At 68.3% G+C, this 55,037-nt stretch carries 60 protein-coding genes and 4 tRNA genes (2 of these 64 cut by a window edge); 41 read left to right on the forward strand and 23 right to left on the reverse strand.

Annotated features, from left to right (window positions below):
- The 3 genes from HQ308_RS18970 to HQ308_RS18980 form a co-directional block, all read left to right on the forward strand.
- Positions 1 to 1,139: the 3' portion of an alpha-hydroxy-acid oxidizing protein gene (locus tag HQ308_RS18970; protein ID WP_308115823.1), read on the forward strand. Its footprint begins 37 nt before the window's first position; only the last 1,139 of its 1,176 coding nucleotides appear in the window; its start codon lies beyond the left edge, outside the window; its stop codon occupies positions 1,137 to 1,139.
- 50 nt (positions 1,140 to 1,189) lie between these two features.
- The gene (locus HQ308_RS18975) at positions 1,190 to 1,696 is read left to right on the forward strand and encodes a MarR family winged helix-turn-helix transcriptional regulator (protein WP_222633270.1); all 507 of its coding nucleotides are present in this window, start codon (positions 1,190 to 1,192) and stop codon (positions 1,694 to 1,696) included.
- Positions 1,697 to 1,706: 10 nt separating this feature from the next.
- Positions 1,707 to 1,796: transfer RNA gene (locus HQ308_RS18980), tRNA-Ser, on the forward strand.
- A 67-nt stretch (positions 1,797 to 1,863) separates the two neighbouring features.
- Here HQ308_RS18980 and HQ308_RS18985 read toward each other — a convergent pair.
- On the reverse strand, positions 1,864 to 3,120 hold the full coding sequence (locus tag HQ308_RS18985; RefSeq protein WP_261776324.1) for a CdaR family transcriptional regulator: 1,257 nt from the start codon (positions 3,118 to 3,120) through the stop codon (positions 1,864 to 1,866).
- 544 nt (positions 3,121 to 3,664) lie between these two features.
- On the opposite strand from HQ308_RS18985, the gene HQ308_RS18990 reads away from it, so the two are divergent.
- Positions 3,665 to 4,681, forward strand: coding sequence for an alpha/beta hydrolase family protein (locus tag HQ308_RS18990; RefSeq protein WP_056443162.1), 1,017 nt, complete (start codon positions 3,665 to 3,667; stop codon positions 4,679 to 4,681).
- Between the two features lie 94 nt (positions 4,682 to 4,775).
- Here the strand turns inward: HQ308_RS18990 and hisC are convergent, their stop codons facing one another.
- Entirely contained in the window at positions 4,776 to 5,849 is a 1,074-nt protein-coding gene (gene hisC / locus HQ308_RS18995) for a histidinol-phosphate transaminase (protein WP_222647515.1), read from the reverse strand.
- Between the two features lie 92 nt (positions 5,850 to 5,941).
- On the opposite strand from hisC, the gene HQ308_RS19000 reads away from it, so the two are divergent.
- The 7 genes from HQ308_RS19000 to HQ308_RS19030 all read left to right on the forward strand — a co-directional run bounded on the left by HQ308_RS19000 (position 5,942) and on the right by HQ308_RS19030 (position 10,432).
- Positions 5,942 to 6,655, forward strand: coding sequence for a dienelactone hydrolase family protein (locus HQ308_RS19000; protein ID WP_222633273.1), 714 nt, complete (start codon positions 5,942 to 5,944; stop codon positions 6,653 to 6,655).
- Between the two features lie 94 nt (positions 6,656 to 6,749).
- Positions 6,750 to 6,839, forward strand: a tRNA-Ser gene (locus HQ308_RS19005).
- 43 nt (positions 6,840 to 6,882) lie between these two features.
- Positions 6,883 to 6,958 (forward strand) — tRNA-Arg (locus tag HQ308_RS19010).
- A 121-nt stretch (positions 6,959 to 7,079) separates the two neighbouring features.
- Positions 7,080 to 7,868 carry a crotonase/enoyl-CoA hydratase family protein gene (locus HQ308_RS19015; protein ID WP_285189619.1) on the forward strand — a complete coding sequence of 263 codons (789 nt, stop codon included), beginning with the start codon at positions 7,080 to 7,082 and terminating at the stop codon, positions 7,866 to 7,868.
- 61 nt (positions 7,869 to 7,929) lie between these two features.
- Positions 7,930 to 8,241 carry a DUF2834 domain-containing protein gene (locus HQ308_RS19020; RefSeq protein ID WP_051613569.1) on the forward strand — a complete coding sequence of 104 codons (312 nt, stop codon included), beginning with the start codon at positions 7,930 to 7,932 and terminating at the stop codon, positions 8,239 to 8,241.
- A gap of 34 nt (positions 8,242 to 8,275) precedes the next feature.
- Positions 8,276 to 8,914, forward strand: a complete 639-nt coding sequence (locus HQ308_RS19025; protein ID WP_027506576.1) for a TetR/AcrR family transcriptional regulator — start codon at positions 8,276 to 8,278, stop codon at positions 8,912 to 8,914.
- Positions 8,915 to 9,058: 144 nt separating this feature from the next.
- Positions 9,059 to 10,432, forward strand: coding sequence for a lipase family protein (locus HQ308_RS19030; RefSeq protein ID WP_222647516.1), 1,374 nt, complete (start codon positions 9,059 to 9,061; stop codon positions 10,430 to 10,432).
- Positions 10,433 to 10,463: 31 nt separating this feature from the next.
- On the opposite strand, the gene HQ308_RS19035 is transcribed toward HQ308_RS19030, so the two are convergent.
- From HQ308_RS19035 to HQ308_RS19045, 3 genes are all read right to left on the reverse strand, one after another.
- A complete protein-coding gene (locus HQ308_RS19035) occupies positions 10,464 to 11,096 on the reverse strand; it encodes a dihydrofolate reductase family protein (protein WP_222647517.1) in 633 nt (210 codons plus the stop codon).
- 79 nt (positions 11,097 to 11,175) lie between these two features.
- Positions 11,176 to 12,030 (reverse strand): LLM class flavin-dependent oxidoreductase, encoded by an 855-nt coding sequence (locus HQ308_RS19040; protein WP_222647518.1) that lies wholly within the window; start codon positions 12,028 to 12,030, stop codon positions 11,176 to 11,178.
- Positions 12,027 to 13,019: a YafY family protein gene (locus HQ308_RS19045; RefSeq protein WP_222647519.1), complete on the reverse strand. Its 993-nt coding sequence runs from the start codon at positions 13,017 to 13,019 to the stop codon at positions 12,027 to 12,029. The genes HQ308_RS19040 and HQ308_RS19045 overlap by 4 nt, the downstream gene beginning before the upstream one ends.
- A gap of 110 nt (positions 13,020 to 13,129) precedes the next feature.
- Here HQ308_RS19045 and HQ308_RS19050 point away from each other — a divergent pair, with 110 nt between their 5' ends.
- A complete protein-coding gene (locus HQ308_RS19050; protein WP_027506581.1) occupies positions 13,130 to 13,540 on the forward strand; it encodes a VOC family protein in 411 nt (136 codons plus the stop codon).
- On the opposite strand, the gene HQ308_RS19055 is transcribed toward HQ308_RS19050, so the two are convergent.
- The gene (locus HQ308_RS19055) at positions 13,518 to 14,411 is read right to left on the reverse strand and encodes an amidohydrolase family protein (protein WP_308115824.1); all 894 of its coding nucleotides are present in this window, start codon (positions 14,409 to 14,411) and stop codon (positions 13,518 to 13,520) included. The two genes, HQ308_RS19050 and HQ308_RS19055, sit on opposite strands and share 23 nt — an antisense overlap.
- Before the next feature lie 85 nt (positions 14,412 to 14,496).
- Between HQ308_RS19055 and HQ308_RS19060 the strand changes: the two genes are divergently transcribed.
- Positions 14,497 to 15,348, forward strand: coding sequence for an SDR family oxidoreductase (locus tag HQ308_RS19060; protein WP_222626243.1), 852 nt, complete (start codon positions 14,497 to 14,499; stop codon positions 15,346 to 15,348).
- Here the strand turns inward: HQ308_RS19060 and HQ308_RS19065 are convergent.
- Positions 15,345 to 15,956, reverse strand: a complete 612-nt coding sequence (locus tag HQ308_RS19065; RefSeq protein ID WP_056443188.1) for a TetR/AcrR family transcriptional regulator — start codon at positions 15,954 to 15,956, stop codon at positions 15,345 to 15,347. The two genes, HQ308_RS19060 and HQ308_RS19065, sit on opposite strands and share 4 nt — an antisense overlap.
- 44 nt (positions 15,957 to 16,000) lie before the next feature.
- Here HQ308_RS19065 and HQ308_RS19070 point away from each other — a divergent pair, with 44 nt between their 5' ends.
- The 3 genes from HQ308_RS19070 to HQ308_RS19080 are packed head-to-tail and all read left to right on the forward strand — an operon-like array spanning position 16,001 to position 18,908.
- Entirely contained in the window at positions 16,001 to 17,554 is a 1,554-nt protein-coding gene (locus HQ308_RS19070) for an acetyl-CoA acetyltransferase (RefSeq protein WP_222647521.1), read from the forward strand.
- Positions 17,551 to 18,348, forward strand: a complete 798-nt coding sequence (locus HQ308_RS19075; protein WP_222647522.1) for an enoyl-CoA hydratase-related protein — start codon at positions 17,551 to 17,553, stop codon at positions 18,346 to 18,348. Before HQ308_RS19070 ends, HQ308_RS19075 begins: the two co-directional genes overlap by 4 nt.
- Entirely contained in the window at positions 18,333 to 18,908 is a 576-nt protein-coding gene (locus HQ308_RS19080) for a DUF6518 family protein (RefSeq protein ID WP_222647523.1), read from the forward strand. Before HQ308_RS19075 ends, HQ308_RS19080 begins: the two co-directional genes overlap by 16 nt.
- Before the next feature lie 6 nt (positions 18,909 to 18,914).
- Here the strand turns inward: HQ308_RS19080 and HQ308_RS19085 are convergent, their stop codons facing one another.
- The 4 genes from HQ308_RS19085 to HQ308_RS19100 all read right to left on the reverse strand — a co-directional run bounded on the left by HQ308_RS19085 (position 18,915) and on the right by HQ308_RS19100 (position 21,520).
- Positions 18,915 to 19,796: an NAD(P)-binding domain-containing protein gene (locus tag HQ308_RS19085; RefSeq protein ID WP_308014337.1), complete on the reverse strand. Its 882-nt coding sequence runs from the start codon at positions 19,794 to 19,796 to the stop codon at positions 18,915 to 18,917.
- Positions 19,678 to 20,436, reverse strand: a complete 759-nt coding sequence (gene modA / locus HQ308_RS19090; RefSeq protein WP_222626248.1) for a molybdate ABC transporter substrate-binding protein — start codon at positions 20,434 to 20,436, stop codon at positions 19,678 to 19,680. The genes HQ308_RS19085 and modA overlap by 119 nt, the downstream gene beginning before the upstream one ends.
- A 66-nt stretch (positions 20,437 to 20,502) precedes the next feature.
- Positions 20,503 to 21,042, reverse strand: a complete 540-nt coding sequence (locus tag HQ308_RS19095; RefSeq protein WP_051613550.1) for a thioesterase family protein — start codon at positions 21,040 to 21,042, stop codon at positions 20,503 to 20,505.
- A gap of 37 nt (positions 21,043 to 21,079) precedes the next feature.
- Positions 21,080 to 21,520, reverse strand: coding sequence for a MarR family transcriptional regulator (locus HQ308_RS19100; protein WP_308115825.1), 441 nt, complete (start codon positions 21,518 to 21,520; stop codon positions 21,080 to 21,082).
- Between the two features lie 77 nt (positions 21,521 to 21,597).
- On the opposite strand from HQ308_RS19100, the gene HQ308_RS19105 reads away from it, so the two are divergent.
- Entirely contained in the window at positions 21,598 to 22,845 is a 1,248-nt protein-coding gene (locus HQ308_RS19105) for a multidrug effflux MFS transporter (RefSeq protein WP_222647525.1), read from the forward strand.
- Here HQ308_RS19105 and HQ308_RS19110 read toward each other — a convergent pair.
- Together HQ308_RS19110 and HQ308_RS23020 are read right to left on the reverse strand one after the other, a co-directional pair.
- Complete coding sequence (locus HQ308_RS19110) at positions 22,829 to 24,205, reverse strand: ATP-binding protein (protein WP_222647526.1); 1,377 nt, start codon at positions 24,203 to 24,205, stop codon at positions 22,829 to 22,831. The two genes, HQ308_RS19105 and HQ308_RS19110, sit on opposite strands and share 17 nt — an antisense overlap.
- Positions 24,202 to 24,906 (reverse strand): response regulator transcription factor, encoded by a 705-nt coding sequence (locus HQ308_RS23020; RefSeq protein ID WP_308115826.1) that lies wholly within the window; start codon positions 24,904 to 24,906, stop codon positions 24,202 to 24,204. The genes HQ308_RS19110 and HQ308_RS23020 overlap by 4 nt, the downstream gene beginning before the upstream one ends.
- A 158-nt stretch (positions 24,907 to 25,064) precedes the next feature.
- On the opposite strand from HQ308_RS23020, the gene HQ308_RS19120 reads away from it, so the two are divergent.
- The 8 genes from HQ308_RS19120 to HQ308_RS19155 all read left to right on the forward strand — a co-directional run bounded on the left by HQ308_RS19120 (position 25,065) and on the right by HQ308_RS19155 (position 29,192).
- Complete coding sequence (locus tag HQ308_RS19120; RefSeq protein ID WP_222647527.1) at positions 25,065 to 25,601, forward strand: hypothetical protein; 537 nt, start codon at positions 25,065 to 25,067, stop codon at positions 25,599 to 25,601.
- A gap of 540 nt (positions 25,602 to 26,141) precedes the next feature.
- A complete protein-coding gene (locus HQ308_RS19125; protein ID WP_027506593.1) occupies positions 26,142 to 26,612 on the forward strand; it encodes a MarR family winged helix-turn-helix transcriptional regulator in 471 nt (156 codons plus the stop codon).
- On the forward strand, positions 26,609 to 26,986 hold the full coding sequence (locus HQ308_RS19130) for a DUF5313 family protein (protein WP_204869587.1): 378 nt from the start codon (positions 26,609 to 26,611) through the stop codon (positions 26,984 to 26,986). The genes HQ308_RS19125 and HQ308_RS19130 overlap by 4 nt, the downstream gene beginning before the upstream one ends.
- Positions 26,987 to 27,031: 45 nt before the next feature.
- Positions 27,032 to 27,385 carry a YidH family protein gene (locus HQ308_RS19135; protein ID WP_231476430.1) on the forward strand — a complete coding sequence of 118 codons (354 nt, stop codon included), beginning with the start codon at positions 27,032 to 27,034 and terminating at the stop codon, positions 27,383 to 27,385.
- Positions 27,382 to 27,681 (forward strand): DUF202 domain-containing protein, encoded by a 300-nt coding sequence (locus tag HQ308_RS19140; RefSeq protein WP_222647528.1) that lies wholly within the window; start codon positions 27,382 to 27,384, stop codon positions 27,679 to 27,681. Before HQ308_RS19135 ends, HQ308_RS19140 begins: the two co-directional genes overlap by 4 nt.
- A 67-nt stretch (positions 27,682 to 27,748) precedes the next feature.
- The gene (locus HQ308_RS19145; RefSeq protein ID WP_222647529.1) at positions 27,749 to 28,438 is read left to right on the forward strand and encodes a ZIP family metal transporter; all 690 of its coding nucleotides are present in this window, start codon (positions 27,749 to 27,751) and stop codon (positions 28,436 to 28,438) included.
- A gap of 108 nt (positions 28,439 to 28,546) precedes the next feature.
- Positions 28,547 to 28,717, forward strand: a complete 171-nt coding sequence (locus HQ308_RS19150) for a CsbD family protein (protein WP_027506598.1) — start codon at positions 28,547 to 28,549, stop codon at positions 28,715 to 28,717.
- Positions 28,718 to 28,928: 211 nt separating this feature from the next.
- Entirely contained in the window at positions 28,929 to 29,192 is a 264-nt protein-coding gene (locus HQ308_RS19155; protein ID WP_056443214.1) for a lipopolysaccharide assembly protein LapA domain-containing protein, read from the forward strand.
- Positions 29,193 to 29,196: 4 nt separating this feature from the next.
- On the opposite strand, the gene HQ308_RS19160 is transcribed toward HQ308_RS19155, so the two are convergent.
- The 3 genes from HQ308_RS19160 to HQ308_RS19170 form a co-directional block, all read right to left on the reverse strand.
- Positions 29,197 to 31,392, reverse strand: a complete 2,196-nt coding sequence (locus HQ308_RS19160; RefSeq protein WP_222647530.1) for an EAL domain-containing protein — start codon at positions 31,390 to 31,392, stop codon at positions 29,197 to 29,199.
- A gap of 121 nt (positions 31,393 to 31,513) precedes the next feature.
- Positions 31,514 to 32,929 (reverse strand): acyl-CoA desaturase, encoded by a 1,416-nt coding sequence (locus HQ308_RS19165; RefSeq protein ID WP_222647531.1) that lies wholly within the window; start codon positions 32,927 to 32,929, stop codon positions 31,514 to 31,516.
- Between the two features lie 38 nt (positions 32,930 to 32,967).
- A complete protein-coding gene (locus tag HQ308_RS19170) occupies positions 32,968 to 34,065 on the reverse strand; it encodes a ferredoxin reductase (protein WP_082544393.1) in 1,098 nt (365 codons plus the stop codon).
- A gap of 178 nt (positions 34,066 to 34,243) precedes the next feature.
- On the opposite strand from HQ308_RS19170, the gene corA reads away from it, so the two are divergent.
- Complete coding sequence (gene corA / locus HQ308_RS19175; protein WP_056443220.1) at positions 34,244 to 35,260, forward strand: magnesium/cobalt transporter CorA; 1,017 nt, start codon at positions 34,244 to 34,246, stop codon at positions 35,258 to 35,260.
- A gap of 11 nt (positions 35,261 to 35,271) precedes the next feature.
- Here corA and HQ308_RS19180 read toward each other — a convergent pair whose 3' ends face one another.
- Positions 35,272 to 36,414, reverse strand: coding sequence for an FAD-binding oxidoreductase (locus HQ308_RS19180; RefSeq protein WP_222647532.1), 1,143 nt, complete (start codon positions 36,412 to 36,414; stop codon positions 35,272 to 35,274).
- Between the two features lie 95 nt (positions 36,415 to 36,509).
- On the opposite strand from HQ308_RS19180, the gene HQ308_RS19185 reads away from it, so the two are divergent.
- Complete coding sequence (locus HQ308_RS19185) at positions 36,510 to 37,019, forward strand: hypothetical protein (protein ID WP_051613553.1); 510 nt, start codon at positions 36,510 to 36,512, stop codon at positions 37,017 to 37,019.
- A gap of 2 nt (positions 37,020 to 37,021) precedes the next feature.
- Here HQ308_RS19185 and HQ308_RS19190 read toward each other — a convergent pair whose 3' ends face one another.
- From HQ308_RS19190 to HQ308_RS19200, 3 genes are read right to left on the reverse strand one after another with little or no spacing between them, the layout of a single operon-like run.
- Complete coding sequence (locus HQ308_RS19190; RefSeq protein ID WP_027506605.1) at positions 37,022 to 37,450, reverse strand: very short patch repair endonuclease; 429 nt, start codon at positions 37,448 to 37,450, stop codon at positions 37,022 to 37,024.
- Entirely contained in the window at positions 37,447 to 38,256 is an 810-nt protein-coding gene (locus HQ308_RS19195; protein WP_222647533.1) for a hypothetical protein, read from the reverse strand. The genes HQ308_RS19190 and HQ308_RS19195 overlap by 4 nt, the downstream gene beginning before the upstream one ends.
- Complete coding sequence (locus HQ308_RS19200; RefSeq protein ID WP_222647548.1) at positions 38,256 to 39,416, reverse strand: DNA (cytosine-5-)-methyltransferase; 1,161 nt, start codon at positions 39,414 to 39,416, stop codon at positions 38,256 to 38,258. The genes HQ308_RS19195 and HQ308_RS19200 overlap by 1 nt, the downstream gene beginning before the upstream one ends.
- 313 nt (positions 39,417 to 39,729) lie before the next feature.
- Here HQ308_RS19200 and HQ308_RS19205 point away from each other — a divergent pair, with 313 nt between their 5' ends.
- Complete coding sequence (locus HQ308_RS19205; protein ID WP_269320107.1) at positions 39,730 to 40,338, forward strand: putative glycolipid-binding domain-containing protein; 609 nt, start codon at positions 39,730 to 39,732, stop codon at positions 40,336 to 40,338.
- Between the two features lie 12 nt (positions 40,339 to 40,350).
- Here the strand turns inward: HQ308_RS19205 and HQ308_RS19210 are convergent, their stop codons facing one another.
- Positions 40,351 to 41,310: a prephenate dehydrogenase gene (locus tag HQ308_RS19210; protein WP_307096718.1), complete on the reverse strand. Its 960-nt coding sequence runs from the start codon at positions 41,308 to 41,310 to the stop codon at positions 40,351 to 40,353.
- 121 nt (positions 41,311 to 41,431) lie between these two features.
- Here HQ308_RS19210 and HQ308_RS19215 point away from each other — a divergent pair, with 121 nt between their 5' ends.
- From HQ308_RS19215 to HQ308_RS19240, 6 genes are all read left to right on the forward strand, one after another.
- On the forward strand, positions 41,432 to 41,989 hold the full coding sequence (locus HQ308_RS19215; protein WP_027506608.1) for a tRNA adenosine deaminase-associated protein: 558 nt from the start codon (positions 41,432 to 41,434) through the stop codon (positions 41,987 to 41,989).
- A 32-nt stretch (positions 41,990 to 42,021) separates the two neighbouring features.
- A complete protein-coding gene (locus HQ308_RS19220; protein WP_027506609.1) occupies positions 42,022 to 42,459 on the forward strand; it encodes a nucleoside deaminase in 438 nt (145 codons plus the stop codon).
- A 117-nt stretch (positions 42,460 to 42,576) separates the two neighbouring features.
- A complete protein-coding gene (locus HQ308_RS19225) occupies positions 42,577 to 42,774 on the forward strand; it encodes a CsbD family protein (RefSeq protein ID WP_027506610.1) in 198 nt (65 codons plus the stop codon).
- Positions 42,775 to 42,843: 69 nt separating this feature from the next.
- Positions 42,844 to 42,934 (forward strand) — tRNA-Ser (locus HQ308_RS19230).
- Between the two features lie 67 nt (positions 42,935 to 43,001).
- Positions 43,002 to 44,018 carry an aldo/keto reductase gene (locus tag HQ308_RS19235; RefSeq protein ID WP_235579009.1) on the forward strand — a complete coding sequence of 339 codons (1,017 nt, stop codon included), beginning with the start codon at positions 43,002 to 43,004 and terminating at the stop codon, positions 44,016 to 44,018.
- A 72-nt stretch (positions 44,019 to 44,090) separates the two neighbouring features.
- Positions 44,091 to 44,774 carry a YceI family protein gene (locus HQ308_RS19240; protein ID WP_222647534.1) on the forward strand — a complete coding sequence of 228 codons (684 nt, stop codon included), beginning with the start codon at positions 44,091 to 44,093 and terminating at the stop codon, positions 44,772 to 44,774.
- Between the two features lie 52 nt (positions 44,775 to 44,826).
- Here HQ308_RS19240 and HQ308_RS19245 read toward each other — a convergent pair whose 3' ends face one another.
- Positions 44,827 to 45,708 carry a sterol desaturase family protein gene (locus tag HQ308_RS19245; RefSeq protein ID WP_222647535.1) on the reverse strand — a complete coding sequence of 294 codons (882 nt, stop codon included), beginning with the start codon at positions 45,706 to 45,708 and terminating at the stop codon, positions 44,827 to 44,829.
- Positions 45,709 to 45,743: 35 nt separating this feature from the next.
- On the reverse strand, positions 45,744 to 46,805 hold the full coding sequence (locus tag HQ308_RS19250; RefSeq protein ID WP_027506613.1) for an acyl-CoA desaturase: 1,062 nt from the start codon (positions 46,803 to 46,805) through the stop codon (positions 45,744 to 45,746).
- A gap of 351 nt (positions 46,806 to 47,156) precedes the next feature.
- Here HQ308_RS19250 and HQ308_RS19255 point away from each other — a divergent pair, with 351 nt between their 5' ends.
- From HQ308_RS19255 to tgt, 7 genes are all read left to right on the forward strand, one after another.
- On the forward strand, positions 47,157 to 47,294 hold the full coding sequence (locus tag HQ308_RS19255) for a hypothetical protein (protein WP_155957101.1): 138 nt from the start codon (positions 47,157 to 47,159) through the stop codon (positions 47,292 to 47,294).
- Positions 47,295 to 47,313: 19 nt separating this feature from the next.
- Positions 47,314 to 47,895, forward strand: a complete 582-nt coding sequence (locus tag HQ308_RS19260; RefSeq protein WP_027506614.1) for an antibiotic biosynthesis monooxygenase — start codon at positions 47,314 to 47,316, stop codon at positions 47,893 to 47,895.
- A gap of 93 nt (positions 47,896 to 47,988) precedes the next feature.
- On the forward strand, positions 47,989 to 48,627 hold the full coding sequence (locus HQ308_RS22765) for a TetR/AcrR family transcriptional regulator (RefSeq protein WP_051613574.1): 639 nt from the start codon (positions 47,989 to 47,991) through the stop codon (positions 48,625 to 48,627).
- Between the two features lie 56 nt (positions 48,628 to 48,683).
- Positions 48,684 to 51,014, forward strand: a complete 2,331-nt coding sequence (locus tag HQ308_RS19270) for an MMPL family transporter (RefSeq protein ID WP_222647536.1) — start codon at positions 48,684 to 48,686, stop codon at positions 51,012 to 51,014.
- Positions 51,015 to 51,080: 66 nt separating this feature from the next.
- Positions 51,081 to 52,814, forward strand: a complete 1,734-nt coding sequence (locus HQ308_RS19275; protein ID WP_222647537.1) for an ABC transporter ATP-binding protein — start codon at positions 51,081 to 51,083, stop codon at positions 52,812 to 52,814.
- Positions 52,811 to 54,745: an ABC transporter ATP-binding protein gene (locus HQ308_RS19280; protein ID WP_222647538.1), complete on the forward strand. Its 1,935-nt coding sequence runs from the start codon at positions 52,811 to 52,813 to the stop codon at positions 54,743 to 54,745. The genes HQ308_RS19275 and HQ308_RS19280 overlap by 4 nt, the downstream gene beginning before the upstream one ends.
- Positions 54,742 to 55,037 carry the 5' portion of a tRNA guanosine(34) transglycosylase Tgt gene (gene tgt, locus HQ308_RS19285; protein WP_027506617.1) on the forward strand. Its footprint extends 922 nt past the window's final position, so 296 of the gene's 1,218 nt are visible here — the first part of the coding sequence; its start codon is at positions 54,742 to 54,744; the stop codon falls past the right edge of the window. The genes HQ308_RS19280 and tgt overlap by 4 nt, the downstream gene beginning before the upstream one ends.

Below are 55,037 nucleotides of genomic sequence, written 5' to 3' on the forward strand. Positions count from 1 at the left end.
TGACCGGGCTCGGCGGCACGACCCCCGACCTGCCGATGACGGCCGACGGTCTCGAGGAGCGGGCGCGCGAGACGCTGTCCGCGGCCGCCTTCGCGTACATCGCCGGTAGTGCGTCCACGGAACGCACGGCGCGTGGGAACGTCGACGCGTTCGCCGCCCGCAGGATCGTTCCCCGGATGTGGCGCGGGGCCAGCGCACCGGACGCCCGCGACCTGTCGGTGACCGTGCTGGGGACCACCCTCGCCGCACCGGTGCTCACCGCGCCCATCGGCGTCCTCGGCATGGTGCACCCCGCGGCGGAACCCGCCGTCGGGTCGGCCGCCGCCGAGCTGGGGATCGGCTCGGTGCTGTCCACCGCGTCGTCCACTCCGCTCGAGGACGTCGCGGCGGAGTCCGGCGAGAACTGGTGGTACCAGCTGTACTGGCCGTCGGACGACGGCGTCGCGGAGTCACTGGTGCGTCGTGCCACCGCGGCGGGAGCGAAGGTCATCGTCGTCACGGCGGACACCCCCGGCATCGGGTGGCGTCCGCGCGATCTCACGCTCGGTCATCTGCCCTTCCTCCGCGCCGAGGGCATCGCGAACTACCTGTCCGATCCGGTCTTTCGCTCACGCCTGGTGTCGCCTCCCGAGGAGAGTGCCGAGGCGCTGCAGATCGCGGTGCTCACCTGGGTCGGCATGTTCGGCAACCACACGCTCCGCCCGTCCGACGTCGCGCGGGTGCGTGAGTGGACGCATCTGCCCGTCGTGGTCAAGGGGATCCTGCACCCCGACGACGCCCGTGCCGTCGTCGACGCGGGTGCCGACGGCGTCGTCGTCTCCAATCACGGTGGGCGACAGGTGGACAACTCGATCGCCGCGCTCGACGCGCTCGAACCCGTCGCCGCGGCCGTCGGCGATCACGCGACCGTGCTGCTCGATTCCGGTGTCCGCTCCGGCGCCGACGTGGTGGTCGCGCTGGCCCTCGGCGCCGACGCGGTGTTCTACGGGCGGCCGTGGGTGTACGGCCTGGGACTCGCGGGCCGGGAGGGTGTCGTCCATGCGCTGCGGTGCCTGCTGGGCGACCTCGACATCACCATGGGACTGGCCGGGCTGTCGTCGGTCACCGAGGTGGACGGGTCGATTCTGTACCGGTCCTGAAGATGCGCAGGTCGGCACGCGCGGGGGTCACCTCGGTCTAGCCTTCCGTCATGGTCGTTCACAGTGCGCGTCCCGAGGAGTCACAGACCGCGGCCCCGCCGGTGGCCTGGTTGAACGAGGCGGAGGCCCGCGCGTGGCGCGCGTTCATCGATGCCGACTACCGCCTCATGGACACCCTGAACCGCGACCTGCACACGCGAGAAGGTCTGACCCTGGCCGAGTACCGCATCCTGGTGCGACTGAGCGAGGCTCCCGACGGTTCGCTGCGGATGAGTCTGCTCGCCGACGGCGTGCTCTCGTCGAGGAGCCGGCTCACGCACCAGATCCGCCGAATGCAGGAGCAGGGCTTGGTCGTTCGAGACACCTGCGACGAGGACGGGCGTGGTGTCCTGGCCGTCATCACGGACGACGGACGCGCCCGCCTGGCGGCAGCGGCACCGTCGCACGTCGCCGCGGTACGGCGATGCCTGATCGATCTGCTCACGGCCGACGAACTCGCGACGATGGCCGAGGTGTTCGAGAAGGTCGATCGACGACTGCTCACGGGAGACCACTAGTATCGATCGCGGAAGCGTGGCAGAGCGGCCCAATGCACTCGCCTTGAAAGCGAGAGACGTGTGAAAGCGTCCGGGGGTTCAAATCCCTCCGCTTCCGCCAGTGCGATGTGATCGACGACGAACGCCCCCTCCGTCCGGAGGGGGCGTTCGTGTCGGTCGGTGCCGCGTTACTTCTGCTTCGCGGCGGCGAGTCCGCGGGCCACGATGGCGGCCTGCAGGTAGCGCAGTCCCGAGGGCACGCTGGGATCGATGCCGGTGAGCTGGCCGATGCGCTTGAGGCGGTAGTCGACGGTGTTGGCGTGCACGAACAGGTGTCGCGCGGTGCGCTGGCGGTTGAGTTCGTGACCGATGTACGACGTCAGCGTGTCGAGCAGTTCGGGCGCGTCGTCGAGGGGCTTGAGAGCGCGGAGCAGCTGTTCCCGGCCGCGGCCCGGACGGGTGAGCTGGTATTCGAGCACCAGGTCCTCGGTGCGGTACATCCCGGCCGGTCGGCCGAGTTGCCGTGTGAGCGAGAGCAGTTCGTAGACGTGCTCGGCAGCACCGGGGATGTCCTCGCGCTCGGCCGACGTCATCGTGGCGGTGATCGGGATCTCGCCGGCGCGGGAGAGTCGCTCGACGAGGGTGTCCACCCACTCGCGTTCGCGCGGTGCGGGCAGGAGCACGGTGCCGCCGTCGGTGCTGAGCAGGGCCAGCGGCGACTTGCCGCACATGGTCGCGAGTTCCGCCTGGATGCGGCGCAGCTTGCGCCGTGCGGACACGGTGCGATCGACGACGGGGTTCGCCTCGTCGGGATGCTGCGGGAAGTGCAGCGCGATGACGAGGTACTCGTCGGCGAGGTCGATACCGCACTGCTGAGCGGTGGACAGGGCGTTCTGACCGCCGCTGAGCAACGTGGTCACCAGAGTGTGCGTGGCGGTGTGGTGCTCGGACGCGACGGAGCGGTACTCCTCCACGTACGCCATGGACACCTCGGTGGTGACGGCCTCGAGGAGGCTCACCAGGACGAGCGAGTTGTCGGTGACGTTTTCGATGTTCTGCGCCTTGGCGTCACGGCTGACGAGAGTGAGGCCGAAGCGGAATCCGTCGTGATAGGCGCGCAGGATCGAGCGCAGCGGCACCCCCTCGCGAGCCCAGCGAGCGGCCGCGTCGTGGACGTTGGCGAGGTCCTTGTCCGACGGCGTCTTGCCCGATTCGAGCATGCGGACGGCGAGACCCAGGCACTTGACGGTGACCTCGGTGACGTCGCCGTGCAGGAGCTCCCCGGGGAGCGTTCCGCAGGGGGTGTTGGCCTGGAAGTGATCGACCAGATGACGCGCCACCCCTCGCAGATCGCTCATCGCCAGAGAGTTTGTACGGGTGCCGGCGATCAGGCCCGCTTCCATGTGTCCCGGAAGCGGCTTCGGAGCTGTCTTCGGTGTGGTCATCGATCCCCCCATGACTGTGTAGTTCATGTCAGTCGTGCATGTTCTCGGGGTACCGTAACAATCATTAACGGGTCCCGAGATTGTTTCGAGATACCTATTCGAGAGCCACGGTATGCGCTCAGGCCCACTGCGGTGTCTGTTCCCGTTGTCAGGCCAACCGCTGTGACCTGCGATGACACCCCTGCATGACGCCTGTTGAGGCAAAACAAGTCGCGTTTTCACCTAGTTCCATCTTGCTTTCACACAATTGACGGTGACCCACTTCATGAAATGTCACACACGTGGGTGATGCCTCCAAGTCCGGTTCACGTGTCGTCCACCGTCTCGCGGTACGCTTTCGGCACGGTTCCCGGTCTCGGTGTCCTCGTCGCCGGTTCTTGTGACCGCAGACAGGACGTCGAGCAGTCCTTTGGACCTGAAGGTGGCGTACCTACCGGCAAGTAAGTTGGTACGCGTTCCCCCGGGCGCGCGGGACGTTCCGCGCGTCGTGTCTCTCTGTTCACCGGTGGCTCCGCGCGAGCCACATCGGACGAAAGGTCTGTCGATGCGACGTCCCGCTCTGCTCGCCGCGGGGTGCCTCACCGCGCTGACGCTTCTCGGCTCCGCGCCGGTGGCGGGTGCGCAGCCGGGCGTCCCGACGCCGGCCGTGGACGCGTCGTCACCCACTCGCGTCGTCTCGGTGACCATGGCGACCGATCGCCGGGCCGTCATGTCGGTGTTCTCCTCGTCGATGAACCGCGAGATCCAGGTGCAGGTGTTACTGCCCGCCGATCGATCGGTACCGCGTCCGTCGCTGTACATGCTGGACGGGGTCAGTGCGGGCGAGGAGTCCGGCTACACGGAGAGCACGTGGACGCAGAAGACGGACGCGGTCTCGTTCTTCTCGGACAAGGCCGCCAACATCGTCCTTCCCGTCGGGGGACGCGGTGCCTACTACGCCGACTGGGCCCAGCCCGATCCCGTGCTCGGAGTCAACAAGTGGGAGACGTTCCTGACGTCGGAACTGCCCCCGTTGATCGATGCCCGCTTCGACGGCAACGGCGTCAATGCGCTGATGGGTCTGTCGATGGGCGCACAGGGCGCGATGAACCTGCTGACCAAGCATCCCGATCTGTACACGGGCATCGCCGGATTCAGCGGTTGCTACGACAACCGCTCCAACGAGACGAAGAACGCGGTGCGTGCCACCGTCGGGTCCACCGGGGGCGACGCCACCAACATGTGGGGTACGAACGCGGATCCGCTGTGGGCCGAGAACGATCCGAGTACCCGCGTCGAGACGCTCCGCGGCAAGCAGGTGTACCTGTCGACGGGCAACGGATTCCCCGGACCGTACGAGGCGGGTGGCGGTTTCGGTGAGGAGATCATCGACGCGCTGACCGTGGGCGGCCCCCTCGAGGCCGCCGCGAACATCTGCACCACCGGCTTCGCCGACACGCTGCGCGCGGCGGGTGTCCCGGCGACCATCGTGTTCAAGCCGTACGGCACGCACTCCTGGCGCTACTGGCAGGACGAGATGCACAACTCGTGGCCCGTCGTGGCCAGGGCGCTCGGCTTGTAGCTGTCGGGGGCGTACACCCGCTCCGTCGACCGCACACCCTCTCCCGCCGGCTGCGGAGGGTGTGCGCCTCACGCACCGCGTGCGCACGCGGGTCCTATCGCGAGGCCGTGGCCCCGGCGAACTGCTCGGCAGCCGACGCGGCGAACGCGAGGAACGCATCGTTCTCGTGTGGGTCGCCCACGGTCACGCGTACGCCGTCGTCCCCGTACGCCCGCACGATGACACCGGCCTCGGTGGACGCTGCGGAGAAGTCTCCCGACTCCGCCCCCAGCGGGATCCACACGAAGTTCGCGGACGACTCGGGCACCTGGAACCCCATGTCGCGCAACGAGTCACGGAGGCGCGACCGCTCGGCCGTCACGACTGCCGTACGTGCGAGGAGTTCGTCCGAGGCCGCGAGCGACGCGACGGCGCCACTCTGCGCGACACTGCTCACGCTGAACGCGGTGTGCACCTTCTTCATCGACGTGATGATCGACGGTGCTCCGACGGCGTACCCCACCCGCAGTCCGGCGAGGCCGTAGGCCTTCGAGAACGTCCGCAGCACCACCACGTTGGGCCGGGTTCGTCCGATCTCCACGCCGTCGATCGCGCGGTCGGTGTACTCGAAGTAGGCCTCGTCCAGCACCACGACGATGTGGTCGGGGATCGCGTCGAGGAACCGTTCGAGGTCGGCGGGGTCCACCACGGTGCCCGTCGGGTTGTTCGGGTTGCACACGAACATGAGACGGGTCTTGTCCGTCACCGCTGCGGCCATCGCGTCGAGGTCGTGCACGTCGTCGTGAGTGAGCGGCACACGCACGGCGGTGGCGCCGGCGACGAGCGAGACGATGGGGTAGGCCTCGAACGAGCGCCAGCCGAAGACGACCTCGTCCCCGGCGTTGCAGGTGACCTGGACCAGCTCCTGGCACAGCGCGACCGATCCGCAGCCGACGGCGATGGTGGTGGCCGGGACGTCGAGGAAGTCCGCGAGCGCCTCGACCAGGACTGTCGACTGGTTGTCGGGATAGCGGTTCACTCCGGCCGCCGCCTCGGCGATGGCCTCGCGAACGCTGGGCAGCGGGCCGGCCGTGGTCTCGTTGCTGGCGAGTTTGATCGCGCCCGGGAACGAACGACCGGGTAGGTAACCGGGGATGGCATCGAGGTCGGGGCGCGTGCGTGGGGTCACGATCACCGATTATGCGCGGCGGTCGGACACAGTGTGGTCGCGGCTCTCGCTCGACCCTCGCTTTCGCCATTGTGTGCCATTACCGTGGAGCCATGTCGGGTCTCATCGAGGACACTGCGCCCATCCGCCCCCGCGACGAGGGTGCGGACACCGCCACGCTCGATCGCGTGCCGCTCACCGCGTTCGAGCCTGACAGCAGGGCTCGCGGCGGCATCGTGGTGTTGCACGAGGCGCGCGAGCTCCCGCAGGCCCTGCTCGAGTTCATGCGGTCCCTCGCCGCCGACGGCTGGTTGGTTGCGGCGCCGCACCTGTTCCACCGGGCAGCGGGCGACGACGAGGTGTTCGGCACGCCGTTGTTCGAGGACTTCGACGCCACCGTCGACTGGCTGCAGAGCCGGGGCGTCCCGACGGACTGCATCGGCGTCATCGGATTCGACGACGCCGGAACCGCAGCCGCCCTGGTGGCCACCGATCGAGCCATCGGTGCGGCGGTGAGTGTCGCTGCTCCCGGCATCGTCGAGGCGCTGACCACGGATGCGCTCGCTCTCGTCGACGCGGCGGCATCCCTCAAGGCGCCCTGGCTCGGTCTCTACGGACGCGACGACGTCCGCACTCCCGTGGAGCACGTGGAGCAGTTGCAGGAGGCCGTGTCGAAGGCGTCCGTCGCCACGCTCGTCGTCAGTTACGCCGGTGTCGAGCATCGTGCGGACGAGGGATCCGCCGTGTCGGAGGAGTCGGCCGGCGAGGAGGCGATCGTCGACGCCCAGCGTCGCATCTTCGACTGGTTCGACAGTCATCTCCGATAAGACCGCCCCACCAGCCGTTTTGCGTCTACTCCGGGGCGTGTGTAATCTTCCTTCTCGGCGGTTCGCAAGGACCGGTGCCCTCGAAAGAGGTCCAGGAGGCGTGCCAGAGCGGCCGAATGGGAGTCACTGCTAATGACTTGACCCTTCACCGGGTCCGGAGGTTCAAATCCTCTCGCCTCCGCCACTTTCGACTTCGGTCGGAGGACAACTGAACAGCACCACAGCATGCGCCCGTAGCTCAACGGATAGAGCACCTGACTACGGATCAGGAGGTTAGGGGTTCGAATCCCTTCGGGCGCACCACAGAGAGCCGGTACCAGGATCATCCTGGTGCCGGCTTTCTGCATGTACGGGTCCGGCACCTCTGTGTACTATGCGATGGAACATATAACCGGGTTCCGGCCCGCCACAGGGGGAGTGTGTCGTGACCGAGTTCCAGACGATCACCGTCGAACCGCGTGGGCACGTCCTGCACATCGGGCTGAACAGGCCGTCGAAGCGGAACTCCTTCACCACCGACATGATCCGCGAGCTGTCCACGGCGTACGGAATGTTGGAGGCGGACGACGACCTCCGTGCCGGACTCCTCTTCGCTCACGGTGAGCACTTCACCGCCGGTCTCGATCTCGTGGACGTCGCCCAGCATCTGACGGGCGATCGTCTGCCGTTCGCTGAGGGTGGGCGGGATCCGTGGCGCCTCGACGGAACGTGGACCACTCCGGTGGTGGCGGCGGTGCACGGATGGTGCATGACGCTCGGCATCGAACTGCTGCTGGCGTCCGACATCCGGGTCGCCGCAGCCGGAACGCGTTTCTCTCAGATGGAAGTTCAGCGCGGTATCTACCCGTTCGGCGGGGCGACCCTGCGGTTTCCTCGCGAGACCGGCTGGGGGAACGCCATGCGGTGGATGCTCACCGGAGACGAGTTCGATGCCGAGGAGGCTCGTCGCATCGGGCTCGTGCAGGAGGTCTGTGCGAATCCCGCCGCGGCGATCGAGCGCGCGATCGAGCTCGCACACCGCATCGCGGAGTCCGCTGCGCCGCTCGGTGTGCGGGCCACGCTGGAGTCCGCTCATCGCAGCCTGATCGAGGGGGACGCCGCCGCGGCGGCGCAGCTGCTCCCCGGCATCCGGGCACTGTTCTCGACGGCCGACGCGGCCGAGGGGATGCTGTCGTTCGTCGAGAGACGGCAGGCCACCTTCACCGGCAGGTGATACTCATCAGATTCACACCACGAACGGAGCATCGGTGACGACGTCGGACGAACGAAGACTCATGGCACTCGCGGCAGTGGCGGGTGTCGCGCAGAACGCGATCGCCCTGCCCTACGTCCGGAAGCACGGGACACGATCCGCCGCCGACTTCTTCGTCGGGAAGATCTGGTCCACCGTGCCCGGACGGTTCGCGATGGTGGATCTCATCCTCGTGGTGATCGCCTTCCACGTCTGGGCGTTGCCCGAGGCGCGGCGACTCGGCATCGTCCGGTGGTGGCTGGTCACGGTGCTCCTCACGTTCGGTGTGGGTATCGGCTCGGCGATCCCGTTCTTCCTCGCCGTGCGAGCGCGGACCGTCCGACTCGCGGGCTGACGATCGACGAGAGCCGCTTCGATAGGGTTCTCGCGTGGCAGAGGACGTGGATCGCGTCTACGGCGGACGGTCGATGACGGATCGACGTGCCGACCGGCGACGACGGTTCCTGCAGGCCGGCATCGAGGTGATCGGCGACAAGGGGTACGCCGCGACGTCCGTCGCCGACATCTGCTCGGCCGCGGGTCTGGCACGCAGCCAGTTCTACAGCGAGTTCGCCAATCGCGAGACGCTGCTCGTCGCCGTGTACGACCTCGTGCAGGACGATGCCCTCGCCGCGGTCGTCGCCGCGCTCGCCGACGCGACGGACCGCACCCGACGAGCGCTCGTCGTCGCCGCGATGACCGCGCTGATCGAGTCGTTGGGACGGGACCCACGTCGGGCACGCATCTCGTACCTCGAGATGGTCGGGGTGAGTGACGACGTCGAGCAGCACCGCAGCAGGCGCCGCGCGACCTGGGCCGAGTTCATCGAGGCGACGCTCCGTGCCGAGATCGGCGCCGACTTCGTCCCGCCGGGCGGTCACCGGCTCGCCGCCACGGCCTTCCTCGGGGCGCTCACCGAGTTGGTGTCGGACTGGTCGCGCACCCCGCCGCCCCGGCCACGCGTGGACGGGATCGTCCAGACGATGATCGCCGTCCTCGGCGCGTTCGTTCCTGACCTCGATCGATAGCGGGGATTGTTATCCAGCCCACAACGCTCTACAGTCCTGATCACAATCATGGACACGCGTGTCCAACATGTTGGATGTGCTGAACACTGTTGCCGGGCGCACATACGACAGCTGTCGAGGCTCGGCGCAGAAAGAGTGAGATCGATGTCCGCTCGTCGGTTCCGTCCTTCGTACGCACTTGCGGTGGTGGTGGCCGCCGTGGCGGTGTCCGCGACGGTGGTCACGCCCGTGTCCGCGGCGCCCGTCACCTTCCCCGCGATCCCTGAGTTCGACACCGACTTCTACCTGCCGCCCGACGCCGTGGTCGCCGCCGCCGCACCGGGAGAGATCATCGCCGCGCGTCCCGTGGACCTGGCCACGCTGAATCTGATCCCGACGCAGGTCGACGCCTGGCAGTTGTCGTACCGGTCGAACAACGGCCGGGGCGAGCCGATCCCGGCGGTGACCACCGTCATCACCCCGCGCGGCGCCGCCTCGGCTCCGCGTCCGCTGCTCTCGGTGCAGATGGCCGAGGACTCACTGGCCGCGTACTGCGCGCCGTCGTACGTCATGCGCCAGGGTGCGATCCCGTGGCCTCTGACGGGTGCCGTGACGTCCGGCGTGCAGTTCCTCGAAGTGCAGGCAGCGCTGGCCCAGGGCTGGGCGGTGTCGGTTCCGGACCATCAGGGGCCGAACAACGCGTTCGCCGCCGGTCCGGTCGCCGGACGCATCACGCTCGACGGCATCCGGGCGGCGGAGAGTTTCGCTCCGATGGGACTGTCCGGGGTGGACACGAAGGTCGGGATGAGCGGCTACTCGGGCGGAGCGATCGCCACCGGACACGCCGCCGAACTCGCCGGGACCTACGCCCCGGAGCTGAGCATCGTCGGCGCCACGGAGGGCGGCACCCCCGCCGAGCTCGCCGCCCTGGTGAACAACGCGAACAACGCGCTCGGATCCGGCATCGTTGCGGCCGGCATCATCGGCGCCAGCCGTGAAGACCCCGACTTGGCGCGATTCGTGGACGAACACATCGATCCCGCGGGTCGGGCCCTCTTCGCGGCCAAGGACAACCTGTGCGTGGGGTACACCTCTGCCCTCCTGCCGTTCCTGAACCTGAAGGGTTTCCTGCGGACCGAGGGGGATCCGTTGGAGCAGCCGGTGGTGAAGAAGTCCCTGGACGCGCTGAACCTCGGTGGCACTACGCCGACCATGCCGATCTACGTCTACCACTCGAACCCGGACTGGTTGGTTCCCGTCGGGCCGGTGAACGGGATGGTCGACGCGTACTGCAGTCGGCCCGGAGCGAACGTCACCTACACCCGCGACCACTTCAGCGAACACCTGTCGCTGGAGGTGATCGCGTTCCCGAGTGCCGTTCTGTGGATGCGTGATCGGTTCGCCGGTGTACCTGTGGAGCCCGGTTGCCGTACCGCCGACGTCGGGTCCATGGCACTGGACGAGCGCACCTATCCCGTCTGGGTCGATGCTGTGGGCGAGATCGTCGCGGGTCTGTTCGGGAAGCCGATCGGGGGATGAGGCACCTCGTGTGACGCCCGCGACGGGCCGGTCAGAGTCCCCGGTCCGGAGCGCCCATGTCACCGGTCGTCGGCGTGCCGTCCGCCAGCGCGTACTGCAGGAACACGGTGCCACCGGGGCTCGCCTGCGGTGGGGCCACGAGGGCGAGGCTCGTCGGCAGAGCGCCGGTGTCGAACACCGTCTTTCCGACACCCAGCACGATGGGGTGCAGCCACAGGTCGAGGCGGTCGAACAACCGCTCCCGCAGCAGCGTCTGCACCAGGTCCAGACTGCCCACGACCTTGATGTCCTGATGCCGCTCTCGGATCTCGCGCACTGCGGTCGGTAGATCCGGGCCCAGTACCGAGGATCCGGCCCAGTCGAGCGTGCGCGGATCGCGCGAGGCGACGTACTTGGGAATCCCGTTGAAGAGACTCGCGATGCCGTCGTCCGGTCCGCCCTGCTGATGCGGCCAGTACGACGCGAAGATGTCGTACGTCCGTCGCCCGAGCAGGAGCGCATCGGTGCCGCGGTAGGCCGCATCGATCTGAGCGCCGGTGACGTCGTCGATCAGCGGCGCCTGCCAGCCGCCGAACGGGAACCCGTCCGGGTCCTCGTCGGGTCCGCCGGGAGCTTGCCCGACGAGGTCGAGCGTCGCGAACATCTCGATGGTGATCGTTCCCATGGCGTCACTCCTCGGTTGCGTGTGACGAGATGGACCACCGAGCGGTGCGGAAGTCATCGCGGAGGGCTGTCGCGACCGGCTACCGGAGTGCTGCAGCCGTCTGACCGAGCACCTCGATCAACCCCTCGAGATCGGGCTCGTCGTCGGTGGGGTGGGCGACGACCGTCGTGATGCCGAGGTGCCCCAGGCGGGCGACCTCGTCCGCCACCTCCGCCGCGCCGCCGGTGACCGCGAGCCCGCTCGTATCGGACTTGCCCCAGCGCGCGACCTCGTCGCGAATGCGGTCGTCCGCGCCGGCGCCCACCGCCACCAGTCGAGGCGCGATGACGCGATGGTCGGCGGAGCGCCGCGCTGCGCTCACCTCGGCACACGAGGCGGCCAGCTCGTCGTCCGACATCGCGGCCGCGAACAAGGTGCCGTCCGAGTGGGATGCCGCGTAGCGCAGCGTCTTCGGACCGGTACCGCCGAGAAAGAACGGTTCGTCGGGCGCCGGCCACTGCAGCTGCACGGCATCGAGGGAGACGTACCGGCCGTCGACGGTGACCTCCTCCCCGCGCAGCAGCGCCTGCAGAGCGGTCGAGTACTCGTCCAGCAATGTCATCGGAGACGCGACGCGGGCGCCGACCTGCCCCATCCAGTGCTGCACGCCGTGTCCGGCACCGGCGAGGAACCGGCCGGGGAACAGTCGATGCAGCGACGCGACCTCCATGGCGCACAGCGCGACGTTGCGCAGCGGCGCGGGCATGAGTCCGAGGCCGACCTGGATGCGCTCGGTGCTCGCCAGCACTGTGGCCGCGGTCGTCAGCCCACCGTGGCTGAAACAGTCCTCCCACAGCCAGAACTCGTGGAGTCCCGCCTTCTCCGCGGCGCGTGCGGCCGTGATCAGCCGGGCAGGGTCGTGGGCGGGGGTGAACACGATGCCGAGTCTCGTCACGAGTCAGTCGTAGCAGATCGAGCGCCCGCCGGGGGCGCGTCGGTTCGTTCGGGGCCGAGACGTGCCGCGACCGTGGCCATCGCCGTCACGAGATCGGGCGGGGAGACGTCCTCGAGGTCCGCGTCGAACCGTGCGAGGGACGCGGCCACGGCGACCCACGACCACGAGCCGACCGTCACGCGGCACCGCTCTGCGTCGACGTGTTCCACGGACTCGTCCGACTCGGTGAGGAACGGCCGCAGCGCCTCGGCCGGCAGACGGACGACCGCCTCGCCGACGCAGGGCCAGGTACCCGTCTCCGATCCGCGGAGTCGCGCCTGGAGCAGGCGACCGGCGGAGCCGCCCGGGACGGGCCGCGGTGTGAAGCGTCGGCCGGTCGGTGGGCGCAGCACCATGCGATCGAGTCGGAAGATGCGCCAGTCGTCGCGCGCCAGATCCCATGCCACCAGGTACCACCGCGCCCGCGCGGTCACGACGCCGTAGGGCTCGACGTGTCGCGACGAGGGTTCGGACGAGGGGGACGTGTACGCGAACCGCAGTGCCTCGGTGCCGACCGCACCGGCGACCGCCAGCAGTGTTCGGCTGTCGACCAGGGGCGCGGACTCGGGCGGAGGCGTCGTCGCCACGCGGTCGAGTCTGTGGCGCAACCTGCTCGGGAGCACCTGACGCACGGTGGCGAGAGCTCGGGCGGCAGGCTCGGCCACGTCCACGCCGAGTGACGTGGCACCGCCGAGGGCGACGGCGAGTGCCACCGCCTGGTCGTCGTCGAAGAGCAGAGGCGGAAGGTCGGCGCCCGCGTCCAGGCGATAGCCCCCGTCGGGCCCCTTCACGGACGACACCGCGTACCCCAGCTCGCGGAGCCGGTCGACGTCCCTCCGGACGGTGCGCGGACTCACCTCGAGTCGCCGAGCCAGTTCCTCGCCCGGCCAGTCCCGTCGGTGCTGCAGCAACGACAGCAGCGTGAGCATGCGTGACGAGGGTGCGGGCATGCCGCCGATACTGCCCGAAGTAGCGGACAGAAACTGGCCGCTTCGACCGACACAGTGGGTCTGCAGGCGGTGATCGCCGCCCGCGAGAGACCACCCACGAGGAGAACCCCATGACCGTGACCAGCACCCTGCATCTGAACTTCGACGGCCACGCGCGCGCCGCGCTCGAGTACTACCACTCGGTGTTCGGCGGCGATCTCGTCGTGGTCCCGTACGGCGACACGAGCCCCGATCAGGCCGACCAGGTGGTGTGGGGCCAGGTCTCCTCGCCGGACGGCTTCCACGTGATGGCCTACGACGTGCAGCACGACCTCGTGCGGGACGCGGGCCGCAACGCCTTCTACTTCTCGTTGCGCAGCACCGACGCCGACGCGATCACCGGCTACTGGACGGCGCTCGCCGCGGGGTCGACCGTCGAGGTGGAACTCGGTCCGTCGGTGTTCTCCCCGCTGTACGGCAAACTCACCGACCGCTTCGGTGTCGTCTGGATCATCGACGTCATGGTGCCGTACGGCGGCTGAACCGGGCCCAGTTGTCGTGCAGCACAGCGCGGGACCAGTCGTCACCGAGTCCGAGGCCGACCACGCTCTCGACCGCGTGCGCGTACGAGTAGGGGATGTTGGGGAAGTCGCTGCCGAACACGATCTTGTCCTGCAGGTCGCGCAGGCGCGGCAACGCCGATCGCGGGTAGGGCGCGAGCTGTTCGGTGAAATCGGTGAACACCATCGTGGTGTCGAGCCCGACGTTGTCGAACGTCTCGGCCAGGGTGAGGAAGTCCTCGTACTCGGGCATACCCATGTGTGCGATCAGCAGGGTGAGTGTCGGAAAGCGGTGCAGTAGTGCGCGGATCGGGTCCGGTCCGGTGTGGCGACCGGGTTCGGGTCCCGATCCGCAGTGGATGACGACGGGTACGGCGGCGTCGTCGAGAACCGCCCACACGTCGTCCAGGTACGGATCGTGGACGTCGATGTTCCCTACCTGCACATGGCATTTCATCACTCCGACCCCGTCCTCGACGGCGGTACGGACGTACCGAGCAGCGTCCGGTTCGGGGTGAAAGGTGGCGGTGCGTACACAGTCGGGTGTCCGGTCCGCGAACTCCGCGGCCCACCCGTTCAACCACTCCGCCATGCCGGGCTTGTGCGGGTACAGCAGGGACGTGAACGTCCCTACCCGGTACCTGCGCAGCAGGTCGGTGCGTTCGTCCTCGTCCACGCGGTACTCGATCGGCCACGCGGTACCGAGGCGGTCGTCCACGGAGTCGAAGTAGTTCCACACCTTGACCAGAACGCTGTGCGGCATGAAATGCGTGTGCACGTCCACCAGTGACTCGAGGCGGAGGTCGTCGAGCACTCGGTGGACCCGGCGGATGTCGTCGTCACGGTTCTGCACGGGATCGATCCTCGCATCGCCGGGGCGGCCGCGACGGCACTCCGGACCCTTGACTTTGCGGACACTGCGTGTCTGTAATAAGACGATGACGGGATCACTGCAGGGACGAGTCATCGCCATCACCGGTGGCGCACGGGGAATCGGCCTCGCGACGGCGCGCGCGCTCGTCGCCGCCGGCGCCAGGGTGGCGATCGGGGACGTGGACGCGGACGCCCTCGCCGCCGGGGCCGAGTCCGCGCGGGTGCACCTGCACGGAGCACTGGACGTCACGGACCCGGCGTCCTTCGACGCCTTCCTCGACCGCGTCGAGCGTGAGTTGGGCCCCGTCGACGTCCTGGTCAACAACGCCGGGATCATGCCGGTCGGGGCTCTGACCGACGAGCCGGACGCGGTGGCGCGCCGAATCATGGACGTGAACGTGCACGGCGTCATCATCGGCACCAAGTCGGCGCTGCACCGCATGGTGCCGAGACGGCGCGGACACGTCGTCTCCATCGCCTCGATGGCGGGTGAGACGGTGGCGCCAGGCCTGGCCACCTACTGCGCCAGCAAGTCTGCGGTCATCGCGTTCACCGAGGCGGCGAGGGTGGAGTACCGATCCTCGGGCGTCGAGTTCTCCCTGGTCCTGCCGTGGTTCGTCAACACCGAACTCACGGCGGGAACGAGAGACGTGCCCTTCATGAAGAAGGCCGAACCCGAGGACATCGCGCAGGCGGTGGTCCGGCTCGTCGAGAAGCCACGACCCAAGGTGCGCATCCCGGCCTCGGCCGGCGCGATCGTCGTCAGCCAGCGCTTCATGCCGCGCCGACTCGGTGAGTTCGTCAGTCGCCGTTTCGGATCCGAGCAGATCTTCCTCGGCGACGTGGACGCGGAACGGCGTCGCGCGTACGAGGACAGGGCGCGCGGGCAGTCGTCCGCTCCCGAGTCGACGCGCTAGCGGCGCACGCTCGCCAGCACCGCGTCGACCAGTCCGTCGATGTACGCGTCGTCCGCGGTGGCGGCGGACGGCGCCTCGGTCGCATCGTGTGCGAACAACACTCGGCTCAGAACGGCGCCCGTGAGCATCTCGAGCAGCAGTGTGGTCCGCACGTGTTCCGGTAACTCGCCGCGGGACACGGCGCGGCGGACGATGTCTCGGGTCGCGACGAATCTGCTCGTGCTGATGGTGGCGGTCAGCGCCTCGAGCAGATCGGGATACACGCGGGCGTCGAGGGCCACGCGCACGGCGATGAGCCCCGAGGAGTCTCGGTAGCCCCGCAGGAGTTGACGAGCCAGTTCCGTGAGATCGCCTGTCAGGGTGCCGGTGTCGATGGGGTCGACGAGGGGGAGCACGGTCTCCAGAGCCCCGGTGAGGAGTGCCTCCTTGGTGGGCCACCGACGGTAGATCGCCGCGCGGCCCACGCCACCGCTCTTGGCGACGGCATCGATGGTGAATCCCGCCCACCCGGTGCGCCAGTACACGTCCACGACGGCGTCGTACACCCGCGATTCCATGGCGGGGTCGCGTGGCCGCCCCCGTCGCGCCGTGCCGTCGGTCGACTCCATGCCATCAGATTACAGACAACTGGTGTCTGTAATAAGGTGATTCCATGTCACAGGAAGCAGACCGCATCCCGGTCGTCGTGGGCGTGGGCGATGTCGTGTCCGGCAGCGCCGGCGCTGCGGCCGACCCCGTGGAGCCGATGGAGCTCGTGCTGCGCGCGGTCCGTGCTGCGCTCGACGACAGCGGAACGTCGGCGCTCGGCGCCGCGGTGGACGCGATCCACGCCGTGCGCACGACGAGCTGGAACTACGACGATCTCCCGGCTCTGATCGCAGCACGGCTGGGGGCATCCGCGCCGACGCGGTCCACCAGCACCATCGGCGGTCACCACCCCGCGCGCCTGATGGACCGAGTGGGGCACGACATCGCCGCCGGTCGCAGCTCCGTGGCACTCGTCGTCGGCGGCGAGACGCAGGCATCCGTGCGAGCACTGACGAAAGCCGGAACGGATCCCGTCGAGCTCGGCTGGGCCGTCGCACCGGGCGGCCCGCCGACCTTCGCACCGGACGACCTCGGCAGCGCCGAGATGCAGCGAGCGGGCATCCTCGCCCCCGTCCAGATCTATCCGCTGTTCGACCGCGCTCGGGCCGACCGTCTCGGTCTGCGACCCAGCGAGTCACTGACGGCGTCGGCAGAGCTGTACTCGCGGTTCTCCGCTGTCGCGGCGCGACATCCGGTCGCGTGGAGTCCGGTCGAGCGGTCGCCCGACGACATCGCCGGCGTGGACGCGTCGAACCGCGCGGTGTCCGACTGCTATCCCCTCGCCATGAACGCCATGCCGTTCGTCGACCAGGCCGCCGCGGTGCTGGTGTGTTCGCTGGCGGCAGCGCGCGCGGCCGGGGTGGACGAGGACCGCATCGTGTACCTGTGGGGCGGCGCCGGTGCGTCCGATGCCCTGGACATTATGGCGCGCAGCACCTTCGATCATTCACCGGCGCTCCGAGCGGCGGTGCGCACCACCCTCGCCGCGGCGGGTGTCGCGGGTGCCGATCTCACCTTCGTCGATGCCTACAGCTGCTTTCCCGTCGTCCCTCTCCTGTTGATGGACGAGCTGGGACTGTCGTCGGATGCCACTCCCACGGTCCTGGGCGGCCACTCGTTCTTCGGTGGGCCGCTCAGCAGCTACTCGTTGCACGCGGTCGCGGAATCGACCCGGCTGCTGCGACAGTCCCGCGGCGGACGCGCTCCGGCGATCGCGATGGTGCATGCGAACGGCGGCTACCTCACCCACCAGCACACCATCCTGTTGTCGACCGATCCGCACGAGGCCGGATACGTCGGGAACCCCGATGCGGTGAGCGTGTCGGCGACAGCGGTACCCGTGACGCACGGCCACAGCGGTCGCGCGATCGTCGAGACGGCGACTGTCATGTTCGGGCGCGGCGGGGAACCGGAACAGGCGCTCGTCATCGCCCGCACACCCGAGGGTGACCGCATCGCCGGTCGTACCGGGGCGGACGCCGCGGCGGCGCTTCATCGAGTGGTCACCGACCGCGACGTCTCACCGGTCGGCCTCACGATCGACGTGGTGGACGAGGGCGGGAACCTGGACATCACCCTCGACTCGATCACGGCGAACGGCAGGGGAGTACGGGCATGAGCGATCAGGACGTGGTTCTCACGGAACGCCGCGGACACGTGCTGCTGGTGACGTTGAACCGCCCCGCCGCGGCCAACAGCGTGAACGCAGAGGTGCACACCCTGCTGGGCGAGGCGTGGGAACTGGCGGACGGCGACGAGTCGATCCGTGCCGTCGTGCTCACGGCGGCGGGCTCCGGCACCTTCTGCGGCGGAGCCGATCTGAAGGCACTCGGCACGCGGGGTCCCGACGGCGTGACCCCTCCGGAGACGGCACACTGGGGCTTCGCCGGAGTCACCAGGCACCCGATCTCCACGCCGATCGTCGTCGCGGTCACCGGGAACGCACTCGGCGGTGGGACCGAGATCGCGCTGTCCGGTGATGTCGTGATCGCCTCCACCGCTGCACGATTCGGGCTTCCTGAGGTGCATCGCGGCCTGATCGCGGGAGCGGGCGGACTCTTCCGGCTGGTCGACGCGATCCCGCGAGCGATCGCGATGGAACTGATCCTCACCGGTGAGCCCATGAGTGCGGACGACGCGGCGCGGTGGGGACTCGTCAATCGTGTGGTGGAACCGGACGCCGTTCTCGACACGGCGCTTCGGTTGGCGGAGACCATCGCGGCGGGAGCGCCTCTCGCGATCCGCGCCAGCAAGGTCATCGCCCGGGGCATCGTCGACGGGCGCATCCCGTCCGAAGCGGCCGCATGGGAGGAGACCGACCGCGCGCTCGCGCAGTTGTCCACGTCCTCCGACACGGTCGAGGGGATCATGGCGTTCATGGAGAAGCGCGAACCCCGGTGGACGGGGCGCTGATCGGCGCACGACGTCTCGTCGCGGCGGCCGCGCTCGGGTCCGCTGCGGGTGTGGCCCTCGTGGTTCTGTTCACCATCGTGCCGCCGCCGTGGGATGCGCTCGTGAACACGAGTGCGCTGTGGGGCTTGGTGCCGTTCGCGGTGGCGGCCCGGTCGCCGCACGGACGCGGTGTGGCAGTCGGAGTCGCGTCGATGCTCGCGCTCGTCCTTGTGTGGATCCTGCTGTCGCCGAACGTGATCACCGTGCGGGAAGTGCTGGTCTTCGTCCTCGTCGGACTCGGTGCGGGGGCGGTGTGCGGCGCAGCCGGTGCTGCTGTCGGGCGTGACCGCCGTGTGAGCGGGACGGTGGTCATGGCGGGGATCGTGCTCGGTGAGGCCGTGTACGGGACTGTCGTGGTCGGCGGTCCGCACTGGTTCGTGGAAGCCGCGCTGGCGGGCATCCTCGTGACGGCGTGTTGCCGCACCGCGGCGACACGAGTCCGTGCGGGACTCGGTGCCGCCGCGGTGGCGGGTGCGCTGTTCGGCGCCTACTGGGCCTACGACGCGGTGCTCACCACCTGAGGGGTGTCAGGCCTTCCACTCCGCGGTGCGTTCCGGGGTCGCCTGCGCCAGCGCATCGACCGTCGCGTCGACTCCGAAGTCCTTGCCGTACACGGGTGTACCCGGCTGCTGGCGCCAGGAGTCGGCCAACGATCCGGCGTCGACGACGTCGAAGCCGATCTCGTCGATGACGGCGGACACGATCTTCTTGGCGTCGGCATCGTCGCCGGCGATCGGCAGCGCGATGCGGCCCTCGGTGCCGGCCGGGACGCCCTTGTTCAGGAGGTGCTTCCACCAGATTCCGTTGAATGCCTTCACGACCGGCTCGCCCAGTAGTTCCGAGACCCACACGCTCTCCGGTGTGCCGTCCTCGATCGCGTCGATCTTGCCGTCCCGCTGCTGCGGGTAGTAGTTGTTCGTCTCGATCACGGGAGCACCGGGCTTGCGGGCCGAGAGGATGCCGGACGCGAGGTCCGGCGTGTTCTTCTGCGGGATGCTGACGATGACGAGATCCGCGTCGGTCGCGGCGTCCTTCGCCCAGACCGCGGTGGCGCCGGTCTCGGACGCCAGATCCGCGAGGGTCTCCGGATCCCGAGAGTTGGCGACGGCAACCTCGTGGCCCACGGCGCGCAGCCGTCGGGTCAGGGTTCCGCCGATGTCGCCTGCTCCGATGATGCCGATCTTCACGTGCTTCTCCTTCGGTCGTGCAACGAACGTCTCGTTCGGCCAACCCCGTCCGCGCGGGAATGATTCCCCCGTGGCGGCGGATCCTCGGCGCAGCGGCGGTCTCTCAGGGCGCGCCGAACCCGGCGTCGGCCAGCACCTTCCGTCCGTCGGGACCGGAGACGAAGTCGACGAAGGCGCTCGCGATGTCCGGTGCGCCGGAGTCGGCCAGTGCGGCGATGGGATAGGAGTTCACCGCGCCCGACGCCTCCGGGAACGGCACGGTGACGACGGCGTCACCGGCGCCGGCCGCGTCGGTGACGTAGACCAGGCCGGCATCGGCCTGACCGGACGTGACCTTGCCCAGAACGTCCGTCACGGACGATTCCTCGCTGGCAGGGGTGAGGCTCACCCCGGCGGCCGTCTCGATCTTCTCGGTGGCGGCACCGCACGGAACCTGCGGCGCGCACACGACGACCGTGGCCCCGGACGTCGCCAGGTCCGAGAACGAGCCGATCCCGGCGGGGTTGCCCGGCGGAGTGACGATCGTCAGAGTGTTGGTCGCGAACGTGACCGGGTCACCGTCGATCAACTCGGCGTCCCGTGCCTTGTCCATGGTGATCGTGTCCGCCGAGGCCAGAACGTCCCCGGGCGCACCCTGCGACAACTGGGACACCAGATCGGACGACCCCGCGAACGTGAACGTCACGGTGGTACCCGGGCGGGTCTGCTCGAACTGCTCACCCAGCTCGGTGAACGACGCCTTCAGCGACGCGGCAGCGAACACGGTGATGCCGTCTTCGGCCGGTCCGGGCGAGGAGCACCCCGTGAGCGACAGTGCCACCACCGCCGCGCACCCCAGCACTGCGATCCTCGTCGTCACCATGTCGGCTCCTTTCGCCGCAGATGCGGTTCGAAGGAGACCATATAGGAGCATGCGCGCCCGGAAGGGTCAGACGTCCTCGAATGCGGCGACCACGAGATGCTGAGTGCGTCGGCCGAGCGGAATCTCTGCGTCCGGGCGGCGAAGTGGGGCTGCATCGCCGTCGAACAGGGCGACGATGTCGTCGGTCGGTACCGAGGATCCGCTGTCGTCGAGAAACCTGAGGGCGACGATCGCGGTCGCGTGGACACGTCCGTCGACGTCGAAGATCTGTTCGAGATAGGCGTTCTTCGCGTCGACACCGAGGAAGCGGGTGGACACCGAGAACTTCGTCCACAGGGTGAGGGAGCGGACGTACGTGATGGTCTGTGACGCGACGACGGGATGCCACCCGCGTCCACGCAGGGCTCGCCACAGGCCACCGCGCACGAACATGTCGACTCGACCCGCGTCGAGTACGGACAGGTATCGACCGTTGTTCATGTGCATCAGCACGTCCAGATCGGACGGTGCGACGCGGAACCACGTACGGGTCGGGTCGACCCGTACCGGCCCGCGTCCCGTGCGCCACGGCGCCATCTGTCGGAGCAGGCGGAGCGACATCAGCATGGCGTCACTATGACGGTTCGGTCGCCCCGCGGAGTCGTCAGGGTTCGGTCGGCATGGACGTGAGGTGCGCGAGGAGCGGCGCGGCACGGGTGAGCAGAGCCGCATCCTCCGTTGACATGGCCGCGAGTCGGCGTCCGACGGCGTCGATCCACACGTCGTCGATCATCTCACCGTGTCGACGTGCCGTGGCGGTGGAATGCAGCCGACTCGACCGTCTGTCACCGGGATCGGTGTCCCGCGCGAGCAGCCCCTTGTCGATCAGACGTCGCACCGTCGTGCTGACGTTGCTGCTGTGCAGGCCCAGCATGCGGGCGACGTCCGAGACGGTGGTCCCTTCGTGGCTGACCACCACACGCAGAACCTCGAGTTCGGAATGGGGGAGGGCGGGCAGTCCGGACTGTCGTTCGCCGAATCGGCGCAGCGACCACACGAGAGCCCGCACCTCGCGGGCGATGTCGATCACATCGGACTCGCTCACTGGACTTCCGGACGCCATGACTGACATTCTACTCATGTGAGTATGTATAAAGTTATATCCAACACGGAGGCCACCCGATGAGCGTCGACACTCGGTCCGGCGACACCGTCGACTCGACCGCCGCGCGGCCGGTGGCGTCCGGCGTGATCGCGATGCTGGCGCTCCTTGCCGCCGTCGCGCCCCTGTCCATCGACATGTATCTGCCGGCATTCCCCCGCATGGCCGAGGAGTTCGGTGTCAGCGCCACGGCGATCCAGCTGACCCTCACGACGTTTCTCGTCGGTCTCGCGATCGGCAACCTGGTGATCGGGCCGCTGTCCGACCGCTTCGGTCGACGCCCTTTGCTCCTCGTGGGCACTTTCGTGTCCATCATCGCGACCATCCTGTGCGCGTGGTCTCCGACCGTCGAGTGGCTCACCGTGTTCCGGTTCTTCCAGGGCTTCACCGGCGCCGCCGGCGTCGTTCTCTCCCGCGCCGTCATCAGTGACCGTGCACGCGGCGCGGCGGCCGCCAAACTGTTCAGCCTCCTCGTGCTCGTCAACGGAGTCGCTCCCGTCATCGCCCCGCTGCTCGGCGGTGCGGTCATCGGTCTGACAGGGTGGCGCGGCGTCTTCTGGGTGCTCGCCGGTGTGTCCGTCCTGATGTTCGTGGGTGTGCTCGCACTCCTGCCGGAGAGTCATCCCGCCGAGCTCCGCAGCACGGGCGGACTCTCCGCCATGATCGCGGACGCACGGGAGGTGATGTCCAACAAGCGATTCCTGGGCTATGCGGGCGCGTTCGCCTTCGGCTTCGGCGTCATGTTCGCCTACATCTCCGCATCGCCCTTCGTGCTGCAGGAGGTGCACGGGCTCTCGACGACGTGGTACTCCATCGCCTTCACGGCCAACGCACTCGGCATCGTCGTCACCAGTGGTGCCAACGCCAAGCTCGTCGACCGCGTCCGTCCGGAAGCGCTGTTGCGCATCGGTCTCGTCTCGATGGTCGCGTTCTCGGCGCTGCTCGTCGTCGACGCGGTGGTCGGGCCCTACCTGTGGGCGACCCTGGTACTGCTGTGGTTCGCCGTCGCCAGCCTGGGTCTGGTGATCGCCAACGCGACGACTCTCGCACTGGGAGAGGCGCGCCGGGCCGCGGGCACGGGATCGGCCGTCATGGGCGCGGCCCAGTTCGGCCTCGCCGCGGTCATCTCGCCGCTGGTGGGACTCGGCGGCGAAGGCACCGCGGTGCCGATGGCCGTCACCATGCTGGTCAGCGCGATCATCGGCCTCGGCGGGGTGGTGTTCGGAACCCGTTCCCCCACAGAGCAGTCGGTCACCGAGGCACACTGAGGACGAAGGCGGTGCCGTCGTACACGACGTCGCCGCCGTGGGCCCGTGCAAAGGTTCGGGCGATGGTGAGGCCGAGTCCCGATCCGTCCGAGGTGCGAGCACTGTCCAGCCGCACCATCCGGTCGAAGATCCGCTCGCGATCCTGAGCGCCGATGCCCGGTCCTTCGTCGGACACCCGGATCGTCGCGGTGGCACCGGTGTCGCGCACGTCGACGGTGACGACGCCGTCCGGCGGTCCGTGGCGCAGCGCGTTGTCGGTGAGGTTGGCCAGGATTCGAGCGAGTCGTGCGGCATCGACCGGCGCGACCACGCTCTCGCCGGTCACCACGACGGTCGAGTCCGGTGCGAGCAGCCGCGCCCGGTCGGCGTCGGCACGGGCCAGAGCGAGAAGGTCGTGGTCATGCCGATCCAACTCCACGTCGTCGTCGGTGCGCGCCGACATCAGCAGATCGTCGATCAGCCGGGATGCGCGGCGTGATTCACGAATCATCGACGCCAGCAGTCGTTCCCGCACGTCGCGCTCGGTGTCGACGCCGCCCCGCAGCAGTGTCTCGGCGGCGGCGGAGATCCCGGCGACCGGCGTTCTCAGATCGTGAGCAGCATCGTCGACGAACTGCCGTGTGCGATCGGCGGTGGCACGCTCGCGCGCCTCGGCTCCTTCGAGCTCGTCGAGCATCTCGTCGAATGCCGTTGCGGTCTCACCCAGCTCGGTGTCCGACCGGGTGGGAGCGAGTCGATCACCGCGATTACCCCGGGTGATCGAGCGGGCCAGTGCCGTCATGCTGCGCAACGGTCGGAGCGATGCTCCGACGACCACCGCCATGAGCAGTGCCGCCACCGCCGACGCGACGAGCACCAACGGAATCAGCACCACGAGCAGCTGCCGCTGCACCGCGTCGATCGAGGACGTGTCGACGGCGACCGTGAGAACCGATCCGTCGGTCAGGGTCGTCGTCGAGACCCGCGTCGGCCTCGTCTCCTCCGGGCCCGGTGGGGGTCCCGGCGGGGGACCGTTTCCCGGCGTCGTCGGGGGGCGTAGTGCGGGCGGCGGTGTCGTCGCTCGGAGCGCGAGGTCGCCGACGATACGGCCGTCCGTCGTCACCAGTTGCGCCGCCACGTTCTCTCCCTGTGTGGCGGAGACGATCTCGGTGGGATCGGCACCGTTGTCCAGCAGTTGCTGCGCGGTGGCGGTGCGGCCGGCGAGGCTGTCTCCCGCCGAGGCCTCGAGCTGGCGTTGCAGCAACACCGTCGTCGCCACGACGATGCCGACGAGCAGGACGAGCACCACCGACATCACCGACACCAGCAATCGCAGGCGCAGAGATCCGGTGCGGAGACCGCGACGGGGTGGGGTCGTCATGTTGTCGGACTCACGGTGTCGGCGGCCAACACGTAGCCGATGCCGCGCCGAGTGTGGAGGATGCGCGGGCCGAACTCCTCGAGCTTGCGACGCAGCGCGCTGATGTGGACCTCGACGAGGTTCTCGTCGTATGCGTCGTACCCCCACACCTGCGTCAGGATCTGGGTCTTGGACACCGTTCGCCCGCGCTGAGCGGCGAGGTAGGACAACAGCTTCCACTCCGTGGCCGTCAGGTTGAGGGCGTTGCCGCCCCGACTGGCGTCACCCGATTCGGTGTCCACCGACACGTCTCCGCACTCGATCGAGGTGGCGACCGCGCCGTGTCGACGGAGCACCGCGGTGACGCGGGCGAGGAGCTCCGCCATCGCGAACGGTTTCACCAGATAGTCGTCTGCGCCGGCGGTGAGCCCGGTGACGCGGTCGGACACCGAGTCGCGCGCCGTGAGCATCAGCACCGCCGCGTCGCTGCTGCGGCGCGCGACCCGCAGGAGCTCGAGTCCGTCCCGGCCGGGAAGCATGATGTCCAGGACCACGAGGTGGGGTCGATGGTTCGCGAGCGCGGCCTCGAACGCGGAACCGTCCGCGTCGGACCGGACGTCGGCACCCAGGTCCGCGATCGCGGTGGACACGGACAGCCGCAACGTCTCGTTGTCCTCGATCACGAGGATTCTCGGGGTCGCTGCGGGTCGCCGTTCGGTCACGACACCACTATGCGGGTCCCGAGCTGAAGACTTGCTGAAGACGAGGCCGTGATCGCCGCGACTTCAGGCAGGCTTCAGGTCCACGATCGAGTGTCGACCTCACGAACGGCGCCGCCCGGTGCCGACGAGAGATGAGGACGACAATGTCGACAAGAGTCATGCGTGTCAGGACAGGCCGACTGATCGCCGGAGCAGTGCTCGCCGGTGGGCTGCTGCTCGGAGCGGTGGGAACCGCGTCCGCCGACGGCCCGGGCGAGGCGCCCCCGGTCTCCGAGAGCGCGGCGCCCGACGCCTCGGCGCCCGCACCCGACGCTGCGGCACCCGACGCCGGTGCGACGTGCGCGACGCCTCCGGCCCCGCCCGAGGGTGCACCGACTCCGCCCGAGGGTGCGCCAACCCCGCTTGAGGGTGCTCCGACTCCGCCCGAGGGTGCACCGACCCCGCCTGCTGCGGGTGGGGATGCTCCGACTCCTCCCGAGGGCGCCCCGACCCCGCCTGAGGGTGCACCGGCTGCCCCCGAGGGCGCGCCGGCTCCGCCTGCGCCCGGTTGCGGTCCTGACGGTGGCCCGGCGGGCCCCGGCCATGGTGGTCCGGCCGGTCACGGGCCTGCAGGTAAGGATCCGGGCGCAGCGCCGGGCGCTCCGGCGCCCGAGGGTGCTCCCGCACCGGCCGAGTGCGAGGCCCCCACACCCTGATCGTCTCGCGTGGTGTCGGCACGCGTTGCCGGCACCACGCGCACGGGTTCCAGCGCCGTACACCCCGTACAGCCGGCCGGAGTGGGTGTGCACCTGCAGGAAGGGGTGCACATCGCCCGGTGCCCAACCCGTTCGCCCGAATCGTGGACTTCTGCCACCGCTCTGCGGGGGTGACCGTCCACGATCACCGCCGTCCTTCGACCCGCACGGGTTCCAGCGCCGTACACCCCGTCCAACCGGCCGCAGTAAGTGTTCGCCTGCAGTAAGGGGTGCACATCGCCCGGTGCCCAACCCACCAGCCCGAATCGTGGCCCCCCTCTCGGGGCTGCGCGTCCGCGATCAGCGCCGCACCCGACCCGCACAGGCCCCAGCGTCGTGCACCCCGTTCAGCCGGCCGCAGTGGATGTTCACCTGCAGTAAGGGGTGTGCATCGCCTACCGCATAGCCCACAGCGCCCACCCCCCGACCGACAGCACCCCGCCCAGCCAACCGTGAGCCATCGAACAGTACGTACTCTCACTATCAGCGTACGATGGAACCGTGACCACCACCGACCCCCTCGCGCTCGACCGTCAGGTGTGTTTCGCCCTGGCCGTCACCAACCGCGCGGTGCTCTCGGTCTACCGGCCGATTCTCGAACCGCTCGGACTGACGCACCCGCAGTACCTCGTCATGCTCGCCCTCTGGGAGCGGGCACCGATGTCGGCGGGGGAGATCGCGTCGGCTCTGCAACTCGAACCCGCCTCGCTGACGCCGCTGCTCAAGCGGCTCGACGCCGACGGTCTGCTGACCCGGCGCCGGAGCGACACCGACGAGCGCAGGCTGGTGATCGACCTGACCGACGAGGGGCGACAGTTGCGAGGTTCGGCGGAGTCCATACCGGGCACCGTCATCGAATCTCTGGGTGTCGACGTGAGCGAGCTCGAACAACTTCACGCGGTGCTCACCCGGATCAATACCGCGGCCATCGCGGCCGGTGCACTGTCGACCGAGCGGAGGAGCACACGATGAGCAGGACTCGCCCGGGGCCGCTGCAGTGGATCGGTTATTCGTTCGGCCGCACGTTGCCCCTGTCCATGCAGGCCTGGGTGCGTGAGGACCTGATCGGTGATCGTGCGGTTCCGCGTCATCTGCTGCGCAGCATGGTGCCGTTTCTCCCCATCTTCGCGGCGTTCCTGCTGTTCCCCGGTGAGTTGTGGCTGCGCGGCGCGATGATCCTGCTGGCGGTACTGCTCGCGCTGTTCTACGCCGCCGCGTACATGGAACCCAACCGTCGCCGTCGTCTCAAAGCGCACGGGTTGTCGCCGGACCTGCAGAACCCGAAGAAGGTCGCGCGGGACGAGGCGGAACGCCGCGCCTACGAGCGCTGGCACCCCAACCGCTGACACCCGCTGTGGCCCTGCGGGCCGTCGCCGACGAGAGTGGGTGCCGTGCGACTGTGGCCGACCGGACTGCGCGACGGCAGTGACCCCGATCCGAGATTCACGCTCGCGAACGAGCGGACGTTCCTGGCGTGGATCAGGACGTCACTCGGCCTCGTGGCCACGGCCGCGGCACTCGAGGCGTTCGGTGGGGATCTGCTGCCTCCGTGGCTGAGAACCACCCTCGTGCTGGGGCTGCTCACTCTCGCGGCGGTTCTGGCCGTCGGGTCGTTCGTGCGCTGGATCCGTATCGAGACGGCCATGCGCCGGCGGGCGTCACTGCCTCTCCCCGCTGCGGCGGCGCTGCTCGCGGGGGGTCTGGTGATCGCCGTGGTGGCGTTCGCGGTGGGGCTGTACCTGTGACGGAGGCACCGGGCCTGCAGGCCGAGCGCACCACGCTCGCTCGGGTGCGGACCGCACTGACCATGGCGGTCACGGCCCTGATCGTCGCGCGTGCGGTGCGAGATCATCCACCGCTGGTGGCACTCGCAGTGCTGTGTGCCGTGCTCCCCGTGACGACCGTCGCCTTCTCGACGAGGGCCCATTCCCGACTCGTCGACGGGATGAACCGGGACGTGCTTCCCGGTGCCGCAGGCCGGCTCGTCGTCCTGCCCGTCGTCGTCGTCCTGCTGGCAGTGGTCACCGCGCTGGGTCTGTGAGAGCAGGTCGTCGGATGACTCGACGACGCGGACGGGGGTACTCCCCGCCGGTGACGAGACGATCGAGATGCTGACCGCCGCCCTGTACGGCATCGGCACGGCGCTTCCCCTGGTGATCGGTGCGGCGATCGGGCTGCGGTGGACACTGCCGAAACGGGTGTTGGCCGGTCTCATGGCCTTCGGTGCCGGGACGATGATCGCCGCCGTGTCGTCGGAACTGTTCGAGCCGGCGTTCCGTCAGGCCGGCATCCTCGTCGCGGGCGCGGCGCTGTTCCTGGGCGCGGGTGTGTACGTCGTGGCCAGCCATCTGATCGAGAACAAGCTCGGGCCCGCAGCGATCGGGTGGGCACTGATGCTCGGCACGATCCTCGACGGAGTCCCGGAGAACACCGCGCTGGGTGTCTCCCTGACGTCCGGTGGCGGGCTGGTGCTGCTGGTGGCGGTCGCGGTGGGCAACGTTCCGGAGGCTGTCGGTGGTGCATCGTTGATGCGGGACCGACGCGACTTCTCCGCGGCTCGGGCGATGACCCTGTGGACGGCCACGGCGGTCGTGCTCGTGGTGGTCACCGTACTGGGCCACCAGTTGTCCGACGCCGTCCCGGAGGTCGGCATCTCGACGGTCCAGGCGTTCGCGGGCGGTGCCACTCTCGCCGTGCTCGCGGACTCCCTGATGCCCGAGGCCTACAAGGACGGCGGATGGTGGGTGGGCATGTCCACCGCGCTCGGCTTTCTCGTGGCGTTCGCACTCGGCGGGTAGCTGTGACCGGGATCACTCTGCATGGACGTGCGTTTTCCGCGCCGGGCCTCGACTCACCTTTCAGAACGCGATGGTCACCCGCCGTCGCTCCGAACGAAAGGTTTCATCATGGGAATCGTCGACAAGGCAAAGAACGCAGCAGAAGACGCCATCGGCAAGGCCAAGGAAGTTGTCGGTGACGCCACCAACAACAAGGACCTCGAGGCCGAGGGCAAGAAGGACCAGGGTTCGGCCGGCGTGAAGAAGGTCGGCGAGAACGTCAAGGACACCTTCAAGTAAGACTGCACCACTCCACACCCGGGCGGCGCCGGACCCTCAGCGGGTCCATCGCCGCCCGTGGTGTGTCCGGACACTGTCGGGTTCGACGCACACCTCGCTCGAACCGACCGAACGGACATGTTTCTTCCGCGGGTCCGCGGACCATCACTCCTTCGAGCATCCGCTCACTCGATCGCCGGCCAGGACCGGCGACATCGCGAAAGGCACCACCATGACCGACACCACCACCCACGCACACACCGGACGTCGCCGTGCCGGAGGCTTCGTCTCGAAGCTGTCTCTCCTGATCGCGCTGCTCCTCACGATCGCTCTGGTGATCTTCATCCTGCAGAACACCGTGCACACGACCATCAACTTCATCGGGTGGAACTTCGATCTGGCACAGGGTGTCGCACTCCTCGGTGCCGCCGTCGTCGGTGCCGTCATCGCCTGGACCATCTCGGGCGCGGTCCGGGTCCGACGCGCCGTCAAGTAGCGCGTCACCGCGGCGATCGGACACCCTCTCGTAGGAGTTGTTCGATCGCCGCAGCGGGCATCGGGCGCGCCAGATGGAAGCCCTGTGCGAGGCGACCGCCGCATGCGCGATACGCCTCGGCCTGCTCGGCGGTCTCGATGCCTTCACCCACCACGTCCACTCCGAATGCAGTGCCCAACAACACGATCGCGGCCACGATGGCGTGTGGTCTCGCACCGGGTAGCGCGTTGACGTACGACCCGTCGATTTTGAGACAGTCGAAGATCGGATAACGGTCCAGATACGCGATGCTGCTGTGGCCGGTTCCCAGATCGTCGAGTGCGAACGACACCCCCATCGCGTGCAGCGCCTCGAGAGTGGTGGCCACGCGGGCGTTCTCCTTCACCCACACGGTCTCGGTGATCTCCAACCCGAGACGCGTCGTCGGCAGGCCGGTCGCGTCGAGAGTGCGTCGGACCGACTGCACGAAGTCCGGATCGTTGAGCTGGTGGGCGCTCACGTTCACGCGTACCGAGACGTCCTCGGGCCAGCGCACCGCATCCGTGCACGCGGTCTGCAGTGCCCACAGGCCGAGGTGTCCGACCACGCCGGTGCGCTCCGCCACCGCGACGAACTCACGAGGCGAGACGCTGCCGAGTGTCGGATGATCCCAGAGAGCCAAGGCCTCGGCGGCGACGACGGCGCCCGTCACGAGGTCGACGATCGGCTGGTAGACGAGCCGCAGTTCGCCGTCCACGAGAGATCGTCGGAGGTCTGCGGCGAGTCGGAACACGCGATCGGCCTCGTAGCGATCGCGCACGTCGTACACGTCCGTGGTCCCGGGAGCCGTGCCCTTGGCGCGGTACATGGCCAGATCCGCGCGGCGCACCATCTCCTGCGCGGAGGGCACATCGTCACCGGCCACGGCGAATCCGATGCTCGCACTGAACGGGATGGGCTGATCGCTCTGCGGATCGACGGTGGCCAGCGCTGTCGAGATGCGCACCGCCCGGCTCCGCGCGTCGGCCTCGTCCACCATGTGGTCGCACACGACGAGAAATTCGTCGCCGCCCAGCCTCGCCACCGTGTCGCCGACCGCCACCGTGCGCTCGAGCTTGCGCGCCAAGGTGATCAGCGCCGCGTCTCCACTCACGTGTCCGAGGCTGTCGTTGACGGTCTTGAAGTCGTCCAGGTCGGCCAGCAGGACCGCGACGGTGGTCTCGCTGTCCGCGGCGCGAGCCACGGCCTCGTCGATACGTCGGTACGCGAGCGCTCGATTGGCCAGACCGGTGAGCGGATCGTGGAGTGATCGGTACCGCAGTTCGTTCTCGAGCTCGATACGCCGGATCGCCGCGACCAGGATGTCCGTGGCCGTCCGCAGGAACGTCACGTCCCGATCCGTGTACTCCCGCGGAGCCGCACTGTGCACGGCCAGCACCCCGGGCCGAGGCGTGGAGTCGAACGGGACGCAGACGGTGCTGAGCAGTCCGCGCGAGCGCATCGTCGTGGTGTCGAATCGCGATTCGGTCCGCGCGTCGGAACAGATGACCACCGTGCCGGAGGAGAGGGCGAGGCCCGGAGCCGAGCGGGTACCGGTTCCGAACACCTCGGGCCGCTCGCTCACCCCGCTGTAGGCGACGACGCGCAACGCGGTGCGGGTGTCGTCGAGGCGTGCGATCGACGCGCAGTCCGTACCCATCAACGACGAGGCGGCGCTGGTCGTCGCGTCCAGAATGGTCGTCAGATCACCGTCGACCGCGAGCCGCCCCAACAGGCCGACAGCACTCTGCTCGCGAGCCCGGTGGGCGGCCGATTCCAGGACGTCGGTGAGGGCGCTCTCGTGACTGGTTCGCAACCGTCGATCACGCATGATCGACGCGATCACCGGCTCGTCGCGCTCACCCGCGGGAACCAGGAACGTCGAGATGGAGACCGGTACGGGTTCTCCGGTGTCGAGCCGCCGGAGTTCGCCGACACCCTGCCAGTGGCCGGTGGTGTGCAGCGATCGTTCCACGTCGGGCGCAGCGAGCAGACCGACGTCGGAGAAGAAGTTCGCCGTGGTCAGGCGGAGCACGGCGTCGAGTGACGGTGCTCCGACGAGCGCGAGGCCCGCCGGGTTCAGGTGGAGGACGCGGCCGTCCAGTGCGGACAGGGACACCAGCTCGGGCGCGTTCTCGAACACACCCGTCAGAAGGGCGGGGTCCAGGCCGTCGAGCGCCACGAACGACCTCCGAAATGGGAAACGACCGGCGTCTCCGGCCCGATTCACTCGGGTATCCAGAGAACGCCGGTCGAAACCACTCGTTCGTCAGATCAGTGCTGCCGTCACCGGCAGCGCGTCGTCACTCCCCGCGCGGAGGGAGCTTCGCCTCGACGCCGCCACCGTTGTGCTCGGGGCCCGAGTCGGGGTGACCCGCCGGCACGCGGTTGCGGAAACGAGCCGCCTCGCTGGGCTTCGACGAGGAACCCCCGACGCGCTCGCCGCGGTACGGTCCGGGCTTCGGGGCCATCTTGCCGCCGGGGAAGGCGAGCCGAATGATGGTGCGCTGCACCGATCCCCACTGCTTCATCAACGGGCCCGAGTTGTACGGAAGCTGGTAGCGCTCGCAGATGTCCTTGATCTTCGGCGCGACTTCCTTGTACCGGGTGCTGGGCATGTCCGGGTACAGGTGGTGCTCGACCTGGTAGCTGAGGTTGCCACTCATCAAGTGGAACAGCGACGAGCCCTCGATGTTGGCCGCTCCGACGAGCTGGCGGACGTACCAGCCGCCGCGGGTCTCGTTCTCGGTCTCTTCCTTGCTGAACGTGTATGCCTGGTCCGGGAAGTGACCGCAGAAGATGATGCCGTGCGACCACAGGTTGCGGATGATGTTGGCGACGAAGTCCGCCGTCACCGTGGCAACGAAGGTGCGTTCGATGCCGGCACCGTGCTTGTCCAGAACCTTGGCCACGGAGTTGGTCGCCTTCGACGAGCTCAGCGAGCGCAACCGCGCACTCAGCTTCGACTTGCCGGCGCCCGAGACGCGTCCACCCGAGACGACCTGTACCGCGCCGTAGGCGAGAGCGCTGACCGCGGGCCAGCCGATGTAGTCCTTGACGATCTGACGGCGCGCCTTGGTCCCGATGCCGCGCAGATCGGTGAGCAGGTCCTTCATGGGCTTCTCGCCCTTGCGGATGGCCTCGATGTCGAGGTCGTGGAGCGCGACGCCCCACTCGAAGAAAGCCATCAGCAGCAGGTTGTAGAACGGCTGCGCGAGGTAGACGGGCGACCACGGCTGGTTCGGGTCGATCCGCATGATCTCGTAGCCGAGATCCTTGTCCTTGCCGCGGATGTTGGTGTACGTGTGGTGCACGTAGTTGTGCGAGTGCTTCCAGGCCTCGGCGGTGGACGCGGTGTCCCAGTCCCACACCGACGAGTGGATGTCCGGATCGTTCATCCAGTCCCACTGGCCGTGCATGACGTTGTGGCCGATCTCCATGTTCTCGAGAATCTTGGCCACACCCAGGCAGGCCGTTCCGGCCACCCAGGCGGTGCGGCTCTTGGAGCCGAAGAGGATCACGCGCCCCGCGACAGCGAGTTGGCGCTGCGCCGCGATGACCGTGGTGATGTAGTTGCGATCGCGCTCACCGAGGTCGGCGTAGACCTCGTCGTGAATGGCGTCGAATTCCTTGGCAAGCTGTTCGATGGTCTCTTCGCTGAGATGTGCGAGCGGACTCTCGATGGACACTTCGGTCTTTTTCCCGGTGTCGATGCTCATGACGAACCCTCCCTGTTACTGCATGTGAATCGGTCTCGTCAGAGATCGATTTCGATATCTCCCTCGGCGGTGTTCACGCAGATGCGTACCGCCTGCCCCGTAGGCTCGGAGACTTCCCCATTACGTAGATCTCTCAAACGTCCCTTCTTCAGGGTTCCGGTGCAGGTGTGGCAGATGCCGATCCTGCAACCGAACTTGAGATCCAGCCCCGCTTCCTCCCCGGCCGCGAGAATGGGTGTGCCTCCGTCGCATTCGACGTCGGTGTCGCTACGGATGAAGCGGACAGTGCCGCCCTCTCCTTCTTCGTCACCGCCACCGATGACGGGTTGGAAACTTTCGTAGTGGAATTTCTCCGGGTCACCCTCGGATTTCCAGTAGTCGCGCAGATCGTCCAACAGGTCGCCGGGACCGGAGCAGAATGCCTCGCGCTCACGCCAGTCGGGGCACAACTCGTCCAGATCGGTGGCTTTCATTCGACCTCGCTCCTCGGTCACCCGAAGGTCGAGACGCAGCGACGAGTGCTTGCGATCGAGGCGCTCGAGGGTCTCGGAGAACATCGTCTGGTCGCGACTGTGCACGGAGTGGATGACCACGACGTCGTGCATGGCGTCGAGGTGGTCGAGTTCGCGCAACATGCTCATGATCGGTGTGATGCCACTGCCCGCGCTGATGTAGAGCAGTTTGGCGGGCACGGGATCGGGGAGGGTGAAGACTCCCTCGATCTCGCTCAGTCGCACGATGTCGCCCGGCTTGATCCCTTGCACCAGGAACGGGGACACCGTGCCCTCGGGAACCAGCTTGGGGCTGACGGAGATCAGGCCGTGGTCGCCGTGCGGGTCGGAGGTGATCGAGTAGGCGCGCCAGTGATAGCGGCCGTCGATGACCACGCCCAGTCGGAGGTACTGGCCGGGCTGGTGCCCACCCCAGTCGTACCCGGGCCTGATGAACACCGACACCGCGTCGGTGCCTTCCCTCTCGACCCGGTCGACCTTCCCGCGGAGCTCCTGGGTGGTCCACAACGGATTGATCATCTCGAAGTAGTCGTCCGGCCTCAGCGGGTTCGACAGATGTTTGAATGCCTTGAGCATGGTTCGGCGGAGTACCGAAACCTGGGGTCGTGCGCCGCGTTCTGCCACAGGTCACACGCTATCGCCACGGCGCGGATCCGCGTCCGTAAACGGACGATTGTGGACAGAAACGAGTCCGTTTCGCTTCCGTCGTCGCGGTGGACGAAGATTCGTGTCCGAGGTTTGGATGCGAGCGTCCTGGTAGCCGCCCGACGGGCGGCGGACGTGCGACGACGAGGGGTGAACTGTGCCGATCGTGGACAACGCCGTGTACGTGCACGGGGCGCGTACCGACGAGCCGGAGAGTCTGGATCGCACGTACGAGCTCCTGCGGGCGTGCGGCGGCATGGCGTGGATCGGGCTGTACCGTCCCGACAAGACCGAGATCGACTCGGTGGCAACAGAATTCGGGCTGCACCGGTTGGCGGTCGAGGATGCCGTCCAAGCGCACCAGCGGCCCAAGCTCGAACGCTACGGCGATCAGCTGTTCGTCGTCCTGCACCCCGCGCGCTACATCGACGAGACCGAGAAGGTGGAGTTCGGCGAGCTCCACGTGTTCTGCGGTCCCGATTTCGTCGTCACCATCCGCCATGCCGAGTCACCCGACCTGGGCGTGGTCCGTAAACGGCTCGAGGGTGCGCCGAAGTTGCTCGAACTGGGAACCGAGGCCGTGCTGTACGCGATCCTCGACCAGGTGGTCGACGAGTACGAACCGGTCGTCGCCGGTCTGGAGAACGACATCGACGAGATCGACGACCAGCTGTTCACCGGCGACCCGGACGTCTCCCGCCGCATCTACGAGCTCTCCCGCGAGGTGATCGAGTTCCAGCGCGCGACCCACCCGCTGGTGTCGATGATCGAGGCCCTCGGCCGCGGCTCGGAGAAGTACAACGTGGACATCGAGCTGCGGCGCAACCTGCGCGACGTGCTCGACCACGCGATCCGCATCACCGAGCGCGTCGACTCGTTCCGCGCCAACCTGCAGAACGCCCTGTCGGTGCACACCACCCTGGTGGGTCAGCGGCAGAACGACGAGATGCGTGCGATGACCCAGGTGAGTCTGGAACAGAACGAGCAGGTCAAGCGGATCTCGTCCTGGGGCGCCATCCTCTTCGCGCCGACTCTCATCGCCGGCATCTACGGCATGAACTTCGAGCACATGCCGGAGCTGAGCTGGACGTTCGGCTATCCGGCGGCTGTCAGCGCGATGCTGGCCGCGTCGTGCGTGCTGTACATCGTGTTCCGGAGACAGAAGTGGCTCTAGCCCCGTGCGGCTCAGCGCAGCCGGCCCGGCGCCAGGTCCTCCGCGGTGACGCCCCGGTCGGTCACATCGGCCGGTAGCGGCTCGCCGCGGACCAGCGCCGCACCGACGCGCGCCAGTGCCGCGCACGTCTGGATGCCGTACCCACCCTGACCCGCGCACCAGAAGAAGCCCTCCACGCTCGGGTCGAACCCCACCACCGGTGTGCGATCGGCGACGAAAGAGCGCAGACCGGCCCACGACGACCGGACACGGCGGCTCGTCACCACGGTCGCCTCCGTGATCTCGTCCAGGGCGCGGGCGATCTCGAGATCGTCGGGCTTCGCGTCACCGGGCGGGCACGGTGTCTCGTCGGCAGGGGAACAGAGCAGACGGACACCCTCCGGCTTGATGTAGAACGACTCGTCCATGTCGCTGATCAGCGGGTGGTGGGTGTCGGCGATCTCGGGCGGCGCGTCCATCACGGCGATGGTGCGTCGTCGCGGCTGCAGGCCGATCCTCGGTACGCCTGCGAGGTCGGCCAGGTCGTCCGCCCAGGCACCCGCCGCGTTCACCACCACCGTGGCGACGAGAGTGTCGCCGGTCGAGAGATCGACCCGCCACTGCTCGCCGACGCGGTCGATCGCGACGACCCGCGCCCCGGTACGAACGGTGCATCCGCGGCGGCGTGCTCCGCGCAGGAAGCCCTGGTGCAGCGCGTCGACGTCCATGTCGAGTGCGCCCGGTTCGACGATGGCCGCCTCGACTGCCGCAGGCCGCAGGAGGGGCGCCCGGTCCACCGCCTCGGCGGTCTCGAGCAGGCGGGCATCAGGAGACAGTGTCCGCAGAGTCGTGAACATCTCCGCGAGAGCGTCGCCCCGACCCGGACGTGCGAACTGCACGAAGGGGCGCGGAGTCATGACCGTTCCGCGCACCATGTCCGGCGGGTCCACGAGGAAGGCCCTGCTCGCCGTCGTCAGGCCACGGATGACGTGGTTGCCGTAGGTCTCGAGGAACATCGCAGCCGAACGCCCGGTCGAGTGCATCGCCAGGGTCGACTCCGCTTCGAGGAGACACACGGTTCGATCGGACGAGAGTTCCCAGGCGAGCGAGGCACCCGCGATACCGCCGCCGATCACCAGTACGTCGAGCGCTCGAGAGGCGACATCGGTGGTCATGGCGGTCGAGGGTAGGCGGCCCGTGTGGAAATCGGGCGCCAGGGGTACCCCGTCCCGCGCGCAACCGTGCGCGCACTCGAACATCGGGAGCCGTCATGAACACAGCTGTCTGGATCGTCATCGCGGTCGTGGTGGTGTTGCTGCTCGTCGCCGTCGGCGTCGCACTGTCGAAGAAGGCGAAGCAGAAGCGCGTCGAGCAGGCCGGTGAGATCCGGGAGCGGGCCGCCGAGCGCAGCGCGGAGGTGGAGCGGTCGGAGGCGCTCGCGCAGAAGTCCGAGGCCGACGCCCGTCGTGCGCAGGCCGAGGCGGACGCCGCGGCAGCGGAGGCCCGCATCGCGCAGCAGCGCGCGCAGGAGCACCAGGGCACTGCCGCCACCGGGCGTGACGAACTGGACCGTGAGTGGGAGCGGGCGAACAAGCTGGACCCGACCGTCCACGACGACGGCACCCCGCGTCGACAGGACGCGAACGCGGCACAGCAGAACCAGAATCCCGCAGACCGGAACGTCACGGACCGGAACGTCACGGACCGCACCACCGGTCTCGGACACGCCGATGCGCCTGTCGTCGGCCCGCACGACACTCCGGGACGCCACGAGCGCTGACGTCAGTCGCCGGGGCGCACTGCCTCGGTGACCCGCTCCGCTGCCACGGCTGGATCCTCGTGCTCCCAGATACGCACGACGGTCCAGCCGGCCTCGTCCAGTCGACGATCCGTGTCGCGGTCCCGAGCGACGTTGGCAGCCAACTTGTCCGCCCACCACTGGGCGTTGTTGCGCGGGTGGGTGGCGTGCTCCGGGCAGCTGTGCCAGAAGCATCCGTCGACGTACACCGCGACTCGGCGACGCGGGAACACCACGTCGGCCCGTCGTCGCATGCCCTTCAGTGGGGCCTTGTCGACGAAGTACCGCAGTCCCGCTCGGTGCAGTTCCTTCCGCAGGGCCACCTCGGGCTTGGTGTCACGCCGCTTCTGTTTCTTGAACCGGGCACTGGTCGCGGCGTCCGTCGGCGGCGTCGCCCGAGCGTCGGGCGTCATTCGTCGTCGTCGATCTCGGACCAGCTGGGGGCGAACCTGTTGCGCCGCTCCACTTCCGAGTGCACCACCTCGACGAACTCCTCGAACGAGAGTGTGGTGCGGTCCGACGGACGGCCGTTGCGCGGCGGCGCCTCGTCGACGTCGAAGAAGCGCACCTCACCCCGGTACGGGCCGTCCGGCTCGTAGAGACCGATGAACACCTTCTCGAACAGGTCGTAGCGCGTGTCCTCGGCCCCGAGGTCGACCCACGCACGGCCTGGCATGCCGACGACGGGGCGCTTGCCGCGGCCCGACCGCTTGGACAGCGTCGTGACGTGATGCGCGAACGAACTCTTGCCGATGTCGCTGCTCTTCGCGGGATCGCCGTCCTCGCACGTCGACCAGGGCTCGAACATCACGGCGACGAGCACACTGTACGGCTGGCGCTGGTGCAGCACCATCGCCTCACCCCGCAGTTCGTGGTCGTTGCGCACGATGTTCTTCGTCCAGCGGCCGAGCCGACCGGACGTGGGGCTGTAGTCCTGGAAGCTGTAGGTCTTCACGGACACGCAGAGGATGAGGCCGAGCGTCGGATCGAGTGCCTTGACGTCGAGCCGCTTGCGTCCCTTCGCGACGTCCACCTGCGCTTCCTGGCCCATGCCGTGCGCGTCGGGCGTGATGGACGGATACCGAGGCCTCAACGCATCGGCGACCACCTGCGCGAGGTTGTTGGACAGGCGCTGCGCGTAGTTCTTCTTCTCCCCGCGGTCGGCATCGGGCGCGGGACGGTCGCCGGCGAAGTCGAGTGCGAACGTCAACGGGAACATCAGGCCACGCGAACGGGTTCGGGGACGACGGGATCGTCGGTCATCCTGTGCAGGTGCGACTCGACCGTGTCGAGGAACCCGGGGGCGAAGCGCAGCCGACCCGAGCGTGCGCGCTTGAGGAACCCGGCAGTGGCCCTGGCGGACAACAACTTCGACTCCTCCAGGAATCCGCTCAGATCCTCGTAGGGGTGCTGGACCGGCCAGGTGCTCGCGGGTACCCGGAACGCGCGACGGTCACGGCCCCACGCGGCCGACGGCCAGCTCTGGCCGGGTACGAGCTCGGTGTCGGACCCCTCGTCGTAGGGAGTGCGGTTGGCCAGCTGCTCACCGACCCAGGTCGCCATGCGCACGCTCACGGCGTTGCCGACCAGCTTCCACCGATGCCCTGCCCGGACACCCGGGGACCCGACGGCGGGGGCGGTCCACCCGGCGTCGAAACCCTGCAGCCGCTCGGCGTCCGAGATGCCCGGGGTGACCAGCTCGCCGGACGGGAGCCGGACGGCCGGGGGACTGGCGATACCGAGAGTCGATCCGCCCTTGAGCGTCGGCACCGCGTTGATCGCCCAGCCCAGGCCGCGCACCCCCTCGGTCCAGTAGAAGCCGCACGGAAGGACGTCGGCGTCGCCGGCCTCGGGGATGCCCGCGTCGGGTCCGAAGAGCACCTCACGCGGGTCGTCCGTACGTGAGGCGAGCATGACGACGCGCTGACGCCGCTGGGGCAGGCCGAACGAGCGAGCGTCGACGACGCGATACGCCCACATGTAACCGAGATCCTCGAGCGCGTGCGTGATGTGCCGCATCGCCGCGCCGCGGCCGAGCTGCAACATGAAGGGCACGTTCTCGATCAGCAGCCACCGGGGACCACGCTTGCGTGCGACGAGTCGGAAGACCTCGTCGACCAGACCCGACCGCGCGCCCGTGATCCCCGCCGTGCGACCGGCCTGCGAGAGGTCCTGGCACGGGAAACCGGCTGCGACCAGCTCTGTTCCGGCGGGGAGCGCCCGCAGCGTCGCGACGTCGGTGTGCAGCGGCACGTCGGGGAAGCGCGAGCGCAGCACCGCCCCCGCGCCGGCGTCGATCTCGCAGAGCTGAGTTGTGGACCACCCGCTGCGCGCCAGGCCCAGCTCCAGACCGCCGATGCCGGCGAACAGGCCGACCATGGCACCCTGTCTGGACACGCGTACCCCCGCTCACCGTCGTGTGCGACGGCGGCTCCGGGTACCGACGTCGATCTCGAGTGAGGCTACTCGAGAACACCGACACGGAGTCCGACCGAGAGGGCGACACCGCTGTGAGCAGCGCCCGCAGACGGGGGCGTGGTGCGCCGACTCACGCCCACTGTCGACGAAAACCCTGCTCGTGACCGTTTCATCTCGCGAGAACGGGGCACTCGGACGTTGACGGGGACGCGGATTCACAGGCAATTCGCCCGGCTCCGGTACTTGTCGTGCTCGTGTGATCTACCGTGAACGCGTGACCACACCCACCGCCGATTCCCTGTCGTCCGCCGACGTGACGGGCTCGTCGTGGCCGGCCATCCTGACGTGGCGCGCGCACAGCGCCCCGCGTATGGAGTCGGTGCGCGTCCAGCTCAACGGCAAGCGGATCAAGGCCGCCGGCCGGATCATCGGCGGCGAGTGCGACGAACACCCGGCGTTCTCCGCGTCGTACGACCTGGTCACGGACGAATCGGGAGTGACCAAGCGGTTGTCCGTGCGCGCGGCCGTCGCGTCGGGGGAGAAGCAGGTCTCCATTAGTCGCGACTCCGAGGGCTACTGGCTCGTCGACGACGGGTCACCGACCCGCAGCTCGTTCGGCGGTGCACTCGACGTCGAGCTCGTGTGGAGCCCCTTCTTCAACACGCTCGCCATCCGTCGTCTCGGCCTGCAGACGAACCCGGCCGATCACCAGGTGCCCGTCGTGTACGTCGGTCTGCCGGTCCTCACCGCCCGCGCGGAGACACTGTCCTACAGCCGCGGGCCGCACGAGTTCGAGGTGGTCTCGCCCGTCGGGACGTCGGCCGTGAGCGTCGACTCGGACGGGTTCGTCGCCGACTACCGGGGACTCGCCGAGCGCATCTGACGGGTCGGACCGTCACGCCCGCCGGGGCAGCCGCTGCACCACACCGCCGCGGCGACCGGCGTCGACGAGGTCGCCCTGCCAGGACGGCGAGCCGACGACGACGTCGGTGATCTCCCACCACTGCAACTGCTCGTCGTAGCGCGACCGCGCCGCATGGCCCGCGGACACCAGTGTCTCGGTCGAGGCGTCGGCGACGAGAGCGTCCCTGGCGCTGTGCAACGCGGCGAGCGCCTCGTCGAGCGCGTCGACCAGGGCGGGCGCGTTGGCATCACACATCGCGCTGACCAGGGCTGGAGCTGTTCCTGCCACACGGGTGCCGTCGCGGAACGAGCCGGCTGCCAGCCGCAACGTGAGCTCCCCGCCCTGCGCGCCCACCGCGGCGAGTGCTTCCGCCAGCAGATGCGGGAGATGGGACACGCGGGCGACGGCGCGATCGTGGTCGTCGGCTCGGGCCGGGACGACGACGGATCCGGAGGACAGTGCGAGATCGGCGACCGCGAGCCAGGCGTCGGGGTCGGTGTCGTCGTCCACGGTGACGACCCAGACCGCGTTGCGGAAGAGATCGACGTCGGCCGCGAGCCACCCCGAGGCGGATGTGCCGGCCATGGGATGTCCGCCGACGAACCGAGCGCCGAGTCCGGCACGTGCGACCGCGGCCGCCATCTCCGCCTTCACACTGACGACGTCCGTGAGCACGCAGTGCGGCGCGTGCGCGGCCACCGATTCCAGGACGGTGTCGACCGCCGGCATGGGCACCGCAACGACGACGAGAGCGTCCTCCTCGGCGGCGCGCTGGAGGGCGGAGGCGATGTCCGCCGTGACGTCGTACCCGTCGGCGCGAGCGGCATCCACGGCACCGGTCGATCGGTTCCAACCCCATGCCGGGCGACCCGAGTCGACCACGGCGCGCAGTAACGAGCCCCCGATGAGGCCGAGGCCCAGGACGCAGACGGGACGGTCGGGTGTGTTCACCGGGGGAAGATTTCCACATCGGCACCGTCCGCCGGGTGCACGACACCGAAATCTCCCGCTGTTTCCCCTGAACAGGGAGGTCTGCACGCCGGGGCGACGGTGTGGGACTACGGTTGCGCGCATGGCTGCACAGCGCGGAGGCAGTACCTCGTCCCAGGGTCGAGGTGACAACCGCTCCGACGACTACGACGATCTCGAGGGGTTCGCCATCGCGGTCGTCCGCGAGGAGGGCACGTGGACGTGCCGGCCGTTGTCCGCGGACGCCCTGACGAGTCTCAGTGCCGCCGAGACCGAGCTTCGCGAACTCCGCAGTGCCGGTGCGGTGTTCGGGCTCCTCGATGTCGACGACGAGTTCTTCGTCGTGCTGCGTCCGGCACCGTCGGGCACGCGGGTCCTGCTGTCGGACGCCACCGCGGCGATCGACTACGACATCGCGGCCGACGTCCTGGACCGACTGAACGTCGATGTGCCCGATCTGGATCCGGACGAGCTCGACGACGTCGAGCCGTGGGACGAGGGCGATCTGGATCTGCTGAGCGACATGGGTCTTCCCGAGCCGGTCCTCGGCGTCATCCTGGCCGAGTCCGACCTCTACCCCGACGAGCAGCTCGGCATGATTGCCGCGCGACTGGGATTCGCCGCGGAGTTCGCCGCGGTGCTCGACAAGCTGCCCCGCTGACCGTGGTGCCTCTCCACCTGCGTGACGTCTGGATGCGTCGCGCCCTGGAGGTCGCCCGCACCACGCCGGCGGGCGACGTTCCCGTGGGTGCCGTCGTCGTGAACGCCGACGGTGACGAGATCGCGTCCGCGGTCAACGAACGCGAACGCCGCGGGGACCCGACCGCCCACGCCGAGGTGCTCGCGCTCCGCGCCGCCGCCGAACGGCACGGGGACGGCTGGAGACTCACCGGCTGCACTCTCGTCGTCACGCTGGAGCCCTGCACGATGTGTGCGGGCGCGGCGGTGCTCTCGCGAGTCGACGGACTGCTGTTCGGGGCCTGGGAACCGAAGACGGGCGCCGTCGGCTCGCTGTGGGACGTGGTGCGGGATCGGCGTCTGACGCATCGACCGGAGGTGGTCGGCGGCGTCCTCGAGAGCGACGCGGCCGGTCTGGTTCGGGACTTCTTTCGAACCGCGAACGACGTTTGACGCGATCCGTCGACGGGGTATTACTGCCCGGTAGAACACCAGACGCAGCGTTGCGTCGCCCGCCTCGCCGAAACGGAGGGGTGGACGTCATGTTCTTCCGCTTCGAAGGAGCACCACATGGGACTCGACGACAAGATCGGCAACAAGGCAGAAGACCTCAAGGGCAAGGGCAAGGAAGCCGCGGGCGACGCCACCGGCGACCAGGACCTGAAGGCCGAGGGCCAGGGCGATCAGACCTCCGCCGCTGTCAAGGACGGCGTGGAGAAGGTCAAGGACGCCGCGTCCAACATCAAGGACAAGCTCACCGGCCACTGAGGTACCCCGAGCGTGACTCCTGACGTCGCGATTTCGGATCCGCGCCACCCATCCGGTAACGTATCCGCCGGTGGCGTGTCCGAGCGGCCTAAGGAGCACGCCTCGAAAGCGTGTGACGGGTAACCCCCGTCCGAGGGTTCAAATCCCTCCGCCACCGCCATGAGCCCCCCACCTGCCTCGGCAGCTGGGGGGCTTTGTCGTTCACCAACTTCGGGTACACCGACGAGATGAGAAACATGAACGCGATGGAGAACCGCACCCTGGGACGCACCGGCCGGCAGGTGTCGTGCGTCGGACTCGGCACCTGGCAGTTGGGAGCCGACTGGGGCGACGTGTCCGAGGAGGACGCCGTGGCGGTGCTCGACGCCGCCGTGGACAGCGGCATCACCTTCTTCGACACGGCCGATGTGTACGGCGACGGGCGCAGTGAGCGGGTGATCGGCGGATTCCTGGCCGATCGCGGCCTGCGGGACACCGTCACCGTGGCGACCAAGATGGGTCGACGCGTCGACCAGGTGCCGGAGAACTACACGCTCGCGAACTTCCGCACGTGGGTGGACCGGTCGCGCGGCAACCTCGGTGTCGACACCCTGGAACTGGTGCAGCTGCACTGCCCGCCCTCTGCCGTGTACGGCGACGACCAGGTGTTCGATGCCCTCGACACCCTCGTCGAGGAGCAGGCGATCGCGCACTACGGCGTCAGCGTGGAGACGGTCGCGGAGGCGCTCGAGGCGATCCGCCGACCGAACGTGGCCACCGTGCAGATCATCGTCAACGCCTTCCGGCTCAAGCCCGTCGACGAGGTGCTGTCCGTCGCCGCCGATGCCGGAGTCGGCATCATCGCGCGGGTGCCGCTGGCCTCGGGCCTGCTCTCGGGGAAGTACGACGAGTCGACGACGTTCCCCGAGAACGATCACCGCAACTTCAACCGCAACGGTGAGGCCTTCGACGTCGGCGAGACGTTCTCGGGCGTTCCGTTCGACACGGGCCTTGCGGCGGCTCGTGACTTCTCCGCCCTGGTCGCGGACGCGGCTCCGGAGGGTACGACGCCCGCCGCCGCCGCCATCGCCTGGTTGTGGCAGCACCCGCAGATCTCGACGGTCATCCCGGGAGCCCGCAACGTGGACCAGGCTCGTGCCAATGCCGAGGCGGGGCGCGTCGCGCTTCTCGGCGCCGAGTTCGATGCCGGCGTGCAGAGCATCTACGACCGCTACCTCCGGGACGTCGTTCACTCGACGTGGTGACGGACGCTTTCACAGGGGATTCCCAGGCCGCAGCGGTGGCCGCACGTTGAAGCGACAACTAAAGTTCGTCCCATGAAGAAGAAATGGTGGATCACCGGAGCCGTGGTCGTCGTCCTGGCGATCGTGGCGCTCGTCGTCGGACCGCGCATCTACTCGTCGATCGAGAGCAGCGATCCGGCGGCGTCGGTGTCCACCTCCGGTGCCGAGGCGGCGACGGGCGATCTGGACGGTGAGTGGACCGTCACGCCCGGTGACGCAGCGAACCCGACGTCGGCCGGGTACACCGTCGCCGAGGTGCTCAACGGCACCGACGTCACAGTCGTCGGCACCACGCCGGACGTCTCGGGAAGCGCCACGATCGCGAACGAGGAGCTCACCGCCGGTGAGATCGTGGTGCGCACCGAGACCATCACCACCGACAGCGATCGGCGCGACAACCAGTTCCGCGGCAACATCTTCGATGTCGCGAACAACCCCACCGCCACGTTCACGGTGACGTCGCCGGTGGACCTGTCCACCGTGCCCACCGACGGCACCACGGCGACCGTCACCCTCGACGGCACGCTGACCCTCAAGGGCCAGACGCGCGACGTGAGCGTCGAGACGCAGGTGCTCCGGTCGGGCGAGACCATCGTCGCCTCGGGCAACATTCCCGCGACATGGACCGACTACGGCATCGAGCCGCCGTCGCTGGGCTTCGTGACCGTGGATCCGACCGGCTCCGTCGATTTCCTGGTGACGCTCGGGAAGGCCTGAGCCGTAGCGTCCGCGGGAGTCCATCCGGGTAGGCCGGAGGCCGGTCGTCGTGTCAGGGCGGTCCGACGATGTAACCGAGTTTCTGTCGAAGAGTCGCCGCCGTCCGCACGTCCCGTGCGATGGCGGCGTACTCGTGTGTCTGGAGCTTCAGGATGTCGAACGTCTGCACCGGAGTCGTCAGCCCGTAGTGCGGTCGGAACGTCTCGTCGGCGTAGGTCCCGAACAGGCGGTCCCACACGATGAGGATGCCGGCGTAGTTCTTGTCCAGGTACTCCTTGTCGCGGCCGTGATGCACGCGGTGGTGCGACGGCGTGTTGAAGACGAACTCGAACCAGTGCGGCATCCGGTCGATGCGCTCGGTGTGCACCCAGAACTGGTAGACCAGGTTGATCGCGAACCCGGTGAACACCATCCAGGGCGGGACGCCGAGCAGGGGCAGCGGAAGCCACATCAGGATCTCGCCGCTGTTGTTCCACTTCTGCCGTAGTGCGGTGCTGAAATTGAAGTACTCGCTCGAGTGGTGCGCCTGATGCGTGGCCCACACGATGCGCGTGCGGTGCGCGATGCGGTGATACCAGTAGAAGAGGACGTCGACGCCGAGCAGCAGGATCACCCACGTGTACCACTGGTCCGAGGGCAGCTGCCACGGTGCGACATACGCGAAGATCAGCGAATAGCCCAGCAGCGCCAGGGTTTTCCATGCGGTGGTGGTGGCGATGGACACCAGCCCCATCGCGATGCTGGCCCGGGCGTCGGCGCGGAGGTAGCTTCCACGGGTCGGTCGGCCGGGTTCGTCCTCGGTCTCGTCGCTATGGCTTTCGAGGACGATCGCTGCGGTCCACTCGAGCGCGAGCAGAACGAGGAATGCCGGCACCGCGAGGGCGACCGGGTCGCGGAGCGCGGTCGGCAGACTGTTCCAGAGATCGGCGATCACCCGCCGCAGTCTACGTGACCGCGGTCACACCGAGCTCAGGCGCGGTACTCGCGTACCAGCGGGCAGTCGAAGGGGTTGCGCTTCGACAGTCCCACCTGGTTGAGGTAGCGGACGACGATGCCGTAGGACTTCACGAGCGACGTCTCGGTGTACGTGACCCCGTGCTTGGCGCAGTGCTCGCGCACCATGGGCCGCACCTTCTTGAGGTTCGGCCGCGGCATGCTGGGGAACAGGTGATGCTCGATCTGGTAGTTGAGGCCGCCCATCATGAAGTCGGTGACGGGGCCGCCGTCGACGTTGCGTGACATGAGGACCTGGCGGCGAAGGAAGTCGATCTTCGCGTTGGCCGGAACCAGCGGCATCCCCTTGTGGTTGGGCGCGAACGAGCCGCCCAGCAGAACGCCGAAGACGGCGAAGTGCACGAGGATGAAGCCGACCGCGAGCCCCGCCGGCATCGCGAGGAACGGCAGTGCGAACCCGATGGTGAGCCGCAGCGCGATGAGCGACAGCTCCAGCTTGCGGTGCTTGATCTCCTTGGAGCCGATCAGCGTGCGCACGCTGGCGACGTGGAGTGCGGCGCCTTCGAGGGTGAGCAGCGGGAAGAAGAGCCAGCCCTGGCGGCGGGTGAACGCGCCGTAGAAGCCGGTGCGCTGCGCGACGTACTCGGGGACGAAGGCGATGGGCCCGTTCCCGATGTCGGGATCCTTGCCGATCTGGTTCGGCGCGTTGTGGTGCTTGCTGTGCTTGCCCTGCCACCAGTGCAGCGAGAGTCCTGCGAAGGTGCCGGACAGGATGCGGGCCGTCCACTCGTTCCACTTCGCCGAGTCGAACATCTGGCGGTGGGCGCCGTCGTGACCGAGGAAGCCGAACTGCGTGCTCACGACGGCGAGGGCGACGGCGAGCGCGAGCTGCCACCACGAATCGCCCAGGAGGAACGCACCGACCCAGACGGCGACGAAGGCCGCCACGGTGCCGATGATGCGGGACCAGTAGAAACCGCGGCGGCGGGACATCAGCCCCGAGGCGCGCACGGCGACGGACAGCTCGGTGTACGAACTGACGAATCGATCTCTGGGGCGTTCGGCGGTGACGGACACTGGTGCCTCTGTTCTGTGGACGGTCTGGCCACGGTGGCTGTCGGTCGTTCTGGCAGTCGATGCAGTGGTGAGAACCGCGGAGAGGGCGGGAAGTGCTCAGGTCACGCCTCTGTCACAAGTGTGACACAGGCAGGGCACGGCGTCGACAGTCCGAGAGTGTCGGTCGTCTTCTCTCAGTGCATCCACAGACGACGGTCGACGTGGCCGGGCGTGGTAGTACCGCGCCAGGTCGGCGCCGTGGCGTAGTGTTCGGATCACGAGCACGCCGCGGTTCTCACCGGCGCCTCGTTCTCCCCCTCGTGACGGACGACTCGTTCTCCTCACCACCGAACTACTGATGAAGGGGTTTCCATGGAACCCGAACTGATCTTTCTCGCACCCGTCACCGCCGACGCGGAGCCCGTCGAGGCTCCCGCTACGTCCGCTGCCAGGGACGTCGTCAACGCGGCGCCGCCCGTCTACACCCAGCTGTTCTCCGAGAAGAACTGACTCCTCTCGATCGCCTGACATGACTGAACCCCGGGACGACCGGTCCACGTCCACGAGTACCGCGGTCACGACCTCGGTGGCGCGGCGCATCACGCCCGGCCGTGAGCAGGACTTCGTGGCCTGGACCGATGCCGGAATCAGTGTGCTGCGCACGTTCGACGGGTTCCTGGGCGGCGGGTGGCTGCGCTCCTCGACCGATCCGTACGAGTACTACGTGCTCTACCGATTCGATTCGGACGCTCATCTGCAGGAGTGGCTCTCGTCGCCCTTCCGGCGTGCCTGGGTCGCGCGTGGTGTGGGTGTGGCGGACGACCATGTGACGCATCGCCTCACCGGGGTCGAAGGGTGGTTCGAGCCACAGTCGACGCTCACCGACGCGGTCCGCGTCGTGGGCGCTCCGCCGCCTCGGTGGAAGCAGGCCATCGTCATCTGGTCGGCGTTCTTCCCCCTGTCTCTTCTGCTCAACACCCTTGTCTCCGAGTACCTCTCGCTGGGTCTTGTACTCCGGACCCTGCTCGTCACCCTCGTGAGCACACCCCTCATGGTGTACGTCCTGCTGCCGTTCATCACCGCCCGTGTGAAGCGCTGGCTCACTCCCTGACGGTTCGAAACACCGCGCGAGCGTGGTGAGCGTCACAAAAGTGCACACCACTGCAAACTTGCCGAGCCGTGCAAGTTCCGTACTGTGGGATCCGTGAGTTCCGGACTACGCGACCGCAAGAAGGCGGAGACCCGTGCAGCGCTCAGTGCTGCCGCGATCCGTCTCGGGCGGCAACAGGGTTTCGACACCGTGACCGCCGAGGCGATCGCCCGCGACGCGGGGGTGTCGACGCGCACGTTCCACAACTACTTCTCCAGCAAGGAAGAAGCGGCGCTGTACTACCTCGAGCAGGCAGCGTTCGAGTGGGTGGACCTGATCGAACACCGGCCGCAGGACGAGGACTTCTGGGACACGGTGCGCGCCATCGTCTTCGAGATCGTCGACGATCCCGAGCGCGAGTTGACCGAGACTGTCGCGGTCGCGCGGTTCGTCGAGGAGTCGCCGGCTCTGCTGGCGAAGAAGCTCGAGTTCGACCGCTCGCTCTCCGCGGCGTTCAAGAAGGCCGTGGCCCGGCGCACGGGGCTCGATCCCGATCGGGACCTGTACCCCTCGTTGGTCCAGGCCGCGGTGGGCGCCACCGTCAGCGCCGCACTCGGATTCTTCGCCGAGGCATCCGAGAAAGGCTCCACCACAGCAGAATCCGCCGGCGAAGTGGTCCGCCTCGCCATGCAACAACTCGAACGGGGCTTCCGAGCGCCGCTCACCGGTTCCACCCCGCTCCCGCCCGACTGATCGCGCGTCCGTCCGTCACCCGCAGCACGACACCCCCCCGAACGAGGAGAACTCTCATGGCCACCTTCCTGTATCGCATAGGACGGTTCTCGTACCGTCGGAAAGGCATCGTGCTGCCGATCTGGCTCGCCATCCTGGTGTTGGCCGGTATCGGCGCGGCCACGTTGTCCGGCCCGACGAGCACGTCGTTCTCCATCCCGGGAACCCCCGCCCAGGCTGCGCTGGATCTGCAGAAGGAGCGCTTCGGAGGCGGCGAGGATCCGCTCACGTCGGCGTCCGCGCAGTACGTGTTCCAGGCACCCGCGGGCACCACGCTCGACTCGCCCGAGAACACGGCGGCCATCGACGGCGTCATCGCGAACATTCGCGGCATCGCCGCCGTGAAGGACACGGCCAAGGCCGATCCCGCGGCCGGACCGGTGCCCGAGGGTGCCATGCCGCTCCTCGATCCGATCGCCGGCAACCAGGCGATCGTCGATCAGTACGCGGAGGCCGGTCTCGCGCCGGACGTCGCGGCCGCGAACGCCGCGGCCGTGTCGCCGCTCTCACCGGACAAGACCATCGGCATCCTCGACGTGCCCATCACCGGCACCGTCACCGATGTCACGGCCGAGATCCGCACCGAGCTGACCGACGCCGCCCAGCCCGCCCGTGACGCAGGGCTCACCGTCGAGATCGGTGGCAGCGCCATGCAGGCCGCCGAGCCGCCCGGCGGCACCGCCGAGCTGATCGGCCTGGCCGTCGCCGCCGTCGTCCTCGTCGTCATGTTCGGGTCGCTGGTCGCCGCCGGACTGCCGCTGATCACCGCCATCGTCGGAATCGGCGTGACGAGCCTGACCATCACGACCGCATCGGGCTTCGCGGAACTGACGCAGTTCACGCCCATCCTGGCCATCATGATCGGCCTCGCCGTCGCCATCGACTACTCCCTCTTCATCGTCGCCCGCTTCCGCAACGAGCTGAGCGAGACGGACGACAGAGAAGAAGCCGCCGCACGTGCTGTCGGTACCGCGGGCAGCGCCGTCGTCTTCGCCGGAACCACGGTGCTCATCGCCCTGGTCGCGCTTCGCGTCGTCGGCATCCCGTTCCTTTCGCAGATGGGTCTCGCCGCAGGCTTCGGCGTGTTCGTCGCCGTCCTCGTCGCCTTGACGATGCTCCCCGCCGTGCTCGGTCTGTTCGGCAAGAAGGCCTTCGCCGGCAAGATCCGCACCGTCCCGGACCCGGAGCACGACGACAAGCCGACCAACGGCCTGCGGTGGGTGCGCATGGTGATCAAGCGTCCCGCACTGGTCCTCATCGTCGGCGTCGTGATCCTCGGTGTCATCGCCGGTCCCATGACGTCGCTGCGACTGGCGCTTCCGTCGGTGGCCACCGCCGAACCGGGTACCCCCGCTCGTGAGGCGTACGACCTGGTCGACCAGGGCTTCGGCCCGGGCCGCAACGGACAGCTGTTGATGGTCGTGGACGCGAGCAACGTTCCCGAGGCCGATCGGACGGCGGCCTTCCAGGCCGTCGTCGACAAGGCCGCGGCGGAACCCGACGTGACCAACGCACAGCAGGCCGGGCTCAACCCGGCGGGCGACACCGCCCTGGTGTCGGTGACTCCCGAGAGCTCGCCGATCAGCGAGGACACGCAGAACCTGGTGACCGCGCTGCGCGACGCCCGGGGTGGTCTGGAATCCGAGTACGGCGTCACCTACGGCGTCACAGGCCAGACCGCGCTCGAGATCGACGTCTCGGATCGGCTCCAGAAGGCCCTGATCCCGTACCTCGCAGTCGTCGTCGGACTGGCATTCCTGCTGCTCATGGTCGTGTTCCGGTCGATCCTGGTGCCGCTGACGGCGACACTGGGCTTCCTGCTCAGCGTGCTCGCCACCTTCGGTGCCACCGTCTTCATCTTCCAGGAAGGCGGACTGGGGCTGATCTCCAACCCGCAGCCCATCGTCAGCTTCATGCCGATCTTCCTGATCGGTGTGGTCTTCGGACTCGCGATGGACTACCAGGTCTTCCTGGTGTCCCGGATGCGGGAGGCGTACGTCCACGGAGCGAATGCGAGCGACGCCATCGTCACGGGCTTCAAGTACGGAGCCCGCGTCGTGGCGGCCGCGGCGGTCATCATGATCTCGGTGTTCGCAGCGTTCATGCTCGAGCCCGACTCGTTCATCAAGTCCATCGGCTTCGCCCTCGCGGCGGCAGTGTTCTTCGACGCCTTCATCGTCCGCATGATTCTGATCCCCGCGGTCATGGCGCTGCTCGGCGACAAGGCCTGGTACCTGCCGAAGTGGCTGGACAAGATTCTGCCGAACGTGGACATCGAAGGTGAGAAACTCGTCCGCAGGACGGACGAGACCGCACCGGCGACCCAGCAGCCGGCGAACCGGAGCTGAGTCGATGAACTGCACCCACCACGCCTGTCGTCCGACGGGTCCTGTCGAGAAGGAAGGATGCACGACGTGTTGATCTCACTTCTCCGCCGGTATCTGGCGCCGTACCGCGGCGCGCTGACAGGCGTGGTGGTGCTGCAGTTCGTGGCCACCGTGGCCTCGCTGTACCTGCCCAGCCTCAACGCCGACATCATCGACAACGGCGTGACGACCGGCGACACCGGCTACATCCTGTCGACCGGCTCGATCATGCTGGCCGTCTCCGCCGTGCAGATCGCGTGCTCGATCGGCGGCGTCTACTTCGGAGCACGCGCCGCCATGGCGGCCGGCCGCGACATCCGCGGGGCGCTCCTCGACCGCGTCGGCACTTTCTCGGCGCGCGAGGTCGGGACGTTCGGCGCTCCGTCGCTCATCACCCGCAACACGAACGATGTTCAGCAGGTGCAGATGGTGGTTCTGATGGGCTGCACCATCCTGGTGATGGCGCCCATCATGTGCGTCGGCGGCATCGTCATGGCTCTGCGCGAGGACTTCGGACTGTCGTGGCTCCTCGGTATCGCCGTTCCTGCGCTGGCGCTGAGCATGGGCTTCGTCGTGGTCCGCATGGTGCCGGCGTTCAAGGTCATGCAGAAGCGCATCGACACGGTCAACCGCGTTCTGCGCGAGCAGATCACGGGCATCCGCGTGGTGCGCGCCTTCGTGCGCGAGCCGTACGAGGTGGAGCGTTTCGACGACGCGAACACCGCCCTCACCGCCACCGCACTGCAGGTCGGTCGTCTGATGGCGCTCATGTTCCCGGTGGTCATGCTCATCAGCAACGTCACCAGCGTCGCGGTGATCTGGTTCGGCGGTCACGCCGTCGACGAGGGACGCATGGAGATCGGATCGCTGACGGCCCTGCTGAGCTACATCATGCAGATCCTGATGTCGGTGATCATGGCGTCGTTCATCGCGATGATGATCCCGCGCGCCAGCGTGTGTGCCGAGCGCATCACCGAGGTGCTCGACACGAATTCGTCCGTCGTGCCCTCCGCGAAGCCCGTCGTCTTCGCCTCGGCGCCGTCGACGGTGGAATTCGACAAGGCCGCCTTCGCGTATCCCGCGGCCGATCACCCGGTGCTCTGCGACGTGTCGTTCCGGGCGACGGCCGGAACCACCACGGCCGTGATCGGCAGCACCGGCTCGGGCAAGACGACGCTGGTCAACCTGATCCCGCGTCTCATCGACACGACCGACGGAGTGGTGCGCGTGGGCGGAACCGATGTGCGAGAACTCGATCCGGAGGCGCTGCGAGCGGAGATCGGACTGATCCCCCAGCGGCCCTTCCTGTTCTCCGGCACCATCGCTTCCAATCTTCGCTACGGCAAGGAGGACGCCACGGAGGCCGAGATGTGGGACGCACTCGAGGTGGCGCAGGCCGCCGACTTCGTCCGCGAGATGCCCGAGGGTCTCGAGACCCCCGTCGCCCAGGGCGGCACCACCGTCTCCGGTGGGCAGCGTCAGCGACTGGCCATCGCCCGCGCCATCATCCGGCGGCCGAGCATCTACGTCTTCGACGACGCGTTCTCCGCTCTCGACCTGACGACGGACGCGAATCTCCGAGCGGCCCTGCGCCCCATCACACGTGACGCCTGCGTCATCGTCGTCGCGCAGCGGGTGTCCACCATCCGCGACGCGGACAGCATCGTGGTGCTCGACGACGGCAGGATGGTCGGCCTCGGTACGCACGACGAGCTGCTCGAGACGTGTCCCACCTATGCCGAGATCGTCGACTCGCAGCGCACCGCAGCGGGTGTCGCATGACGCGGCCCGGCGGTCCTCCCGGTCCCGGTGCTCCCGGCACGAAGGCGATGAGCTTCGGACCGTCCGTCAGGCGGCTGCTGCGCCGGCTCCTTCCGCAGCGCATGCTGCTCACGGTGGTACTCGTGTTCGCCGTCGCTAGCGTCGTTCTCACCGTTCTCGCCCCGAACATCCTGGGCAGAGCCACCAACCTCATCTTCGACGGCATCGTCGGCCGTTCGCTCGACCCCTCGCTGACCAAGGAGCAGGTCGTCGACGGTCTCCGCGCCTCGGGTGAGGGCACACGCGCCGACATGGTGTCGAGCATGGACGTTGTCCCCGGTCGGGGAGTCGACTTCGACGCCGTCGGCAAGGTGCTGGTCCTCGTCCTCATCCTCTACATCGGGTCCGCACTGCTGTCCTGGGTGCAGGGCTACATTCTCAACATCGCGCTGCAACGCGTCATCAAGCGTCTGCGTACCGATGTCGAGAACAAGATCCACCGGTTGCCGTTGCGCTACTTCGACTCCCACAAGCGCGGCGACGTGCTCTCGCGAGTCACCAACGACATCGACAACGTCTCGCAGAGCCTGCAACAGACACTCAGCCAGCTCGTGGTCTCGGTGCTCACGGTCTTCGGCATCCTGGGCATGATGCTGTGGATCTCGCCGCTGCTCGCACTGGTCGCGATCCTGACGGTGCCGCTGTCGATTGTGGTGACGGCGATGATCGCCAAGCGCTCGCAGCCGCACTTCATCGCGCAGTGGAAGCAGACCGGCGCGCTCAACGCACAGGTCGAGGAGGCCTACACCGGGCACGAGCTGGTCAAGGCCTACGGCCGCCAGCACGAGACGGCGCGGGTGTTCCACGAGAGCAACGAGGAGCTGTACCAGGCGAGCTTCCGGGCACAGTTCATCTCCGGAATCGTCATGCCCGCCATCATGTTCCTGGGCAACCTCAACTACGTCGCCATCGCCGTGGTGGGCGGACTGCGCGTCGCGTCCGGCACGCTGAGCCTGGGCGAGGTGCAGGCCTTCATCCAGTACTCCCGCCAGTTCACACAGCCGCTCACGCAGATCGGCTCGATGGTCAACCTGCTCCAGTCGGGTGTCGCCTCGGCGGAGCGCATCTTCGAGATCCTCGACGCCGAGGAGGAGGGCGCCGATCCGTCGGCACCCGTCACCCCCACCACGCGCAGTGGACGCGTCGAGTTCCGGGACGTGTCGTTCCGCTACGAACCGGAGCGTCCGCTCATCGACGGGCTGTCCTTCGTGGCGGAACCCGGCCAGATGGTTGCGATCGTCGGCCCCACCGGCGCCGGCAAGACGACGCTCGTGAACCTCGTGATGCGGTTCTACGACATCGATTCCGGCTCGATCACGCTCGACGGTGTGGACACGCGTGACATGACGCGGGCGACGCTGCGATCGCGCACCGGCATGGTGCTGCAGGACACCTGGCTGTTCGGCGGCAGCATCCGCGACAACATCGCGTACGGCAACAGTGGCGCCACCGAGGAGTCGATCATGGAGGCGGCGCGGGTGAGTTACGTCGACCGTTTCGTGCACTCGCTGCCCGACGGGTACGACACCGTCATCGACGAGGAGGGCAGCAACGTCAGTGCGGGCGAGAAGCAGTTGATCACCATCGCGCGCGCGTTCCTCGCCGACCCGGCCGTGCTGATCCTCGACGAGGCCACCAGCTCCGTCGACACCCGTACCGAGCTGCTGGTGCAGAAGGCCACCGCGGCCCTGCGCAGCGATCGCACGAGTTTCGTGATCGCGCACCGCCTCTCCACGATCCGCGACGCCGATCTGATCCTGGTGATGGAGAACGGGTCCATCGTGGAGAAGGGCACGCACGACGAGCTCATCGCGGCGCGCGGCGCCTACCACCGTCTCAGCGCGTCCGGCCTGCAGGAGCAGCAGCTGGCGTCTGGTTCGATGGGGGCATGACCGACCTCTTCACAGTCGAGACCCGTATCGAGGACCATCTCGGTCGAACCGGCACCCTGCGGACGCCGCACGGCGACATCGAGACCCCCGCGTTCATCGCCGTCGGCACCAAGGCCACCGTCAAGGCGGTGCTGCCGGAGTCGATGAAAGAGCTGGGCGCACAGGCGGTTCTGGCGAACGCCTACCACCTGTACCTGCAGCCGGGGCCCGACATCGTGGACGAGGCCGGGGGACTCGGCACGTTCATGAACTGGGACGGCCCGACGTTCACCGACAGCGGCGGGTTCCAGGT

The sequence above is a fragment of the Rhodococcus sp. BP-241 genome (assembly GCF_019836145.1).
Classification (GTDB): Bacteria; Actinomycetota; Actinomycetes; order Mycobacteriales; family Mycobacteriaceae; genus Rhodococcoides.

What these genes read in the sequence shown, in the direction of transcription:
- HQ308_RS18975 (WP_222633270.1), top strand. Translation starts at nt 1,190, where the DNA reads ATGGTCGTTCACAGTGCGCGTCCCGAGGAGTCACAGACCGCGGCCCCG.
- HQ308_RS18985 (WP_261776324.1), bottom strand. Translation starts at nt 3,120, where the DNA reads ATGACCACACCGAAGACAGCTCCGAAGCCGCTTCCGGGACACATGGAA.
- HQ308_RS18990 (WP_056443162.1), top strand. Translation starts at nt 3,665, where the DNA reads ATGCGACGTCCCGCTCTGCTCGCCGCGGGGTGCCTCACCGCGCTGACG.
- HQ308_RS19000 (WP_222633273.1), top strand. Translation starts at nt 5,942, where the DNA reads ATGTCGGGTCTCATCGAGGACACTGCGCCCATCCGCCCCCGCGACGAG.
- HQ308_RS19020 (WP_051613569.1), top strand. Translation starts at nt 7,930, where the DNA reads ATGGCACTCGCGGCAGTGGCGGGTGTCGCGCAGAACGCGATCGCCCTG.
- HQ308_RS19030 (WP_222647516.1), top strand. Translation starts at nt 9,059, where the DNA reads ATGTCCGCTCGTCGGTTCCGTCCTTCGTACGCACTTGCGGTGGTGGTG.
- HQ308_RS19035 (WP_222647517.1), bottom strand. Translation starts at nt 11,096, where the DNA reads ATGGGAACGATCACCATCGAGATGTTCGCGACGCTCGACCTCGTCGGG.
- HQ308_RS19045 (WP_222647519.1), bottom strand. Translation starts at nt 13,019, where the DNA reads ATGCCCGCACCCTCGTCACGCATGCTCACGCTGCTGTCGTTGCTGCAG.
- HQ308_RS19050 (WP_027506581.1), top strand. Translation starts at nt 13,130, where the DNA reads ATGACCGTGACCAGCACCCTGCATCTGAACTTCGACGGCCACGCGCGC.
- HQ308_RS19060 (WP_222626243.1), top strand. Translation starts at nt 14,497, where the DNA reads ATGACGGGATCACTGCAGGGACGAGTCATCGCCATCACCGGTGGCGCA.
- HQ308_RS19065 (WP_056443188.1), bottom strand. Translation starts at nt 15,956, where the DNA reads ATGGAGTCGACCGACGGCACGGCGCGACGGGGGCGGCCACGCGACCCC.
- HQ308_RS19070 (WP_222647521.1), top strand. Translation starts at nt 16,001, where the DNA reads ATGTCACAGGAAGCAGACCGCATCCCGGTCGTCGTGGGCGTGGGCGAT.
- HQ308_RS19075 (WP_222647522.1), top strand. Translation starts at nt 17,551, where the DNA reads ATGAGCGATCAGGACGTGGTTCTCACGGAACGCCGCGGACACGTGCTG.
- modA (WP_222626248.1), bottom strand. Translation starts at nt 20,436, where the DNA reads ATGGTGACGACGAGGATCGCAGTGCTGGGGTGCGCGGCGGTGGTGGCA.
- HQ308_RS19095 (WP_051613550.1), bottom strand. Translation starts at nt 21,042, where the DNA reads ATGCTGATGTCGCTCCGCCTGCTCCGACAGATGGCGCCGTGGCGCACG.
- HQ308_RS19105 (WP_222647525.1), top strand. Translation starts at nt 21,598, where the DNA reads ATGAGCGTCGACACTCGGTCCGGCGACACCGTCGACTCGACCGCCGCG.
- HQ308_RS19110 (WP_222647526.1), bottom strand. Translation starts at nt 24,205, where the DNA reads ATGACGACCCCACCCCGTCGCGGTCTCCGCACCGGATCTCTGCGCCTG.
- HQ308_RS19120 (WP_222647527.1), top strand. Translation starts at nt 25,065, where the DNA reads ATGCGTGTCAGGACAGGCCGACTGATCGCCGGAGCAGTGCTCGCCGGT.
- HQ308_RS19130 (WP_204869587.1), top strand. Translation starts at nt 26,609, where the DNA reads ATGAGCAGGACTCGCCCGGGGCCGCTGCAGTGGATCGGTTATTCGTTC.
- HQ308_RS19145 (WP_222647529.1), top strand. Translation starts at nt 27,749, where the DNA reads ATGCTGACCGCCGCCCTGTACGGCATCGGCACGGCGCTTCCCCTGGTG.
- HQ308_RS19150 (WP_027506598.1), top strand. Translation starts at nt 28,547, where the DNA reads ATGGGAATCGTCGACAAGGCAAAGAACGCAGCAGAAGACGCCATCGGC.
- HQ308_RS19155 (WP_056443214.1), top strand. Translation starts at nt 28,929, where the DNA reads ATGACCGACACCACCACCCACGCACACACCGGACGTCGCCGTGCCGGA.
- HQ308_RS19165 (WP_222647531.1), bottom strand. Translation starts at nt 32,929, where the DNA reads ATGAGCATCGACACCGGGAAAAAGACCGAAGTGTCCATCGAGAGTCCG.
- HQ308_RS19180 (WP_222647532.1), bottom strand. Translation starts at nt 36,414, where the DNA reads ATGACCACCGATGTCGCCTCTCGAGCGCTCGACGTACTGGTGATCGGC.
- HQ308_RS19185 (WP_051613553.1), top strand. Translation starts at nt 36,510, where the DNA reads ATGAACACAGCTGTCTGGATCGTCATCGCGGTCGTGGTGGTGTTGCTG.
- HQ308_RS19190 (WP_027506605.1), bottom strand. Translation starts at nt 37,450, where the DNA reads ATGACGCCCGACGCTCGGGCGACGCCGCCGACGGACGCCGCGACCAGT.
- HQ308_RS19195 (WP_222647533.1), bottom strand. Translation starts at nt 38,256, where the DNA reads ATGTTCCCGTTGACGTTCGCACTCGACTTCGCCGGCGACCGTCCCGCG.
- HQ308_RS19200 (WP_222647548.1), bottom strand. Translation starts at nt 39,416, where the DNA reads ATGGTCGGCCTGTTCGCCGGCATCGGCGGTCTGGAGCTGGGCCTGGCG.
- HQ308_RS19215 (WP_027506608.1), top strand. Translation starts at nt 41,432, where the DNA reads ATGGCTGCACAGCGCGGAGGCAGTACCTCGTCCCAGGGTCGAGGTGAC.
- HQ308_RS19220 (WP_027506609.1), top strand. Translation starts at nt 42,022, where the DNA reads ATGCGTCGCGCCCTGGAGGTCGCCCGCACCACGCCGGCGGGCGACGTT.
- HQ308_RS19225 (WP_027506610.1), top strand. Translation starts at nt 42,577, where the DNA reads ATGGGACTCGACGACAAGATCGGCAACAAGGCAGAAGACCTCAAGGGC.
- HQ308_RS19235 (WP_235579009.1), top strand. Translation starts at nt 43,002, where the DNA reads ATGAGAAACATGAACGCGATGGAGAACCGCACCCTGGGACGCACCGGC.
- HQ308_RS19240 (WP_222647534.1), top strand. Translation starts at nt 44,091, where the DNA reads ATGAAGAAGAAATGGTGGATCACCGGAGCCGTGGTCGTCGTCCTGGCG.
- HQ308_RS19255 (WP_155957101.1), top strand. Translation starts at nt 47,157, where the DNA reads ATGGAACCCGAACTGATCTTTCTCGCACCCGTCACCGCCGACGCGGAG.
- HQ308_RS19260 (WP_027506614.1), top strand. Translation starts at nt 47,314, where the DNA reads ATGACTGAACCCCGGGACGACCGGTCCACGTCCACGAGTACCGCGGTC.
- HQ308_RS19270 (WP_222647536.1), top strand. Translation starts at nt 48,684, where the DNA reads ATGGCCACCTTCCTGTATCGCATAGGACGGTTCTCGTACCGTCGGAAA.
- HQ308_RS19280 (WP_222647538.1), top strand. Translation starts at nt 52,811, where the DNA reads ATGACGCGGCCCGGCGGTCCTCCCGGTCCCGGTGCTCCCGGCACGAAG.